Below are 57,671 nucleotides of genomic sequence, written 5' to 3'. Positions count from 1 at the left end.
TTGCGTTGTCGTATTGACGGTAACTGCAGCAGACTTGCTTCCCGAGAATGAGTAGACCGAGTTTTCAGCTACATTAATGCCGGAGTCGATAGTTGACCATGAATTAGGTGCGCCAGACGTCCATGTTTCAAAGTCTCCATTGGAGACCTGACCCATGGCGATAGCGGGTAACAACGCACCTGCCAAGCCGACTATTTGACGTAAGTTTATATTCATTTATTTTCCGTTATTGTCTTTATTTTAAATGTATATTTATTCCTTAAACGTAGTGTTCGACGCCTTCCTAGGCGTATCAAATATTGCACGTATTTGTGACAAAATGAATAAAAGTGCTTAATCTAACGGCAGAGAGTACTGAGTTAACGGCAAGGAAATAGATGCAAATAAACGATGAGTTAAGCAAAAGTTCAGTACTACCTTATATGGACTATTGGGAGCAATAAAATGACTGACAGCCCAATTCCATCGCTATCCGTACGCTCATATACGAAGCAAACGTGCCGCCATAAACACAACTACTTTCAGTTAGTGCTGCCTATCAACGGACATATCTTGATAGAAATCGATAATTTTAGCGGGCGAGTAGGCGTAGGCGAAGGCGTATGCATAGCGCCGAATGAGGTCCATTATTTTAGCGCTAACGAACTGTCAAAATTTATTGTGGCGGACTTGGAGTATGTGCCAGTTAATTTAAATGACAGGTTGCACCCGATATTTCAGGTAACGTCAGCATTACAGGCATTTTTATCGTTTGTAGAGATTCAAATTAGCCAATTTGCTGACCAAGGCCATGAAGAAATATTGGCGCTATTTTTAACCTTGCTAGAAACATCCTTGAAAGGATGCAGCATGGATAAGCGAATGACTCCTGTATTAAGCCATATTCATCGCGACCTTGCCCGAGGCTTTACACAGGTGGAGTTAGCACGGATAGCCTGCATGGGAACAACGCAATTCAAAACACGCTTTAAAGAAGCCACCGGGCATAGTTTACGAGATTACCTTGTAAAAGTGAGGATGGAAAAGGCCAAAGCACTACTTAGAAATACCGATACACCAATGATGGGTATAGCTCAGCTAACAGGGTATGAAGATGTTGCAGCATTCAGTCGCCGGTTCAAAGCGTATTTCGGGCGACCCCCTAAGTTTTTCAAAAGAAAGTGACTGTGATAAGGGCTTACCTCACATGACGGTAAATCGTTGATAGAGACAACTAGTTAATCTCTTCGTCTTTAGGAAGTTTATTGACTCTGGCTTCTATAAAACGTTTGTGGTCGTCCATTTTGGTGCATTCTAAGGTTCCACCAGCAATTCCACTCAATATCGCCAAAGTTTTATTGGTCGTACTGCTACAGTTTACGCGTTTTGAAGGGCGTCGATTTTCATTAGCTTGTATTTGCTGTGTGCTTGGCCCGCTAAGCACAGGACTATTTTTACGCTCTTGAAATGCTTTTGCTGCCTGTTCTGCGTCTTCAGCGACTTTGTCACTGTGATACTTTTCAAAGTAGAGGGCTGCGCCATCTTTTACCGATAGATTCAACGAGCCTGCGCGCCGATTTGCGTCTTTTGATAAAGTGGGCGACGGCAGTGTATTAGTCGGCTTACTTTCAATGGGTACCTGCTGTGTATCGGGCTCAGCATTTTTCTGCTGCTTGGGCGCAGGGCTTTCTACAATTTCATTCTTACTATCAAGTGCTTCAGTCGCTTTGGTTGCGTCAGGCTTCAACTCAATTTCTTGCCTTTTAGGGGAAACATCGATTGGTTTAGTTTCTTGTGGTTTAGCTTGGGCTGGAGGGCGTGGAACGGGGGGATAGTACAGTCTGGCGCTTATCTCTGGCGTTCGCTCCAAAACATTTACTCGTGCTTTTTGGTTGTTGATGCCCATTTGAGAAAGTATGACCACTACGATGATCCCAAACACATGTGCACAGCCCGAAATTAATAGTGGGCGCCACGCCGTTTTCTTTGCAACGGAATGGTGTTCAATGCTGCGCTCAGGCGCAAAGAAAGATGGGGTGATAGTCGTCATAGTAAACAACAGACCATGGGCCCTATCGAATAGTTCCATCCTAATTTCATCGCACTTTTTAGTCCTCTCACCTTACCGCAACCTCATACCGCTTCAAAATTGGGCAAATTTTTAACAGTGCACCATTAGTGTGCATTATTTTTGTGCGTTCATGAAGCGTTTGCTTGTATGTGTTTGATTTATTTGGCTAATCATTTGTGGCATGGCTCTTGGTTTATCTTCCCATAGTTGGAAACACGACCATAAATCACAGAATAACCAAAACAAACTGGGAGCAACTCATGAAACTAGTCACAGCGATCATCAAGCCGTTCAAGCTAGATGATGTTCGTGAAGCCATTTCAGAAATCGGTATCGACGGTTTGACCGTGACCGAAGTGAAGGGCTTTGGACGTCAAAAAGGACACACTGAACTTTACCGCGGAGCGGAATATCAGGTGGATTTTCTACCTAAAGTCAAACTGGAAATTGCTGTTCAGGATGATCAAGTAGAGCGCCTGGTAGAAGCCATCGTTGGCGCTGCCAAAACAGGCAAAATTGGAGACGGCAAGGTGTTTGTTTACGACCTTGAACATGCCGTTCGTATTCGAACTGGTGAGTCGGATAGCGACGCGCTGTAAGCCACAACGATATATTTGCGGAGAAAACCATAATGGAAATCACTTTTGAACTTGGGTATGCGCTAGATACCTTTTATTTTCTAATCTGCGGTGCACTGGTTATGTGGATGGCTGCAGGTTTTGCGATGCTTGAAGCAGGTCTTGTTCGAGCGAAAAACACCACAGAAATTCTAACTAAAAACGTGGCGCTATTCGCTATCGCTTGCACTATGTACATGATTTGCGGTTACGGCATTATGTACGGTGGCGGCGACTGGGGTCCATTCCTTAGCGGTATCATGGCTGATGGCGCAACAGGTGTCGCTGAAGAGCCAGCAACATATGCACCTTCTGCTGACTTCTTCTTCCAAGTAGTATTTGTTGCAACAGCAATGTCTATCGTATCTGGTGCGGTAGCTGAGCGTATGAAGCTTTGGGCATTCCTAGCGTTCGCAGTTGTTATGACGGGCTTCATCTACCCAATGGAAGGTGCTTGGACATGGGGCGGCGAAGCAGTATTCGGTATGTATACGCTTGGCGACCTTGGTTTCTCTGACTTTGCAGGTTCAGGTATTGTTCACATGGCTGGTGCAGCTGCTGCTCTTGCTGGTGTTCTTGTGCTTGGTGCTCGTAAGGGTAAATACACCGCTGACGGTAAAGTAAACGCGATTCCAGGTGCAAACTTACCGCTTGCAACTTTAGGTACATTTATCCTGTGGATGGGTTGGTTTGGCTTCAACGGCGGTTCAGTACTGGCTACTGCAACTGTTGAAAGTGCAAACTCAGTAGCGATTGTATTTATGAACACAAATGCTGCAGCTGCTGGTGGTGCAATTGCTGCACTTATCGTAGCACGCATTCTATTCGGTAAAGCTGACCTAACTATGGTACTTAACGGTGCACTAGCCGGTCTTGTGGCTATTACAGCAGAGCCTTCAACACCTACACCATTACAAGCTACTTTGTTCGGCGGCCTTGGTGGTATTTTAGTAGTGCTTAGCATTGTTGCACTAGACAAGCTTAAGATTGACGATCCAGTGGGCGCAATTTCAGTTCACGGCGTGGTAGGTCTTCTAGGTCTTATCCTTGTACCTTTCACTAACGATGGTTCAAGCATATCTGGTCAGCTAATTGGTGCAGCGACTATCTTTGTATGGGTATTCGTAGTGAGCCTAGTGGTATGGCTAGTGATTAAAGCGGTTATGGGTGTACGTGTGAGCGAAGAAGAAGAATTCGACGGCGTAGACATGAGCGAATGTGGTCTGGAAGCATACCCAGACTTCACAAGCAGCCGTTCGTAAGAGAGTCTCGATTAGGCAACGAAACAACAATAACAATAATGCCTTATTACTTCGTTTAAGCCCCGCTAATGCGGGGCTTTTTTCGTTTCATGCAATGTGTTTTAAGACCATTATTGAGCTTAGGAAAAGAGCCTAGGCGTAATGTGACAATAACGCTACACTATGAATCGATAAACTAACGCTAGATTTATTATCGGCAACGTTTTAGTAAAAGGACGGTTATGACTGCAAGTGTGCGACTTCTACCTTTGATACTGGCTTTCTTTAGTATCAGCTGTTTGGGCTATGACAGAATAACGGGGCAACCCTTTGCAAGTCGCTCAGAAGTTATTGCAAAGAACGGCATGGCAGCAACAAGCCAACCATTAGCTACGCAAGTGGCATTGGATATTTTAAAACAAGGCGGCAGTGCAGTTGATGCAGCTATTGCAGCCAATGCCATGTTAGGTTTAGTTGAGCCTACAGGCAGCGGTATTGGCGGCGACCTATTTGCCATTGTGTGGGATGCAAAAGAAGAAAAGCTAGTCGGCTTAAACGCTTCTGGCCGTTCACCCAGACAGTTAACCAAAGCGGTGTTTGCCGAGCGTGGTTTGCATCAAATTCCAAAATTCGGTCCGCTACCCGTTTCTGTCCCTGGCGCTGTAGATGGCTGGTTTGCACTACACGAAAAATTTGGCAAGCTGCCCATGTCTGCGCTGCTTACGCCATCTATCAAATATGCCCGTGAGGGGTTTCCTGTTTCAGAAGTCATTGCCTATTACTGGCAGATGAATCAAGAGCGAATTGGTCACTATGACGGCTTCGCAGAGACTTTTCTTATCGACGGGAAAGTTCCGCAAAAAGGCGATGTTTTTAAAAACCCTGGCTTAGCCGTGACCTATGAAAAGATTGCAACAGGCGGGCGAGATGCTTTTTATAAGGGCGATATCGCACGCACTATCGATGCTTACATGAAGTCTCAAGGCGGCTTTTTGTCATACCAGGATTTGTCATCACATACCTCGGAGTGGGTAGAGCCCGTCTCTGCTAACTATCGCGGGTATGATGTGTGGGAACTTCCGCCCAACGGACAAGGCATAGCGGCACTACAGATTCTCAATGTGCTTGAGCACTATGATATCGAAGGAATGGGGTTTAACTCAGCAGACTACATCCATACCTTTGTTGAAGCCAAGAAGCTCGCCTTCGAAGATCGCGCTAAGTTCTATGCGGATCCAGACTTCAACGATATTCCAGTCGACTGGCTAATTTCGAAAGAGTATGCCGCTAAGCGCCAGAAGCTCATAGATAATGAACGAGCAGCGAATCGCGTTGATGCGGGTATTTATGAAGGGGATACCATTTATCTGACCGTTGCTGATAAAGAGGGCAATATGGTGTCCTTAATTCAAAGTAACTACCGCGGAATGGGCTCAGGCATGACACCTCCAGGGCTAGGTTTTATTCTTCAAAATAGAGGTGAGATGTTTACCCTTGAAGAAGGGCACTTTAATGAATATCGCCCGGGAAAGCGTCCATTTCACACCATTATCCCGGCTTTTGTAACAAGAAACGGTAAGCCAGTGATGAGCTTTGGCGTGATGGGCGGTGGAACTCAGCCTCAAATGCATGCGCAAATTATTGTAAACATTCTCGACTTCGGAATGAATTTGCAGGAAGCGGGGGATGCTCCACGCATACTGCACAGTGGGTCGAGTAGCCCAACGGGCGCGTTGATGACTGATGGTGGCTATGTGAGCTTAGAATCCGGGTTCAGTGAAACCGTTCAGCGAGAGCTAATGGAGCGGGGGCATAAGCTTCAACGCGTGGTAGGCGCGTTCGGTGGCTATCAGGCCATCGCTTGGGACGAGCAGAAAGGTGTCTATTTTGGCGCTTCAGAAACGCGAAAAGATGGACAAGCCGCGGGCTATTAAGCACACTAGTGTAAATAATAGGCGGCGGAGTTAATTTGTTCCCCCGTTTGCTGCTTCGCTTTAAAGGGTTTCAAAGTTTGAAGCAGCCGCTACACTTTACGATAAGGTTCGCACAACAAAGCGCGGCGAATGATCGCCAGCAGCGAAACGTCAGAACAAGGCGTTAATAACAACAAGAGCGGCAATGACACAACCACAAAAAGGCCTCTGCGCTGAGCCAAATTTACATGCACAGTATTTATTACTGAACGTCATTGATGACGATAGCCAAGCCGTACGCGCCAAACTATCTCGCGTGCTGGATATATTCGAGCATTTTGAGAATGAGCACTACGAAGCCATGGTAACCGGGGTTGTCGCTATTGGCACCGGTTACTGGGCTGAGGTATACCCCGGTTTGATACCTGTTGAGCTTGCCCCTTTTCCTGATATGCAGTGTGACGATAGAAGTGCCCCCACCATGCCTTGCGATCTCTTCATTCAAATTCGCGCTGATAGGCTGGATATTTGCCATGCGGTTGGCATTGAAGTGATGGATTTGTTGCGTATTCATGTAGAACTGGTGGAGCAGATAAGAGGGTTTAGGTACTTAGATGGCCGTGACCTCAATGGTTTTCTTTATGGCGCAGATAATCCACGTGGAATGAAGCGCAGACAAGTCGGGATTATTGGCGAAGATGACCCTGACTTTAGCGGTGGCAGCTATGTTCACATACAACGCTATCGCCATGATTTAAGGCGTTGGAATAGTCTTTCAAGCCGTCAGCAAGAACAAGTGATGGGCACCACGCAAGAGCACAATTTGGTAAGTAGCGAACAGTCTGAATCTTCGCACTGTGTTAGGGCAAGCACTGTTGCGCCCGATGGCGACGAACCAAGGCTAATTAAGCAAGGCATGCCATACGGTGATATGGCCTCTCAAGGCTTATTCTTTGTAAGCTGTAGTGCCAGTGCGCGGCCATTTAAACAGATGCTCCACAGCCAAATATACGGCAACGGTGAAGGCGATTATGACAGATGGCTGGACTTTACCAGTGCTGAAACAGGTGCTGCGTTTTTCGCGCCATCCATTAATTTTATTCGCCAGCAGGCTAAGTTATCTGAGTCCTAAATTTAACCGTCGCTTATGGCCATTGGGATTAGTAGACTAGCGCACCATCCCAATCCTCCTTAAAATCGACGCTTCTGTAAATTCGACAAACATCTATGTGATGATGCGCTAGCGAATCGTTTGGGCTCATAGCGACAGCGGTCTCAAAAAAAGAAATGGCCTCGTCCCACTGCTGATTTATACGGCATGCGATACCTGCGGCAATCTTGGTCTGAACCGCCAACTTCTTTTCCTGCTCACTCTCTGAAAGGTGGCTTAACACCTCGTATATTTCAATTGGCGCTTTTCGTCCTTTCACTCTTACCCAGTCAAGCAAGCGGGTTTTAATTGGGAAGCCAGACCCTATGGTCTGAAGAACTTGGGCACTTACGATAATATCCGCCTCGTATTTGGGTGTTAAAGCTTCTAAGCGAGAAGCAATGTTTACGCTATCGCCAATGACGGTGGTATCCATCCTATCTTCTGAACCTACCGTACCCATAATAACAGGGCCAAAGTGGATACCTATTCCCATATTAATTGGTTCGTAGTTACTGTTCTTTCTATGGCCGTTATATATTGTCAGGGCTTTGCGTAAGTCGAGCGCAGCATTAACCGCATCCATAGCTTTTTGTTGTGAAGATCCTTCGCGATGATCGAACAGCGCCATAATGGCGTCGCCCATGAACTTATCAATAAAACCGTGGTTTTGATGAATAGGATCGTTCATTCTGGTGAAATAAGAATTAAGAAAGTTCATCAACTCTTGTGGCGTAATACGTTCAGAAAAACCAGTAAAGCCTCTGATATCGCAAAACATAATCGCAACGTCGTTTTCTGCCGCATAGCCAAGACCCAGCGCGTCTACGTCAGAATTCGACATGTGCTCCACAAACTGCTTTGGAATGAATTTTTGAAAGGTTTGTGTAAGCCTTTGGGCCTCATCGGCAGCTGTGTGAAAGTGCGTTTCGTCGTCGTTTTTTGCGACAGTGGTGGAGACATGACGCCCACGTTTAAATTGGCTAGCTCTGTATGAAAACCGACGGCTGCGCCTTACGTGCAAAATTGTGATAGCGACACTGTAGAGAAAAAGCGCGCAAATAGCGCCAAACTGCCAATCCATTGATAACACCACACCTATAAACTGCTTTTAAATGAAGGCTAATAATCTAGCCCGCGAGGAATTCAAGCGTTACGTATGAGAGAAGCAATGAAGAAGAGGCACTAACACGCCACGGTGGGCGTATTAGTGCAAAAATTACCAGAAAGGAATTAACTTAAAGCGTTGAGAACACTTTATCTGCTGCAGCAAGGGTTTGCTCAATGACTGCAGCGTCATGCGCTTTAGAAACAAAGCCCGCTTCATAAGATGCAGGTGCTAAGTAAACGCCTTGCTCTAGCATACCGTGATAGAACTTGTTGAATTGCTCGGTATTACAGTTAATTGCTTGCTTGTAGTTCGTGACTTTCTCTACGTCAGTAAAGAATATCCCAAACATACTGCCGGCAATATTAGTAGTTAGACTAATATTGTGTTTGTCAGCAAGGGCTTGGAAACCATCCACTAGCGTTTGCGTATTTTCGAAAATTGAATCGTAAAGTCCAGGCTGCTTTATTTGCGTTAAAGCAGCAAGACCTGCAGCCATTGCTACTGGGTTACCAGAAAGCGTACCCGCTTGGTAAATTGGCCCTGTCGGTGCTATGTGAGTAATAATGTCACGACGGCCACCAAAACAGCCCACTGGCATGCCGCCGCCAATGACTTTACCCAAGCAAGTCAGGTCTGGTTTGATGTTATAACGCTCTTGCGCCCCGCCGCGAGATACGCGGAAGCCTGTCATTACTTCATCAAAAATCAATACGCTGCCATATTGGTCACAAATAGCGCGAAGTCCTTCAAGGAAGCCTTCCACAGGAGGGATACAGTTCATGTTACCTGCGACAGGTTCAACGATAATGCACGCAATATCATCGCCATGGGCTTCGAAGATTTCTTTTACGCTGTCTAGGTTGTTGTATTCAACGGTAAGCGTATGCTCAGCAACATTTGCTGGAACACCTGGTGAACTTGGTACACCAAGGGTTAGCGCCCCTGAGCCCGCTTTCACTAGCAGTGAGTCGGCGTGCCCGTGGTAGCAGCCTTCAAACTTAACAATTTTGTTTCTGCTCGTGTAGCCGCGAGCCAGGCGAATAGCTGACATGGTGGCCTCTGTACCAGAGTTCACCATGCGTACCATTTCCATAGATGGAACCAGTTCGCTAACCAACTCAGCCATGATCACTTCAGCTTCGGTAGGAGCACCGAAAGATAGGCCGTTATACGACGCTTCAATAACCGCTTCGCGAATTTGAGCGTTATTGTGACCTAGAACCATAGGGCCCCAAGACTGAATATAGTCAATATATTGTTTGCCATCCGCATCCCACATGTAAGCGCCATCAGCTTTCGTGATGAAGCGAGGTGTACCGCCTACCGCTTTAAAAGCGCGAACGGGTGAATTTACGCCACCAGGAATGGTTTTTTGGGCGCGGGTAAATAGGGCTTCAGATTTTTGCATGTAATTACTTACTCTTATTGCTGTACCAAACAACGTCACGCTCGTACTTAGTGAGAAGGTTTTCTACACCCAGAGTAAGCGCAAACAATGCCATTCTGACAAGTACACCATTGTCGGTTTGTCTAAAAATGGCGAGGTTTGGATTAAGGTTTAGATCGTTATCTAATTCGTTGGCTTCCATACGTGAATCTCGTGGAAGTGGATGCATGATAACGGTCTTCGACTGAAAGTGTTTCGTGTAAATCGACTGATTAAGGCGGAACTTACCTCGGTATTTGTTGGCTTCTTCTTGAGAAGGAAAGCGCTCTTCCTGAATGCGTGTTTGATAGCATATGTCCGCATCCATATTCCCTTCAAGGGTATCGGTAATCGTAAGCTGGTGCCCCGCATTTTCGATGGCGTCTATGATGGGCTGAGGCATGGCCAGCTCTTTTGGCGAAATGAGCGTAAAGCGAATGTTTTTAAACAAACATAACAAGCGAGATAAAGAGTGTACTGTTCGGCCGTAGCGTAAATCACCAATCATGGCGATGTGTAAGCCGTCAATGCCGTGACCATTGTATTCCAGTTCACGTTTAATCGTGAACAAGTCCAACAGTGCTTGGGTTGGGTGTTCGTTTGCGCCATCACCACCGTTGATAACAGGTACACGACTACCTTCGGCAAATTCTGCCACTGAACCCGCCGCAGGATGTCGCATTGCAATAATGTCGGAATAGCCGCTCAGCACACGGGCTGTGTCGTACAATGACTCTCCTTTAGCCAGCGCAGAGCTCGACATGCCGGTGGTTTCTCTAACTTCACCACCTAAAAGGTTGAATGCGGTACCAAAGCTAACTCGCGTACGGGTACTTGGCTCAAAGAAAAGGTTACCGAGAATGGCGCCATCTAGCACGGTTGTGCGCTTTTGTCGTTTGGCATAGGGTTGCATGGAATTGGCAACTGAGAACACTTTCTCAATGGCCTCGCGATCGAATTGATTAACCGAAAGAATGTGGTTACCGGTAAAGTCAGACATGCGCTTCTCAATCATCAACGAAAACGGCGCTAGTTTATAATACCGCTGGGGTTAAGTCATTAGCGCAACGTTAATCTTGCCTTACGATTTTCTCAGTTTGGCGTTTTATTGAAAAGGGCTTTCCACAAATCAAAATGCAAGTGTGCATGTGCGCAGATGTCGGCTAATTGTGTTGCTGAGTATAGTGGGTAAAGAGTAAAAGGATCTTTTCGGCCGCGCTATTTACGTGGGCTGTGATCGCTTCGTCTTGAAGCGGTGACTGTATGCCGCACAGCATCATGGTGTGATATTCCCCCTTAAGCAGGGCGCAATAGTCAACTGCTAGCTGTTGGGCGATATCACGGCTTAAGCTACCTTCTCCGAACTTCTCTATGACATCACTCAATGTAGATAGGGAAGCTTCGGGGCCAGCCTGATAAAAAAGTGTTGCCACATGAGGGCTATTTACCGCTTCAGCTATAATTACTCGAAAGATAGCAATGGCTTCAGGATCTTGTAATAGTCGCACAAACTGACAGCCAACTTTTCGTAAACATTCTAATAGTGAGAGTGAACCTGAAGTGGCGTCGATAAGTTGCTGGGTGTCGAGTTGGTATGATCTGCATTTCGATGAGATTGCTGCTTTAAAGAGAGCATCTTTTCCTTCGAAATGAGAATAGACCGTTTGTTTAGACACACCTGAGGCTTTAGCCACAGTGTCCATAGATGTGTTGGCAAAACCCTCTTTTAAGAACAGGCAAGACGCTGCATGCAATATAAGATGGTATTTCTCTTCGCTTTTAGGTCGGCCTTGCTTTCGAGTGGTAGCCACGTTCGTTCTCACTTTATTGACGAATATTTAAATATCAAACTGGACGGTCTAGTATTTATATACTAGCATAGCACAATAAGTATGCAAATATAGCCCAGAGCAAACGCTAAACTGGTTAAAGGAAATGTTATGACTGCTGCAACGACGCCTTCTAAAAGTGGCAAACTCTCACTTATTATCGCTATTGCCGTTTTTACTGCAGCGTTGGTCATTCTTTTGATGACAGCAGGTCTTGGCAATGCGACACAAACGCCAGAGGCAAGAGTTCCCGTTGCAGTGTCCACTGGAACAGTCAAAATTCAATCGGGCTTTGAAACTCCAATCAATGTTTTTGGGCTAATCGAATCCCCGCGGGCCACTTCGCTTTCATTCGATATGGCAGGGCAAGTCAATACATTACTTGTAGAAGAGGGCGATGTAGTAAGCAAGGGAGATGTTCTAGCCCGTCAAGATATTCAGCGTCTCAATGCCAGAAAACGTGAGCTTCAAGCCTCACTTGAGCGTGCGAACGCCGACCTTGAACTTGCTAGAGTAAACAGCGAAAGAACCACGTCGTTGGTTGAGAAAAAGCTAGAATCAGCGCAGCGACTAGACGAAACCAAGGCAAGTCTCAATGTCGCTAAGGCCCAAGTTAGTGAAATGCAGGCCGCCCTTGAATCACTGAATGTAGAAATAGAAAAAACGACCCTTATTTCTCCCTTCGATGGCGTAGTCAATCGACGCTTTTTTGATGAAGGCAGTGTAGTTAGCGCTGGAACTCCCGTGTTTGGAATTACGGGCATAGAGAATTATCAGGCTCGTTTCGCGGTACCTGCCGATGTTGTGGATCAGTTTGACCTTAATGAGCCGGTGCTGGTTAGCGTCGGGGATATTGATGTGGCGGGAACTGTTACGCAACGCTTACCTGTTCGCAACGTGCAAACGCGAACCGTTGATATTTTAGTGACATTAAATAGTAATGAGCGGGTACGCCCCGGTGACATGGCCATTTTGTCTGGATTTCGTTCTCACTCTGAGACAGGAAGTTGGCTGCCGGCTAACGCGCTAAGCAACGGCTTGCGCGGTTTGTGGCGTGTATTTGTTTTATCAAACGAGCAAAACGCCACCCTTGAAGCCCGTGTAGTGGAAGTTGTATATACCGACGGAAACAACGCGTTTGTGCGCGGAGCGCTCAAAGATGGAGAGGTTTACGTAAGCGAAGGTACACACAAACTCGCACCTGGCCAAATGGTATCAATCCCCAGTCAACATCAAGCTGGGGCACGCTAATGAAGTCATTTAACTTCGGCTCAGATAAATCTTATCCATGGTATACCTTATTTTACCGACGAGGGCATTTACTCATACTGAGTCTTCTGGTGCTAGTCACAGCAGGGTTGTCAGCATTAGGCTCTCTGCCGCGTATTGAAGACCCGCGAATAGATACGCGAAACGCATTAATCATCACTCAATACCCAGGCGCATCGGCGGAACGGGTAGAGGCTTTGGTTAGTGATGTGCTTGAAGACAGGCTTAGAGAAATATTTGAAATAAAGGAAGTGAAGTCCACGTCGCGTGCTGGTATCTCCATCATTCTCATAGAGACGCAAGACTGGATAAATAATTCAAGTAACGAACAATTATTCAGTGAAATTCGCGACGCCATTGGCGCTGCCGCCGAGTCATTCCCTGAAGGTGCAATGGCGCCAGTTTTCGATGAAAAGCGCGGCGCGACAGCGTTCACTTTATTGCTATCTGTGCGAGCAGACCACTTTGAAAATACCCCTATTACACTCACCGCGCGTTTGGCTCAAGAACTTACAGACAGGCTGCGAAACGTTAACGGCACTGAGCTAGTGCGTGTATACGGCGCACCGCAGGAAGAGATTAGCGTCAATATCGACCCTATTAAGCTTGCCGCAACGGGTCTTACCTTACAGCAAGTAAGCAATTTAATAAGCCGCGCCGACCCCAAATTGCCTGCGGGAATGCTTAACTCCCAGCAAAGTAATTTGCGCTTTACAGTGGGAGAGGGCTTAAATGGCGTGAACATGATTGCTTCAATTCCCTTAGTTAACGAGCAAGGCCGCTACTTACGGGTAGAAGACGTCGCTACAGTGGAGCGCAGTTTTACTACCCCTCGCAACGAAGTGGCATTTCTAAATGGTGAAGAGTCTATATTTGTGGCAGCGCGTATGCAGCCGTCACTGCGTTCTGATGTATGGACAGAAAATGCATTAGCAGTAGTGGAGCAGTTCAATAAAGACTTCAGCGGAACCTTAACCGCTACCGTCGCATTTGAGCAAAACGAATATACCGCTACTCGCCTTGCTGACTTATCGATGAACCTGCTTATGGGCTGCGCCGTGGTCATGGTGGTTATTCTACTTTTCATGGGGTTTCGTGCTGCGTGGATTGTGGGCCTGGCACTTCCCTTATGCGCCGCTTTTGCCTTGTTCTCTTTAAGTTTTTACGACGAGCAAATTCACCAAATGTCTATCTTTGGCATGATCATCGCCATTGGTTTACTAATCGATAACGCCATTGTTATTACCGATGAAATTCGCATTAATTTACAAGATCCTAATTTAACGCGAGTAGGTGCTATGGCCAAAAGCGTTTCACATCTATTTGTACCGCTGCTGGCTTCAACGCTGACGACCATTTTAGGCTTTATGCCCATCTTTCTTTTAGATGGAAACATTGGTGACTTTGTTGGCCCGATTGCCATTAGCGTGGTGATGGCACTTATTGGCTCGCTGTTTATTTCTCTTACTATCATTGCAGCCCTCGCTGCCCGATTTTTGCCAAAGCACGACAATAGTTCGCAACATGAAATAGCATCGAAGGCGTGGTGGAAAGTGGGGTTACAAGCGCCAGAGCTCAGTCTCGCTTTTAAAAAGCAATTGGGTAGATGGGTTAAACAGCCAATTTTGGTGTTACCGGTTATTGCTATCCTTTGTTTATCGGGTTTTATATTGTCGGGCACCTTGGCCAATGTGTTTTTCCCAAGTGCAGATAGAGACCAGTTCGAAGTGTACCTGTGGACCAAAGAAGGGAGCAGCATCGACAACACAACGAACTATGTTAAAAAAATAGATAGTGCTATTCGCAGTGAGCAAGGCGTGAAACAAGTAAGTTGGTTAGTCGGGGGCTCTGCGCCGTCGGTGTACTACAACCAGATGATGACGCGTGACAACATGCCTTATTTCGCAAATGCTGTGGTGTCGACAGATACAGTGGATGACGCTGTTGCGCTAGTGGGCAAACTACAACAAGAGCTTGATAGCGCGTATCCAGAAGTACAAATTGTAGTGCGAGCCTTTGGGCAGGGTCCGCCTATTGCGGCGCCTGTTGAGGTAGAGATTTTCGGCCCTGATCTGAATGTGTTGAACGACCTAGGCGACAAAGTACGCATGTTAATGTCTGAAGTCGACGGCATTTCTCAGTCTATAACCAGCGTTTCAATGGGAGAACCCGAGCTTAAAATAAACGCGGACAGCGATAACCTGTCTTACTTGGGGCTTACGCTTTCCGAGCTTGCCAATCAAATGCAGATAAACTTTTCAGGTATTACTGGTGGTTCTGTTTTGGAAAGCACAGAAGAAATTCCTGTACGCGTAAGGCTAGACGAGGCGTATAGACAAAATGTAACGGGCGTAGACGCCATGCCAATTCCGGTTGCAGGAGACAATGCTATTTCTTGGTCGCCACTTGCTGCTGTAACAAACTTAACGCTTCAGCCTGCAACCAGCAGTATCACGCGTCTCGATGGTGAAAGACTCAACCGTATTCAGGCGTTTTTGCTTCCTGGTGTTCCGGCCATTGATGCAAGTAACCATTTGCGAGATCTGCTCGAAAGTCGATTAATTCTTCCCGAAGGATATCGTATTCATTTAGCTGGAGACGCTGATGAACAGCAGCAAGCATTAGGTAAATTAGCGACCTATGCGCCAGTGCTGTTGGTTCTTATGGTAACTACGCTCATTCTGACTTTTACCAGCTTGCGCATGGCGGGTGTAATCGGATTAGTGGCAATACTTTCTGTAGGGCTGGGTATGTTCAGTCTTTGGATATCTGGATTGCCGGTTGGGTTTAATCCGCTGCTAGGTTGTGCAGGCCTTATTGGCGTAGCAATCAACGGATCGATAGTGGTCATTGCCGCTATCAAGGCGAACCCCAAAGCAAAGCAGGGAGACACGAAAGCCATTGTTGAAGAAACCATGAGCTGCAGCCGCCATATTTTATCGACTACTTTCACAACGGTAGGTGGATTGATTCCTTTGCTATTGTTCAGTGAAGGTAGCTTTTGGCCGCCGTTGGCCGTGGTGCTGGCTGGTGGAGTAGGGTTCTCGGTAATCTTGTCGTTAGTCTTTACGCCAACTATAGTGGCTGCTTTTCAACGATACCGTTATAGAAATCACACATTGGCATAATTTTACGGTTAAACTATCCCTTTTTAACCCACGTATAAATTAGGCTTACTTAGCGTATGCGAAAATCAAATCCTCTTTTGCGTTGGTGGCAAACCGACTGCGTTAAGTGTAAACGCATGAGACTTTATATCGTTTGGGCCGTAATCATGTTGGTGGTGTATTTTTATGTCTGGTACTAGTGTCGAACCAATCTATATCCGAGCTGCCTCGAAAAGTAACGGTATTACTAGCCTGGTGCTGGGCTGTATCGGTTTGTGTATTGCGGCACTGTGGTTAGCCTTTCTTCCCGATTGGCTGTTCTTAGCGGGGATTTTTATCACCAGTGCCGCGTTAGTGTGCTTGCTCGTAGGGTACTTCAAAATTCGTGAGCCCGACTATAGTTTGGAAATAGCCAAAGACTATATTACTTATCGCCACCGTCTGGGCAGTTGGCGCATTCATTGGGACAACCTGCTGCGCGCAGATTGCCCCCGTGTTCGCCATGGGCTGGAGCATATTCCCCTTGAAACCATTGGTTTCAAAATCAAAAGTTACACGGATTTCCTCAATACGATTTCACCACGGCTTGCAACGCACTTGTTAATGGAGCAGCGGCCATTGCTAATGCAGAACACAGATGAGAATTGCGCCTCTGGAAGCTGTTACGAACAATCTATGTTTGATGATAAGCAGTACGTTATGGAAGACGGGACCATCATTAAAGGCATTAAAGCTATGCTGGCACATCGTATGGTAGAGCTAAGAAAGCGCCTTGGGTATGATATTTTTATCGCGAGCTCAGAGCTAGATAGGGATGCCAGCGAGTTTGCAGGACTTATTGCTCAGTGCCAGAAAGCTAGGCAGTCTTCTGAAGCCAGCTAAGCTCATCGTAGCAATTAGACTTTATTTGCCTAGCTGCGGCTGTCCTTCAATTTACTCTCGTTAAGCACTTTCTTGGCTTCGGCAATAAGGGCTGGTAAGTTTTCCTCGACTAGCTTGTGCTGACCAAGTTTAAGTGAGCTCTCTGTTTCGTTGGCTAAATGCTGCATGCGCGGCAGACCTGTATAGCAACACGCACCGTGGAGTTTGTGAACTTCGGTCTTAAGCCCATTGTAATCTTGATCGTCCCAAAGCGCCGAAAGTGTCTCGATAGTTTCGGGCAGTAACGCAATAAAACTGTCTAACATTTCTTTTGCTGTATCTTGATTTTGATTCGCTCGTTTAAGTGCTAGCTGCCAGTCGATAGAGGGAAAGACGATTTCACCGGGCTCAACATTGTGGCACCACGAATTGATAAGCGTAATAAGTAGCTCAACCTCAATAGGCTTAGGTAAGTAATCGTCCATGCCAGAGGCAAGCAGTCTTTCTTGCTCTTCTTTAAACGCGTGGGCTGTCACTGCCACTATTGGGGTACCCATATTCAGCGGTGATTTACGAATTTCTCGGGTGGCCTGCAGTCCGTCCATGCCTGGCATCTGCACGTCCATGAGAATTAAGTCAAACTCTTGAGTCTGGCATTGATTGACGGCGTCTTGTCCACTGATCGTTGTGGTTAGCTCGACAGGAGAATGATCGAGCCACGTATGCAGCAGTTTAAGATTCATTTCCATGTCATCAACGGCAAGAATTTTAGCTTTTGGTAGCGTGCCTATTTTCTCTTGCATCGCATTTTTAGCTGGCGTTGTATGGTGGTGCACCAGGCTATCTAACTTGGTAAGCGTCATCGGCATACGCGCTTGTGAATGGAAATGTTGCGACAGGCTTGGGTATTGCGCAAAAGGTTCAGGGCCGGAATACCAAAGTATGCGCTTTTGCGCAGGGAATTGTACAAAACGACTTAAATAGGTATCCCGCAATCCCATCTTACTTACCGGCACAGTTGCCATGAAAAAGTCGTACTGGCCTTTAAGTGACATCAAATAATCTAGTGATTCAACAGAGGTAACCTGCGCACCCAAAATCGATAACATGCTTGCACTTGAGCGACGTGTTGCAGGTACCGGGTCGAAAATAACCACGTTCTTACCTTTCCAGTCTTCACTACTAGTTAACGCATATTTCTGGCTTAACTGGTTCATACGTAGTGATACGTTAAACGTAGAGCCTTGGCCTAATACACTTTTTAGCGTTAGATCACCGTTCATTAAGCGAACCAGCTCTCGACTGATCACGAGACCTAATCCAGTGCCTTGGTAATTACGGTTAAGGGCGTCGTCTACTTGCGAGAAGGCGTTAAATAGCTTTTTTCTGTCCTGTCGGCTTATTCCGATACCTGTGTCTTCAACGGTAATATTTACTTCGTGAATACCATGAGGAAGCGAGCGTCCGCCCACCGAAAACGTAATGGTACCGCTGGACGTGAATTTGAGTGCATTACTTAACAAGTTATTGAGCACTTGCTTAATACGAAACACATCGCCAATGAGTTTTTCAGGGAGCGGGTGCAAATCAAATACAAATTCGATGCGCTTGCTGTGGGAAGATTTAGCCATGATAGTGACCATTTCTTCGAGCAGCTTATTAGGCGAGAAAGGCTGATTATTAATTTGCAGTTTACCGGCCTCAATCTTAGAAAAATCGAGGATATCGTTAACGATTGTTAGCAGGTTATCCGCGGCCGTATTTACAATTCTGACTTGCTCTTGCTGGTCAGTGGGCAGCGACGCATTGTTCAACTCTTTGCTGAACCCCAAGATGGCATTAAGAGGTGTGCGAATTTCATGGCTCATGTTGGCCAGAAATTGAGATTTAACGTTACTGGCTTTTATCGCATCTTTGCGCGCGATATCTAAACGGGCATTCTGCTCTTCAATGAGCTCCATATTGTTGCGCAAATCATTTGTTGCTTGCTCAACTTCGCTTTCCAGCTGGCCTCTGCTTTTCTCCATTAATGCAAAGGAAAAGAGCCCTGCTTCTAAGAAAACACCCACCTGAAAACAATAGGTGGTGAAGTCGTTGGAAGGTAAAATTCCGATAAGGCTTAACATACCTATAATTGCGCCGGTGGCGAGCATACTCCATGCAAATATGAAGTAACGCGCGGGCTTAAACTTATTGAAAAATGCTTCGAACCCGGCGTAGATATAACTCAATATCGCCACAAGACCCACGCCGTATACTAGGTTGTTCTTCCAAATAGAAGGAAGCAGATCGACGAAGCACACCAGCCCTGTTAACGCTTGGCAAACCAACAATAAGTTAATGACAGGATGTGCCGTGGGAGAGTGCTTTTCCGTTTCCAAGAACGTCTTGGTAAAAAAGCCTGAGCTTATACCAATAATTACGAATATCAGCTCGGAATGCCCAACCAGCCAAGAGGGGATCCCCTGACTAAACAGCAAGTGCGTATGGCCGCCCCACACAAACTGCCACAAAATAACCGCAGCGATATAGCCAACATAGGCAATCAGACTTTTTTCCCGCACGCCAAAAAATAGAGCAAGGTTATAAATAGCGAGAATAAGCAATCCGCCGTAGAAAAAGCCCCAGAGCAAGCTGTCCATTTGGAAGTAGCTGCTATGTAGCGGTTCGGCTTGAATTCGAAGTGGTGCAATTAGGCTAGATGAGCGACTTTCAATGCGTATGTAAAGGTCGACAGGATCGCTATCAGGCAGCTCAACACGAAAGGTTGGAACACGAAAACGCTGTTCTTTTTGAGCTTTCCCCTGATGGCTTTGCTTTATTACCTTGCCGTTTTGCACCAAATAAAAATCAACACTGTCGAGTTGGCTGAAATTTATTGAGAACACCCAGTGTTTATCGTTTGAAACATTGGCAACAGAAGTGAGTAGCCACATGCCATTATTACGAAACCCAAAGTTAGGGTTGTCATGGGGATGCATAAGGAAGTCATTGCGCCTTCGTGATACATCGCTGATAGTAAGCTGATAATCGGTTTCAAATAAAAAATACAGAGAGTCTGATAAATCTAGCGTACTTTCTTCATCGAAGAGCTGCTCGATATGCTGCGCGCTGGCATTCGAAGGCAGGTAACTGCCTACAACAAGAAATAAAAAAAAGAATACGCGAAAGATAGCCATGATTATCTGTACTTACGTTACCGTTTGATTAGGGGCTTTATTATTTTTTAGTTTTACTCGTAAGAGTGAAAATTGAACGGCAAATTTCACCCAATGCTATTTAACCACTCTCTTTGAAGAATAACAAAACAAACCCTCACCCCATACAATGAGTAAGACCCAAAAGTCGCGACAATTGGTTTCAAGGATTGCACACAAATGCGGTTTACCCCACAATAGCCTTTAACGCTCGCGAGCTTTCACTAAGTGGTGCGCTAAATTGACCACAATAGACAGCCTAACTAGCACGAGCGCATTGGTATTAATAACAAAACGAAAAAACTATCATGAGTGACGAGATCATCATTAATCGCGATGGGGTAGAGCAACTTCCTCTTCGACGTTTCACCGAAGACGCTTATCTAAACTATTCCATGTACGTCATCATGGACCGTGCACTTCCACATATTTCGGATGGCTTAAAGCCTGTTCAGCGACGCATCATTTATGCGATGTCAGACCTAGGGTTAAATGCAAACGCCAAATATAAAAAATCGGCGAGAACCGTAGGTGATGTGCTGGGTAAGTTTCACCCTCACGGCGATTCTGCCTGTTATGAGGCGATGGTGCTCATGGCTCAGCCTTTCTCTTATCGCTACCCTTTAGTAGATGGTCAAGGTAACTGGGGTGCGCCGGATGATCCGAAATCGTTTGCTGCCATGCGTTATACGGAAGCTAAGCTCTCGCGCTTCTCTGAGGTGCTGCTGAATGAACTTGGACAAGGTACGGTAGATTGGGTACCTAATTTTGACGGTACGCTAAACGAGCCTAGCGTGCTTCCAGCTCGCTTGCCACATATCCTATTAAATGGCGTGACAGGGATTGCCGTTGGCATGGCGACGGATATTCCTCCTCACAACGTGAGAGAGTTGGCCAACGCGTGTGCCATGTTGTTAGACAACAGCAAAGCCGAGCTTAGCGATGTGCTAGAACACGTTAATGGACCTGACTATCCTACCGAAGCTGAAATTATTACGCCAAAGTCTGATATTCAAAAACTGTACGAGACTGGGCGTGGTTCTATAAAAATGCGCGCGGTGTATATGGAAGAAAACGGTGATGTTGTCATTACCGCTCTACCTCACCAAGCGTCTGGTGCCAAGATACTAGAGCAAATTGCCGCGCAAATGCAGGCGAAAAAGTTACCGATGGTAAGCGATCTTCGAGACGAATCGGATCATGAAAATCCAACCCGTTTGGTGATTACGCCTCGCTCAAATCGCATCGATGTAACTCAGCTGATGCAGCATTTATTTGCAACTACCGACCTAGAGAAAAACTACCGGGTCAACTTGAACATGATTGGCCTAGACGGTCGCCCTCAGGTGAAAGATTTACGTACGATTTTGTCTGAATGGTTGCAGTACCGAAAAGATACCGTGACGCGCCGCTTGCAATACCGTTTAGATAAAGTGTTAGCGCGTTTGCATATTTTAGAAGGTTTATTAATTGCGTTTTTGAATATCGATGAAGTTATCGAAATTATTCGCACGTACGACAAACCAAAACCAGAATTAATGGCGCGATTCGGTTTAAGTGACACGCAAGCGGAAGCAATTCTGGAATTGAAGCTTCGTCACTTAGCCAAGTTAGAAGAAATGAAGATTAAAGGCGAGCAAGATGAACTTGCAGAAGAGCGCGACAAGCTCCAGCAGCTTCTAGGCTCAGATCGCCGTCTTAAAACCCTAATTAAGAAAGAAATCCTTGCAGACGCTGAAAAGTACGGTGACGACAGACGCTCACCTATTGTTGAGCGTGGTGAAGCTAAAGCGCTGTCTGAAAAAGAGCTGGTACCTGCTGAGTCTGTAACCGTTGTGCTGTCAGAAAAGGGCTGGGCACGCTGTGCAAAAGGTCACGATATCGATGCGGAAGGTTTAAGCTACAAAGCTGGTGATGCCTATTTATCCAGCGCCGAAGGCAAGAGCAATCAGCCTGCCGTGTTTATGGATAGTTCAGGTCGTACTTTCTCTTGTGACGCTCATGGATTACCTTCTGCACGAAGTCAGGGAGAGCCGCTAACAGGCCGCTTCAGCATAGTGGGTGGCGAGTCATTCCAACACGTCATTATGGCGCAAGACGAAAGCAAATTCTTAGTAGGTTCTGATGCAGGCTACGGCTTTGTCGGCACATTTAAAGATATGGTGAGTAAGAACAAGGCAGGTAAAGCCTACTTATCATTGCCTACTGCGGCGAAAGTGATGAAACCAACACCGGTTACAAATCCAGACTCCGATTGGTGCCTAAGTATTTCTAATGAAGGTCGCATGCTCATGTTCCCACTACGCGACTTACCAAGTTTAGGTAAAGGGAAGGGGAACAAGCTTATCAATATTCCTTCTGCAAAATCGCAATCTCGAGAAGAGTACGTGAAGGTGCTTGCTGTTGTACCTGATGGTGCCGCAATTAAAGTGGGAGCCGGTAAGCGCAACATGACACTGACGGCTGACGACCTTACCCACTATCAGGGAGAAAGAGGCCGAAGAGGGAATAAATTACCGCGAGGACTACAGCGGGTTGATACGGTTGAAGTTGTCTTACCCAGCAAGGACGAAACATCTGAAGATTTGTCATAAAGTTTAAGTTGTTCTTATGCTTAGGTGAACTACACTCAAAAAGGGATTAGATGAGGAATTTACATGCTAGGCATAGTTTTTACATCGTTAATCGATATGCTCGAGGAGAAAGTTTCTCCTGAGTTTGCTGACGATGTCATCATGGAAGCTGGGTTAGAAAACGACGGCGCTTATACCGCAGTGGGCTATTACCCGTTTGAACAAATGCAACGCCTGTTAGGTGTGCTGGTGGAGAAAACGGGTAAGTCAGCTAACGAGCTACTCTACGATTTCGGCTATTACTTATTTGGTAAGTTAGGTGCAGTGCATGGCGACGTGCTGGCCAATACAGAAGGCATGTTGGATATGCTGGAGCACTTGGACGGCGACATTCATGTTCAGGTTAAGAAGCTCTACCCAGACGCCGACCTACCCCGATTTACGGTGATATCCAGAACCGATAATACCATGCGCTTACAGTATTATTCTGAAAGAGAATTATATCCTTTAGCAGAAGGCTTGATGGACGCAGCCGCAGCTCACTACAACTGCACCCTGGAAAGGGAAACCCATCAACTAGATACGCCTCATACCTACGAATTTAGTATATCTCTCGTTTAACGGAGGCATGTTATGTCAGATGGAACAACGCATAGCACGCCTTCTGGTAGCGACCGCGCTGCGTTACTTGAAAGGCGTTTAAAGCGAGAGCGAAATGCGAGAGAGCAAGCCGAAGCTTTGCTGAGAGAAAAGACGCAAAGTTTGTATGCTACGCTTCAAAAAAGCCAAAGTGCACAGAAAGATTTGGAACTTGCACTATGGGCGTCGCAGGAGTCTTTTTGGAATTGGGAGGCAGAGAATGACATTATGGAATTTCGCTCATTCTCACTACATTCTGAAAGTGTATCTACCTGGTCAGGCACCTTAATTGAGCTTCTAGAGCGGGTACATGAGGACGATTTAGACGGTCTGCAGTTTCACTGGAGCATGGCGCTACACGGCAATCGTGACCGTATAGAGTTTTCCTTTCGCTTAAAGCTCGACAGCGATTTTCAGTGGGTAAGGCTGCGCGGGCGCGTGCTAAAGCGTGGAAAAGCGGGTGAAGCGCTTCAAATTGTTGGTACCACAAAAGACATTACTCAACAGCGAAAAGCTGAACAATCGTTTCACTTAATGGCCTCTGCTTTTGCGAGCTCACGTGAGCCCATGTTAGTACTCTCACCTGATCTTGTTATCACAGAATGTAACGATGCATATATTCAGCTGATTGCTGCGCCTTTCAAAGAGCAATGCATTGGTTTGGATTTCAACCAAATATTCATTGCTGAGAAAGTCGATAAAGTGCAGTTGGCGCTTGATAAACAAATTCGCTTCGAGTCGAAAGTGAAGACGCAAAACGGTGAAATTAAGGTTGTCGATATCTCGGTGGCTTTGTTTGAGACCTACCAGCAAACGTCATCTTATTTGATTGCCACAATGCGCGACATCAGCGATAGAAAACGCAACGAAGCCAAACTACGTCAACTGGCATTGCACGATGAGTTAACCGGCCTTTCCAATCGCAATTCGCTGCGTGAGTCCATCTCCGGGTTAGTACAAAAAGAACAGCACTTTATTTTGGTCTTTATTGATCTGGACGGGTTCAAAGCAATTAACGATAACGCAGGGCATGAAAGAGGGGATATTGAGCTTCAGCGCGTAGGAGCGCTCCTTACTGCCATATTCGGCCCGATAGGGGAAGTCGGCAGGTGGGGTGGTGATGAGTTTATTGCCGTATTGCCTAATCAGAATGTTGAGGAAATTGCTGAACGCTCTGAGCGGCTTATCAGCCAGATAGAAGAAGACGCCATAACCGTAAAAACGTCGGAGCTTAGGCTGTCTGCCAGTATTGGCATTGCTGAATTTCCAGAACATAGTGATAACCTAGAAAGCTTGGTGCAGTGTGCCGACGCCGCAATGTACCGTGCGAAAGAGCTGGGTAAAGGGCAGGCGTTTATTTACGAGTCAGGTCTCTATGAGAGCATGACCCAGCAGGTCAGTATGGTGAATGACTTGCGCAGAACGGTAGAGAACCACCTTCTCGATTTCTATATTCAGGGTAAATACGATCTAAACGGCGAGTTAAAGGGCGGTGAAGTACTGTGTCGCTGGATTTCAGGCTTGCACGGTGTTGTATCGCCAGCAGTGTTTATTCCTATAGCAGAAGAGCACAAGCTAGACAGTGCCATAGGCCTTCAAGCGCTGGAAGCGGCATGTGATTACATTTCAATAATGGAGTCGCAGCAGGGTGATGCCATTCCTTTGTCTGTGAATATCAGCGCTAATCAGATGCTTGACCCAGAATTTCCAAATCAGGCAATGTCTATCTGTATGGATAATGATGTGTCTCCCGAATTTATTGAACTAGAGCTCACTGAGTCGGTCTTTATTCGCGATGAAAAATCAGCACTTAGAGCATTAAACACGTTGAGAGATCATGGGTTTAGACTGTCTCTGGATGATTTTGGCAGTGGCTTTTCATCTCTTAGCTACTTGCGAAGTTTCCAGTTTGAAGTGGTTAAGGTGGATAAAAGCTTAATTCAGGGTATTCACCAAGATAGCAAAGCCAATGCGCTATTTAATGGTTTGATAGCCATGTTAAAGAGTTTGCAAATAGATGTGGTGGCTGAAGGAGTAGAGTTGGAGTCTTATTTGCCTTTTATGGAGCAGGCCGACATTCAGCTGATGCAGGGGTTTTACTTTGATAAACCAATGCCTTACGACCAGTTCTTGGCAAGGCATACTACAGAGCCTAATCGGTAATGTCTTCAGCTAAGCATAAACAAAAAAAGCCCTATCGGGCTTTTTTTAATGATTAAGCAAGCTCGTTACTTAGCATTGGTGCTTTCAAAGATTTTATCTGCCGATGCGGCAACAAAGCCTTTGTAAATCTTACCATCAGGCATTTCATAGCGTTGTGCAAACTCGTAGAAGCAGCTTGGAATTGCCACAGTTTCGTCGCTAAACGCTACGTCAGCACGGTCAGCCATCGTTGATGATTGCGCTAAAAATACATCTGGCCCACCTTTAATTTCGCCGCCAGAGGTGTTTAGCACAAAGCCTGCTTCTTTAAGCAATGTGTTTACGTCGGTAAGCTCGTCAGTACGGGTTAAGTGATTAACACTTACCGTAAAGTGGTTAGCACGGAAGCCCCATGCTGCCATCCACGCCGCGTATTCTGATTCGTTAAGCAGTGTGTCGTATTCTGCTTTAGTAACGTCCCAATGTTTACCCGAGTACAAGAAGTTATCTGCATCCACTACAGACTCAGGCATTTGATCAACCATCTTCTTGATAATTGCTTGAGCAGTTTCAGAAAGCTCATTTACACGAAGCTCACTAATAAATACTTTTGGTTTAGTATCGTCAGGGTGCTCGAAATGCTTTGCAGTAAGCTTTTTCGCTTCAAAGTCATAGTCGCCTTTAGCTTCATAACCCAATGCTAAGAAGTGCGCAGCAAGCTTGTCTAAGCGGGTTTTATCAAGAGCAAAAGTTCGAAAAGCTACATGGTCGTTAACGATGTCGTTCGTGTTTTCTTCACCCGCTAAAAGTGCATGAATTTTGTGCGCTGAGGGAGTGATGGTAACGTAATCGTCCCACATGTTGCTAAACAACGTATCGATGTTGCTATGCATGGTGGTAGGGTCCTTTCTGTCGTTGACTATTTTTAAACGAATAGTTCGTATAGGGTTGGTACTAAACTGGCCGACACAAAAATCATGTCGGCCTTTTTATAACGTGAAAAGCTTGGGTTACATCGACAAGCCTGGGCTTAATTTGCCCGGCATAGTAACTTTATCAAGCTCAACTGAAGCAACTGGGTACGCACAGTAGTCGGCTGCATAAAACGCACTTGCTCTGTGGTTACCGCTGTCGCCCACGCCACCAAATGGCGCAGCACTGCTTGCACCTGTAATAGGTCTATTCCAGTTTACGATGCCCGCGCGAATGCGTGCGAAGAAGTAGCGATAATCTTCTTCGTTGTCGCCTAGAAGACCTGCTGATAAGCCAAAGCTGGTGTTATTCGCTTCTTCAATCGCAGCGTCGAAATCGCTGTAACGAATTACTTTAAGTAGTGGACCAAAGTGTTCTTCATCAGGCAGTGAAGCAAGCATGTCAGTCACATCAATGATGCCAGGAGTAGCAAAACCTTTGTTCTCATCTTTTTGTTCAAGGCGAACCAGTACTTTACCACCAAGGTTTTCAAGCTCTTGCTGTGCTTTTACCATCAGTGCAGCGGCATTGCTTGAGATCATTGCGCCCATAAATGGTTGATCTTCAGCGTCATAATCACCCACCTTAATATTCTTGGTCACTTCGATTAAGCGAGCAAGGATTGCATCACCCTGTGCATCGGCTGGTAAGAATAGGCGACGTGCACACGTACAGCGCTGACCGGACGTAATGAAAGCAGATTGAACGATGTCATGTACGGCAGCATCAACATCAGCCACATCTTTAACAATGAGTGGGTTGTTACCACCCATTTCAAGAGCCAAAATTTTACCTGGGTGACCTGCGAACTGCTCGTGCAAGATTTTTCCTGTGCGTGAGCTACCCGTAAAGAAAAGACCATCGATATCGTTATGCGACGCCAATGCCTTACCTGTTTCAACTTCACCTTGTACTAGGTTGAGTACACCCGCTGGCAGGCCAGCAGCATCCCATAGCTTCACCATTTCTTGTGCAACCATAGGCGTCAAATCGCTTGGTTTAAACACAACCGTGTTACCTGCAATAAGGGCTGGAACAATGTGTCCGTTTGGCAGGTGGCCAGGGAAGTTGTATGGGCCAAATACAGCAACAACGCCGTGAGGCTTGTGTCGAATGAAGGCTTTACCTACAGGCATTGGGTTTTCAACGTTACCCGTGCGTTCAAAATAGGCTTTTTCAGAAATACCAATTTTGCCCATCATGGCGCCAACTTCAGTGGCAGTTTCCCATTCTGGCTTACCCGTTTCTTTAGCCATAACTTTGGCAAGGTGCGCTTTAGCTTCTTCTAGTTTAGTGCCATAAACCTTAATAATCTCAAGACGCTCTTCAACGGTTTTCATGCTCCATGCTGGAAGTGCAGCTCGAGCAGCGTTAATTGCGTCATCAATTTGAGAGGCTGTCGCAGACTTACCTTCCCAAATTACTTCGTTTTTTGCAGGATCAATTGACGTTAAGTCATGACCTTGTCCGGCAACCCATTCACCGTTGATAAAATGTGTATGTAGCATAGTGGGTGTCCTTTTAATCTCTGAATGTAACGGGGGCGAAGCGTACGTGCTCTCCCTCTTTGACATTCAATGCAGCAGCGGCTTGGCGAGATAGTACGGCAACTTGCTTTTCTTCGCTTACCGTCATCTCGGTGGCAACTGCACGAAAATCAGATACTGATGTATTAATGATGTAGTGCGTTTGCCCTTGGGCAGCAGCGCTATCGTCAATCACTACAGGCAGTTTTAAACTCGACTGAGCCGTGCGGATGTGGCTTAAGTTTGCTTCTACCGTCGGGCCTGCGTCGAAAATGTCTACGTAGCCGCGGCAAGAAAAGCCTTCTTCTTCAAGAAGCTGAAGAGCAGGGCGTGTTTTGTCATGGACTTCGCCAATGACTTCCTGCGCTTCTTTGCTAAGCAGATTTACGTATATCGGGTACTTCGGCATAAGTTCAGCAATAAACACTTTATTACCAATGCCAGTTAAGTAGTCGGCAGTAGGAAAATCCATAGAGAAGAAATGGGTTTCCAACCACTCCCAAAACGGTGAGCGTCCTTCTTCGTCACTCACACCGCGCATTTCAGCAATAACTGTCTCTGAGAAGCGTTCACGGTGCTCCATCATGAACAAGAATCGAACCTTTGAAAGGAAGCGGCCGTTTATGCCGCCGCGGGCTTGTTCGCGAAGAAACAGCGTACATATTTCAGTAACACCGGTGTAGTCATTACAAAACGTTAGAATGTCTACCGTGTTGTGAATGTTAAGCTCGCGCGAGGCGTGCACTACTTTGCTTAGGTGGTAATGATAGAACGCATCGTCTATACCAACAGCCGCTTCAATACCTGTTGTTCCCACTACCTGTCCGGTAGTGGTATCTTCCATTACAAACAAGTATGACTCATCGCCAGGTTCGGTTACGTTTGGTTTGTTAAACGCAGTTTCTGCACGATCAATTTTACGCTGCAGCAACTCGTCGTTGACAGGTAAAGACGTAAAGCCAATACCTGATTCAACGGCGATTTCTTTAAGCGCGTTATAGTCGGCCTTCGTGATAGGGCGAATGATATTCATGTTCGCTACTCGTGTTGTAATTATTCGGCGTTTACAACGGCAGCAACGGCGCGTTCAAAACGTGCAAGACCTTCTTTGATGTCTTCATCAGGAATAACCAGTGAAGGCGCAAAACGAATAACGTTCATGCCAGCAACAAGACACATAAGGTTCTCTTTCGTTGCAGCCATCATGAAGTCACGTGCACGGCCTTGGTATTTCTCATTTAACGCACAACCTAACAGCATGCCTTGACCACGTACTTCTTCAAATACGTTGTACTTTTCATTGATAGCACCTAGTAGTTCACGGAATAGGGCTTCTTTCTTAAGTACACCTTCAAGCACTTCTGGCTGGTTCACGATATCTAACGCTTTTTCCGCAACAGCACAGGCTAGTGGGTTACCACCGTAAGTACTACCGTGGGTACCTGGCTTAAGGTGTGCAGCGATGTCTGCTGTGGTAAGCATGGCACCAATTGGGAAGCCGCCACCAAGAGATTTAGCGGTTGTTAGGATATCAGGTGTTACGCCAAGACCCATGTAGGCATAAAGGTGACCAGTACGACCAACACCCGACTGAACTTCGTCAAAAATAAGTAATGCGTTGTGCTTGTCACAAAGCTCGCGAACGCCTTTTACGAAATCTACATCAGGTGGAATAATACCGCCTTCACCCTGAAGCGGTTCCATCATTACCGCGCAGGTTTTGTCAGAAATTAGCGCTTCAAAGGCAGCCAAATCGTTGTAGTCACAGTGGTCAACAGCGCCTGGCTTAGGACCAAAACCGTCAGAGTAAGCAGCTTGACCACCTACTGTTACGGTAAAGAAGGTACGGCCGTGGAAACCTTTGTTGAAAGCGATGATTTGGTTTTTGTCTTCACCGTGCTTGTCCAGCGCCCAGCGACGAGCTAGCTTCAATGCTGCTTCGTTCGCTTCTGCGCCTGAGTTTGCGAAGTAAACTCTATCTGAAAACGTTGCGTCATTTAGCTTTTTAGCTAAACGAAGGGCTGGCTCGTTAGTGAAAACGTTGCTTAAGTGCCAAAGCTTGCTGCCTTGTTCATTGAGAGCTTTCACAAGCTCTGGGTGACAGTGACCTAAAACGTTAACTGCAATACCGCCTGCAAAGTCGATGTACTCAGCTCCATCTTGATCCCATACGCGTGAACCTTCACCTCGAACAGGTACCATACCTGCTGGGTTATAGTTAGGAACCATTACATCATCAAATGTAGCGCGAGTTACGTTCATCTTTGTTACCTCTGCGTTGGGCGCCAATCACACTGTGTGATTTGGCTTATCGAATCTATGAGCACATTTTAGTACTACTTTGGTCGATAAGCGTTAATTGGGCGCGTAAAAACTAATCGGATTTGTTCAACAGTATGCCATTTTTTTTAACATTTGTCTTCTATGCAAAGGGCTGCAGCCCTTTATTTATAAGGACTGTGGCTTAATTTGCAGGAAAAGTGAATAACTATTAACTACTGGGCTATATCAATTAGTAATAATCAATTTTTGCGCTGAGAAAAGGGCTGCATACGGGTTTTAATGCACTGTGAGGCAATAAAAAAGGGGGGATAGGACTGGAAGCCTTACCTGTTTAATGTCGCTAAAAACGGGCAAGGCATTGAGCAACCGTCAATAATTTGGGGCATCATGCACATGAAATGAAAAAGGTGCATAACGAGTGCATGAATATCCACTAAAAAATTAATGATTCTCTTCGTTTTTCACCAAAGGAAGGGTGAAAATATCAATGGTTTTGAGTTTTTCGAGTGCACCTGCAGGGTAGCGTTGCTCCATGAAAAGCGGCTTTACTTCTTTCATTTCAACAAGCTTCAACTGATGTAACATCCGAATTTGTGTGTAGGTTCGGGCTTGATGAAGTACCTTACTGAGTGTTTTAGGCTGTGCGGGTACTTTATCGGCACACGCTCGCATAGGTTCTGCAATAGGCAAGCGCATTAAATGCATCCACTCCAGAATATCCGCGCTGATTGCATCTGCGAATTCTTGCTGTAGTGCAATAAGGTGGTTGGCTGAAGGAGCCACTTTGAGTAGCGCTTCATGTCGCTTTTGCTCTTTGTCTTTCTGGCATTCTTGCAACAGATGTAGCTGAATTTTATCGAACAGTTTGAAGTAAAGTCTTGTTACGACACAACGCCCCAAATTACTAAGCATCGCAAGGGTATAAGCCTGGTTTTTGTTTAGATCCGTAAGTGCTGCAAGGCGTTTCGCCGTTATGGCAACGCCAGTCGTATAAGGCGTAAGCTTTTGTTTAATTAGCGGGTAAGGGTCGGTAATCTGAGGCATAGCACGCTTTAAGATGAGCGACGGTATCAATGTGCGTAGGTTTTCAATACCCAAAAAGCTCAATGCTGTGCGCAGTGTCTCTACAACAATGATACGCCCACGGGAGTCTTTGCGTCTAAATTGTGGAGTATTCACCACAACGATCAGTTCATCATAAAGCCATGGCATGGTTGCGGCAATTGGCTCTAGTTTCGAAACCGAGCATGCTTTCACGGAAAGTGCATCAAGAAGCTCGCCGATATTTTCGGGCAAGTTAAGTACGTTTTGAACGAGCTCGTCGGTATAGCTTAGCTGCTCTGTTAATTCACCTAGAAGGATCTCGTGAAGATGGTGACTCACTGATTCAAGGTATGACGCTTCGGTTTTCTCTTGAAGGCGCTTGTTTTCAATCGCCACTTTTTCAACGTGCAGTAGCAGCCTGCGCGCATCACCTTGCTCCGATTGCTCGAAGCTTACCTCTCCCACCTTGCGCCTTCCTAGCATTTCCAGCACTCGCTCTGGCGATATGATCATATTTTCAAAACGATCATCTATCGTGGGCGGTGTGGTTGCCCCCATTGTCATATTAAAAGCACTCCTGCTCATAACTTTTTGGTGAACGGCAATATTATCGTACATCAGGGGCCTTTATTACTTTCGCTACGGTAATGATGAAAATGGTAGCTACTGCTTGAAAGCAAGCCTTATTTACCCTGCAACTGTTGATATTGCGTGTGCGATGCTTCGTATAATCTTTATTCAGCGCATTGGCTAAAACGAATTATGAAAAGTTAAACGAAAAATCAGTGAATTGCGAGTAATTCTGGCCTTCAAGCGTAACCTTTTACACTATAAAAGCGTATCGGCATCAAACTCGTATACTTAAATTGATTTAAACTGAAGAAATGCATCCAGTACGCTATGACCGTGTTCGGTAAGCAGTGACTCGGGGTGGTACTGCACGCCCCAAATAGGGTGATGATTATGGGAAATTGCCATGATTTCCTTTGTGCCCTTTGCGGTTTCACACCATGCATCAACACTCAGTGAGGCAGGTAGCGATGCGGGATCTAAAACCAATGAGTGGTAGCGCGTCACGTTAAACGGGTTAGGTAAGCCTTTGAACAGGCCACTGTTGCGGTGTGTTAGGGGGGAAACTTTTCCATGCTTAATCTCTTGTGCACCTACTACCTTGGCACCAAACACTTGACCTATAGCTTGATGACCCAGGCATACTCCTAAAATAGGTATCTTGCCTGCAAAATGTTCAATCGCAGATAAGCTGATGCCCGCTTCGTTAGGCGTGCATGGTCCCGGTGAAATAACTAACTGTGAAGGCGCTAAGCGAGATATGTCGTCTAAGGTCAGTGCGTTATTTCGCACCACTTCAACGTCGACGCTGAGCTCAGTGAAATACCGAGCGAGGTTATGAGTGAACGAATCGAAGTTATCAATTAACAGCAACACAGCAGTGCTAGTCCTTGGTATTTCTAAGTTGCGAAGGTTCTAGCCATGAAGGATTAAATGAACCCTTCATGGCTTGTAGCAAGATGTTGGAATTCGGCTGTTATGGCTTTGGAATAAAGCCGACTGCTTTGTATACTTTAGCCAAAGTTTCAGCCGCTCGCGCTGACGCTTTCTCAGCACCCTGACGCATTACGTCGTCAAGATATGCTCTGTCTGCGCGAATTTCAGCATAGCGGGCCTGAATTGGTTCAAGTAGAGCAACCACAGCGTCTGCAACATCACCTTTAAGGTGGCCATACATTTTGTCAGTATATTCAGGCTCAAGCTCTTTAATTGATTTACCCGTCGCAAGTGAAAGTAGGGTCAGTAAGTTAGACACGCCTGGTTTTTCAGTTGGGTTAAAGTAGATATTAGCTTGCTCGTCAGAGTCGGTCACGGCACGTTTGATTTTCTTGGCTAACTTCTTAGGATCTTCTAATAAGCCGATGAAGTTATTCGGGTTGTTGTCAGACTTAGACATCTTCTTTTCAGGCTCTTGAAGGCTCATGATGCGCGCGCCAAAGTCTGGGATATACGGGTCAGGTAGACGAAATACATCGCCGTATAGATTGTTAACACGTGTAGCAATGTCACGAGTCAATTCAAGGTGCTGCTTCTGATCTTCACCTACCGGTACTTTATCTGCTTGGTATAGCAAAATATCTGCTGCTTGGAGTACGGGGTAGCTGTATAAGCCTACATTAATGTTATTTTCGTTCTTCGCAGACTTATCTTTGAATTGAGTCATGCGATTAAGCTCACCCATTTGGGCGTAACAATTCAATACCCAAGATAGCTGTGCATGTTCAGGCACATGGGATTGCAAAAACAGAGTACTTTTTTGTGGATCAATACCGCAAGCAAGGTAAAGAGAAAGGCCGTCTAGACAAGCTTCAGCAAGCTGCTTAGGGTCTTGTCGTACAGTAATAGCATGCAAATCCACTATCATATATAAGCAGTCGTGGTCGTCTTGCATGGAAACCCACTGTTTAAGTGCACCCATGTAATTGCCAAGGGTAAGTTGTCCTGAAGGCTGACAGCCACTTAATACAACGGGTTTATTACTCATTTCTTTTTACCTGTAATACGTTAAATACTGTGAAAATAAAGCTTGAGAAAATAAAGCTTCAAAAATTATGCTTTAGACAGTGACGCTAGTTCATTGCGCATTTGCTCAATGACATCGCTGTAGTCGGGTTGAGAAAAAATAGCCGAACCAGCCACAAACATATCCGCGCCCGCTTCCGCTATTTCGCGAATGTTATCGACTTTTACGCCACCGTCAATTTCAATTCGAATATCGTGCCCGCTTTCTAATACACGCTGTTTCACCGCGCGCACTTTATCTAAGGTGCTAGGAATAAACTTTTGACCACCAAACCCTGGGTTAACCGACATAATAAGAATGTGGTGCAGTTTGTCCATGACGTGGTCAAGGTAATGTAGTGGCGTTGCTGGGTTAAATACGAGCCCCGCCTTGCAACCTGCATCGATAATAAGCTGTAGAGAGCGGTCTATGTGCTCAGACGCTTCTGGGTGAAAACTAATATAGCTGGCCCCTGCATTCGCGAATTTTTCAATTAAGTCATCGACGGGCTTCACCATTAAGTGCACATCAATGGGAGCGGTAATGCCGTAGTTTCTTAACGCCTCGCAAATCATTGGCCCAAACGTAAGATTGGGTACATAGTGGTTATCCATTACATCGAAATGCACCACATCAGCGCCAGCCTCTAATACCTTTTCTACGTCTTCGCCAAGTCGAGCGAAATCGGCCGATAGTATTGATGGAGCAATTAGGAATGGTTTCATTGCATGTCCTTTCATTCTAAAAACAACAAGGTGCGTTGCCACTTACGTTTCACCTTTGCGAAAGTTTACCCAAATCCGTGCTTCTTTACTATGCAAAGGGTTAATCAGCGTTAATTTCACGGAAATTTAAGATAAACGGACTTTGTCAGAACGTTGCCCAATTTTGGTGAGCGCGCGTTATGTTGGTGCATTTTTATGCAGCGTTTTTTTGTTTCGGTGACAGCAGGTGAATTTTTTAATTGAAATAATATTTTAAATTTCAATTGGTTAATTTATTTTTTGCGAGTTTTTTTGATGAACCATAAATGGGCATCAACTTTGCGTTATCCAGTCCAAAAAAGAAAACACAGACAGAAAAAACGAATTACAACAAGTTTGAATTTGACTGGAGAACACACATGAAAACATCTACAAAAAGAACAATACTTGCCGCTGCTATTTCTTCAGCGTGTCTGTTAACAGCCATGCCTAGCTATGCAGAAGGTTCATTCACTGCTAACGCTAGTGCAACCAGTAACTACATCTGGCGTGGTCTAACACAAACAACTAACGAAGCCGCAGTACAGGGTGGTATCGATTACGCGCATGAAAGTGGTTTTTATGCGGGTACGTGGGCGTCTAACGTGAACTACGGTGCAGGTGACGTATATTCATATGAGCACGATATGTACTTCGGTTTCTCAGGTGAGTCTGACGGTATTGCCTATGACTTTGGCTACCTTTACTACAACTACGATGACGAAGCGAACTTCGACTTTGCAGAAGTTTATGGGTCTGTAGGTATGGGTGGGTTAAGCCTTACGGTATACCTTTTAGCGCACACTGAAGCTGACGAAGGCGAAGACCAGGACTTTGGTTTTGCTCAAGCGTCTTATACGTCTCTTGGTTACACTACAGAAATCCTGAATGGCACTGAGCTTGGTTTCCATGTGGGTTATCACGAGGGTGACTTCGCTGAAGCGTTTAATGGCGTGGAAGGTTATATGGACTATGGTATTTCAATAGCAAAAGACGGCTTTAGCTTCGCCATCACCGGTACCGACCTTGACGACATGGGCGGTGACGACGAGTTTGATAACGACGCCGTTAAATTTACCGTAGCGTATTCAGTAGACTTCGAGCTATAAACTACTTTGTAGCGGCCATTGGATGGCCTTTATCAAAACGTTGAGTACTAAAAGCCTAATGTGTTTCCGTTAGGCTTTTCATTTTTTAAAAGCAACGCATTTTTAACTTGTTCGTAACCTGCTTTTGATTATAATGAGATTAATTTTTAAACGAGTGTAAGGAGTATTCAGGATGAAGGTTCTTCCATTTTTTGCGATTTGTGGAGCGGTAGCGCTTGTTAGCGTTGCGGTTACAAGTACGCCAAATTCACACTCGTCAGTATGCGAATTCCAACCCGTTACGGAGTTCAACCCCAAGTTGCCCGCAAGCCATATTCAAAACCAATGTGCCCGTCATCAAGAGGGTGTTGAGGAAGTAAGTTGGCTGTCATGGATAGCGGGGAAATCATCCTCTTTTCAATTCCACTTTTTAGACCTACTTGAGTTGATGCACAGCGACGAAGGTAATCGAGATTTCACCTCACCTGCTAACGACACTTAGGGGAAAATTATGCAGTCTGGTACTGGTTTTTGGTCAGTTCTAGGTAGTGTAGTTGCTAGTCTATTTGGTGTTCAGAGCCATAAAAACTACGAACGTGACTTTACTAAAGGCACTTTTATCAGTTTCGCCGTCATTGGCGTAATCTTGGTTGTGCTGTTTGTTGTTACGCTTTTTATGTTCGTTAAATGGTATACGGGCTATAGCGCATAGCAAGTGCGTGAATACACATTAAAATCGTATGCGGGTAAGGCGGTCGATGCGCTACCTATAAGACGTTCTTTAGGCTCCACACACTAAACTGAAGGGCGGTGAAACGTCTTCTTTTTTCGAGTCTTTCGCTTTGGCGCGACGTTAGCTGGAGGGAAATAAGCCAAAATTTCATCCACAGGCTGTCGCTTTGCACCGTTTTGACTTATCGAACGCTTAACTGACAGCATACTGAAATCTGCCCCGTGATAAAGCGACCGAGTTAGCGGTAAGTCGTGATTTGAGATGAGGACGGGTATGCCTCGCTTTTTTGACGCGCGGGTGGCGAGCTCAGCCAGCTTCTCTTGAGATTCTTGTCCGAAGCTTCGCGCGGCATAGCTGGTGAACGCTGCAGTCTTGCTGATAGGAGCATACGGTGGGTCACAATAAATAACATTGCCACGTCTAGCTCTAGAAAAAACCCTTTCAAAAGGAAGACAAGTAAACGTCGCTTTTTGCGATTTTTCCGAAAACACAAACATCTCGTCTTCTGGAAAGTAAGGCTTTTTATAGCGGCCAAAAGGTACGTTAAAACGCCCTTGAAGGCTGTAGCGGCATAAACCGTTGTACCCATGTCGGTTTAAATAAAGAAAAAGAATCGCTCGGTAGTATTCATCTTGCGTTGCGTTGAACTCTTCGCGCAAGTCATAGTACATCTTTTCTTCATTGCGACTTCCATCAAAAAACGCGCGTGCATCGTTAATCAGTGCATCGGGCTGCGCTTTAAGGAAATTGTATAAGTTGATGAGATCAGGATTGATGTCATTAAGCAGGTAGCGTTTGTATTGCGTATTCAGAAATACAGATCCGGCACCAACAAACGGTTCAATGAGTTTATTGGCTTGCGGTAATCTGGCCTGAATATGCTCAACCAAGCTGTATTTGCCACCGGCCCATTTTAAAAAAGCCCGGTTTTTTTTCTGCATCATGCTTAAACGTTACTACCTAGACGGAATGAAGACGGTGGTTTTTCCGTGCGCCGCCGTTCCAAGGGAAAGGGTCGTCTTTATACTTTTATGCTGATCAGTATCAGATATCACCACACTAAAGGTAGATTGTAACTTTCATCAGTAAAACGGACAACCAACAAGTGTCGCAAGAACGGAATTTTGCTCATTTACTGGAAATATTATGGCCACCCGGTTGTGAAATGACTTAATTTTGCGCTTTGCTCATCTCTAAGAGGATTTGGTTTCCTCGCTTTATAAACGCATTTTGTTTACCTGGATATTCGGGTAAACCTTTTCGTGCTTGTTGCGCTTGAGATAACGACGTGTAGATTTGCTTGTTAACTACTACAAACCAGTCGCCACCATAGCGCGTCGTTTTATAAATTCGCGTTTGCTCAGTTAGATTGTTTTCTCGTAGGAACTCACTGAGAACAGACTCACTTTTCATCGCTAACAACTGTATAGCGTAGTCATCTTCCCCAATCCAGCCTTCTTGACTAGATTCACTGGCCACTGTGGTTGGCGCTACATTATCGTTGACGCCGTCCGAGTTTGATTTGGCACCTTGAGCAGATTGTTGATCACGTAGCGCACTATTGCTAACGACCTCTGAACCATTGGAATCAGTGGTATTACCTTCAATCGGGGCATTCTCAAACTGGTTACTGTCTGCCTGTTCTGAAGATGGCGTAACTTCAGGTAAGGATGAAACCGCATTTTCCCAATTGGTAATCAACGGACCGTTATCTGACGATTCATCAATTAACGAGCCACCATCGTCTGCACTATTATCATTGGGCGCGGAAACAAGCTCTACGTTGCCTATTTGGTTGGTTGCTTGAGTTGCTGAGTTTGATGCTGTTGTTTCGCTTTCATCGCTTTCACCATTGCTTATAAGCTTGTTATAAGCAGAGCCGGGCTCAACCTGCGTTCTTTCAGGTTCTGGCGAAGGTTGACTAATAGGCGCAAAAATCGATGCTAATTTATCACCGTATTGCCAGTAAATAAGGCCAGAAAACGTAGCAAGGAACACGCATATAACAGCGATATAAAACCACTTAGACTTTAACGGGTTGATAAAAGTTTGCGTATTTTCACGCTGTCTATTTTCTAAATGAGCCTGAAAAGCCTCGCGACGTGAAGCAATCATTTTGTCGAGCTCTGACTCGAAGCTAGGCTGTTCGCTAATGACTGACTGGCTGCTAATTATTAGTGGGGTTTCTGTATTTTTTGCAGGAAGCCACTGCTTGGCGCGCTCAGCCCATTCGTTATTCGCGAACAAAAGCACATTTAAATGCTGTTTGTTACCAGCGAACCGACTTTGTAACACCAAGTCCCATAGTTCTTGCAGTAGTGCATCAGGAAGATTGTGGGCTTGGGTGATGGCTATAAGAATTGGACCTTCGTGACTATTTAGGTCGGAAAGTAGTTCGTTTAGAGGCCTAACGAAGCTACCCACCACTTGACCAAGAAGCTGCCGACAAAGTTGTCGACGGTAGTCAGAGGGATCCATATTTTCTTGTGCAGTTAAATACGCAATCTCGGTATCATCGTGCTGCTGGAAGACAAAGGCTTCAAGGGTCTTTTGTTGTTGAGCAATAGACTCACCACTGACAAAAATCAGCTGAGAAGAGTAATTGACCAAATATTCCAAACGTTCATGCAGTTCACTTTGCATGGGAGTTTGCCCTTATTCACCGTTGCTTTAAAAACTGTCCTGCAACGCATTTATTCATGATTCCAACTAACGTAGGGAAGTCAAGATAGACGCGTTGCCAGGTTGTCGCGAGGGCTAATGACTAAGAAAGGATGTCAGTAAGAATGGCGTCCGTGACGTCCTTGGTAACAACCGCTTTGCCTATGCCTTGAGGAAGTACAAATCGAATACTGCCAGCTTCCACTTTTTTATCGCGTTTCATATGCTTAACGTAGTCATTCTTTGTCATACTATTTGGGCCTGCAACCGGTAAAGCAAATGCTTCAAATAGCGACGATACGCGTCGTGTTTCTGACGCTTCAAACCACGTTAATGCTTCAGCAGCTTTACAAGCAATTATAGTACCAGCGGCTACCGCTTCGCCATGCAGCCAGTTACCGTAGCCTTGCTCGGCTTCAATAGCGTGACCGAACGTGTGGCCTAAGTTAAGAATGGCGCGTAAACCACCTTCACGTTCATCTTTTGCTACCACGTCTGCTTTGATTTCGCAGCAGCGAGAAATAGCTTGGGTAAGAATTTCAGTATCAAGCGACGTAAGCGCATCTACATTACTTTCAAGCCATTCAAAAAACGGTGCGTCGTAAATGATACCGTATTTGATGACCTCTGCCATGCCAGCAGCAAACTCTCTCGCGGGTAATGTAGCGAGGGTATCAGTATCAATGGCCACATAAACCGGTTGGTAAAAAGCGCCAATCATGTTTTTGCCGAGAGGATGATTTACCGCGGTTTTTCCACCTACTGATGAGTCGACTTGAGAAAGCAAAGTTGTAGGAACTTGAATGAAGGGCACACCGCGTTGGTAAGTTGCCGCAACAAAGCCAGTAAGATCACCAATTACACCACCGCCAAGTGCGATAAGTGTCGTATCTCTTGCAGCGTTTAGCTCAAGAAGGCGTGTCATAACCACTTCGAATTGGGCAAGATTTTTGTGTTGCTCGCCGTCCGGCAAAATAATGGTTTCAACCTGAACATTACCACACGCCGCTTTAGCGGTTTCTATATACAGTGGGGCAACAGTTTCGTTGGTAACAATGACGGCAAGTGGGCCTTTTATATAGGCACTAAAAAGGCCAGGTTGCGAAAGCAGCCCAGCCTCTATCTGTATAGGATAGCTACGTTCTCCAAGTTCCACAGTTAAGGTTGACATTGGCGTAGCACCTCCTATTACATATTTAATTTATAAACCAATTTTACTGATAATCTGATTCGCTACAGCACGCGCACTTTGGTCGTCTGTATCAACAATGTAATCAGCAACTTCTTCGTAAAGCGGGTTGCGCATTTCTGCAAGATCGCGAAGTACTTGTTCTGGATCTTCGTTTTGTAGCAAAGGACGACGTTTGTCACGTTGTGTACGGGCAACTTGCTTATCGATTGTCGTTTGTAGGTAAACAACGATGCCGCGGGCAGATAAACGATTACGCACAGCTTTAGTTACAATAGAACCGCCGCCAGTAGCAAGTACAATACCTTGCTTATCTGTCAAATCGTTAATGACGTTTTCTTCGCGTTTACGGAAACCGTCTTCGCCTTCAAGGTCGAAGATCCAGGCAATGTCTGCACCCGTGCGGCGCTCAATTTCCTGATCCGAATCAAAAAAGTCTAGGTGAAGTTCGTCTGCCAGATGTCTACCGATGGTACTTTTGCCAGCACCCATTGGGCCAACTAAAAAGATATTACGTTTTTCAGCCATATTTGCTTATATCACAACTTAATCATGTTAGGGGCAGTGCACTGTTGCCTTACCAGCCTACCCATTGACTCGTGCCTATTTAGTGTCCAATAAGCACCACTCCTTAAACCTCGCTTAAATTTCGAGGCGGGGATTATCTCAGTTTCATGCAAGGCGTTGCAAGTTTTGTTACTAACAAATAGCGTATACCTGTAAATTTAGTTACAAAAAAAGGCTGAAAACCAAAAAAGCGCACAAAAATGCGCTTTTTTGAAGGCTAAAAATGAGGATTATGGTCTTTCAGTGACTATCTTGGGTGTCACAAAGATAAGTAGTTCTCGTTTTTGCTGAAGTTGTGACGAGTTTCTGAAAAGGGCACCAACGACAGGCAAATCACCAAACAAAGGCACTTTCGACACGCCATCAGAACTGGTTTGTTGGAATATGCCACCTAATACGATGGTTTCGCCGTTTTCTACCAATACCTGCGTTTTAATTTCTTGGGTATCGATGGCTACGGCCTCACCAGTAGACGTAGAAACGGTTTCGCCACGGGTATCTTGCGTAACAACTAAATCCAAAATAATGCGATTATCAGGCGTAATATGTGGCGTAACTTTCAGTGACAAAACGGCTTTTTTGAACTCTACTGAAGTCGCACCGCTAGACGTTGCTTGTACGTAAGGTATTTCCGTACCTTGTTCAATGTAAGCTTCATGCTGGTTAGCAACCGTAATACGAGGACTCGCAATAATTTCGCCTTTGTTTTCAGATTCTAGTGCGGAAAGCTCAAGGTCTAATATGGTGCCATCAACCAAGCTCGCAATTTGAAAGCCAATGCTACCCGCGGCGCTGGTCACAGGCAGGTTCACATTAAGGCGATTATCAATGCTAGGCACTATGCCGCCGGCAATGGTGTCTGCGCCCTCAAGGCTTCCCGACACACCATTATCGTCTTGACGGTCGCTGAAACCCCATCGAACGCCAAGCTGCTCGTCTACATCGTCAAGCACAGTAACCATACGGCTTTCAATCAGCACTTGCTTCACTGGAATATCTAACGCATTGATGGTTTTTCTTGCTTCATCAATAGAGGCTAACGTGTCGCGAATAAGTAAAGTGTTGGTTCGTTCGTCTACTGTAACACCCCCTCGCTCAGATAAGATCCCGCCCTCTGTCGACTTTAAGATCGTGGCCAGGGCAGCAGCTTTTGCATAGTTAACAGGAATATTAACCGTATGAAGAGGCGCTAAGTCTGAAACTTGCTTTTTAGATTGAAGGGCTTGGGTTTCACGAGCCGATAGTTCTTCAGCCGGTGCAATTAACAAAATGTTGCCCTCTAAGCGTTTATCCAGACCTTTAACGCGCAAAATCATGTCGAGTGCTTGATCCCACGGAACACCCGACAAACTTATCGTCACGTTTCCTGTTACGGTGTCGGTAGTCACTAAGTTAAACCCATTAACCTGCGCAATAATTTGTAAAACTTGTCTCACAGGAACATCTTGAAAATCGAGCGAAATGGGGTCGCCTGTGTATTTCTTTTCCGCTTCCAAGGCGTCTTGCTGCGCGCTGTCCATTGGCGTTATCGCCATACGAATTACGCCGTCTTTAACCGTATTTTGAACCGTAACTGGGCCCGAATAATTAACCTCAATACGCGCCCCATCTTTATCTTCGAATGTCTCGATGGTAGAAACCAAGGTGCCGAAATCAGCCACATTAAGTTCTACCAATTGGTCTTCGCCTAACTTGGTGTTTGGTAATGTAAGGGATACTTTTCCTTGTGACTCAATAAGCTGAAGCTTTGGCGCTTGGCCCTCAAAACTCACCAGTGTTACAGCGGTATTGTTAGCTGCTTGAGTAAAGTCGATGTTTGTGACCATGGTGGTAACGGTTGATGCATTTCGTTTAGTATCAGGGTCGACTAACAAAGGCTCTTGGGCTTTTACTGGCGAAACAAATACGGTTAATGAAAATATTGCAGCCACAGCGAAAGCCAGCCAATACCATCTAGGCACTCTACGATTCAGAGATTTGTTAAATATGTATCGTTCGGCCATGCTTACTCTCCCGCCTTCGATGCTGTAGTCATTGTTGTTGTTTTCCTTTGCCAGCAGCCCGCACCATCAGGTAATAACTGTTCAATAGTAATTGAGTCGGTGCTAATTTGCGTAATTTTGCCATAAAACAAGCCGATACGACTCCCTACTTTAGCTTTATGTAATACGCCATCGTTACTTTTCAATAATGCCCACTGCACTCCTTTAACGGCAAAGTTGCCAGTCAGTGCGAGGGCGTCCACGCCATAGGCTTCCAATGCTTCTTTAGGGCGCTGGAAGTTTGGCTGTAAACAGTTTTCTATCCGCGCTTTTGCTACTGGAGCTGCGTTGTTCTTAGGGCGATCGAACGGGCTTCTTAAAGCGCTTGCCGAATAGCTAAAAGGTGGGTGAGTCTTGAATTCTGGATACGGTTCAATTTGTGGCTGAGCACGCTCTTTAACACTCTGTGTATAGGCATGCAGATCGTCGAGTTTAGGTGAACAGCCTGTTACTAACAATATGATTAAAAGAGATAAAAACAAACGAATCATTGTTCATCTCCTTCAATGTCTGTCGAGTTTTCCGAACGATAAGTTTTCGCCTGCAGCTTCAGCGACAGACCATTTGCTTCACGCTTTATGTCAAAATCGTGAAGCGTAACGATACGAGGTAAATCCGCAACTTTGGAAACAAATTCGCCAAAGTTGTGATAGCCACCGCTTACTTCCATTTCGATAGGTAGTTCGGTGTAAAACTCTTTTGGTACTTCTTGTTGCCAGTTAAGCAACTCAAACGTGAGGCCCGATGCGGTACCAACGTAAGTGATATCGTCAAGCAAACCCGGTGTTTCGTTGCTGGTTGGAAGACTTTTCAGCATAGACGAGAAGTCTTCTTTAATTTGCGCGAGTTGGGCTTGGTAAGCTTCTAAATTAGCCGCAATGCGGTACTTTGCTTCGAACTGTAACTTTAGTTCTTGTTCTTTTAATTCAGCCGCATCTTTAATCGGTAATTTGGGGCTTATTAGCATGTAGTAGCTCAACGCACCTACCAATATTGCGACAAACGCCGCCACAACAATGCGAACTTCGTTTGGCCAAATAGCGATTTGTTCAAAGTCGAGTTCGTTAAGTTCTTTTAGTTTTGAAACATCAAACTTCATGGTTATTGCGCCTCACTACTTTCTATTTCTAGGGGAGCAACATTGGGGTTTATCGAAAACGTAAGCGTAAAGTTGCTAATCGCTCTCGCTGCACTGCTGTCAGATTTAATGGTAGAAAGCTCTGCGGCAACGAACACTTTCGAGTTGTCCAGCGCGCGCATAAAGTCGGAAAGACGATTATTCGAATCACTAGTACCTTCAATCTCAATACGGTTATTGCTTCTGGTCATAGACTCAAAGGCCACACCGGGAGGAACGAGTTTAGCAAGTTCATCAAATACTATAGGAGCCACATTGCGACTTGCTTGCAGTTGCTCAATTAATGCCATGCGCTGCTCAATGGCATTTTTACTATCTTTAACCTTTTTTATCTCTGCAATTTGCGCATCTAAAACCGCGATTTCCCGTTCAAGGTATTGATTACGCGAGTTTTGATTACTTATTTGCTGGTCGATAGCTTGACCAATGAACCAAAAAATCAATCCTACAATGGCGGCAACAGCAAGTAGCCCTGCCAAGTATTGTTGTTTTTGATGCTGGCGCTGCTTCTCTCGCCAAGGTAGTAAATTTACATGTGCCATGGCGTAAAGCTCCGGCTCGCTAGACCCGCTGCAATCGCAAGCTGTGGTGCAATTTTGCTAAGTCTCGTGGCATCAAGTTTAGGGTTTATCGACATGTTGCTAAACGGATTGAAGCAATCAACCTCTAGGCCTAAGTCTTGTTTTAAAATGTCGACTAACGGTTCAATAGTAGCGGCACCGCCGCTAAACAGTATTTTGGTGGGGCGCTCTGCATGTAGCGTGCTCATATACATTTGTAATGCACGGTTGATATTTTGCTGTAGGTTAGCGGCAAATATAGGAAGCGTATCTTCCACCCAATTTCCAGACAGCGTGCCATCAAGTAGCTGACGCTCTGCGGTTTCACGCTCAACCATATGAATGGCGCTAATATCGTTAATTAGCTGATTTAAGCCAAAGGCGTGCTCTTTGGTGTAGATGACGTCGCCGTTTTTTATTACGCATATTTGAAGTAGCGAGGCGCCCACATTAATACAGCAAAGTGGCATGTCTTCGGTATGAGGCGTATGGAAAAAGTCCATGGCATTGCCGATGGCATAATTTTCCATATCAACAATTTTGGGTTCAAAGTTAGCTTCTCTTGCAAGCAGCAAGCGACTGTCTACCAAATCTTTATGCGCAGCGGTAAGTAATACATTTACTTTTCCAGTGTGCGTTGTGCTTGGCCCCATTTCTTCAAAATCCAAATATACTTCTTCAAGCGGATAGGGAATGAGACTGTCGGCTTCGATCTCAATTTGATTTTCTAAATCGTAATCGCTTTGCTCTGGGTCCATATAGACGATTTTACTGATCACTGACGTACCAGCCACCGCAACATTTGCCAGCTTTAATTTTGTTTTTAGCGACTTTCGAATTTTCTTGAGAGCAATGCTTACTGACTCATAATCTTTAATATCACGCTCAGAGAAAGCGATTTTGTTAATTGGCTCACAGGCATACCCTTGAAGGACGAACCCGTCTTTCGATTGCTCTAACCACACCGCTTTTATTTGACGCGTGCCTATATCTAAGCCCACAATGGGCGGCAGCTTTTTCTTAAACAGCGATTTCATGTGCAAGTGTCCAGTTTCAAAGGTAGTTGCTCTAAAGTACAATGTTACTCTAATAGTCTTATGCGTATGGTTCTAGAGATAACACATACGTATAAAATATACGTCATTTCAACAAAATGTCTTGGTATCCGTTACAGTGAAGTACATCAAACCACTTATTTTATTTAGTTTTCTATCAGGCCTTCTTGGTTTTGCAGCACTGGTAGGTATTTACTTTTATATCAAACCTGACCTACCAAGTGTTACTGTACTTAAGGATGTACGCCTGCAAACACCCATGCAGATATACACCAAAGACGGAAAACTTATTTCACAGTATGGAGTTAAACGGCGGATCCCCGTAAAACTTGAGGAAGTCCCGCAAGAATTAATTAACGCCATACTCGCTACCGAAGACAGTCGCTTCTACGAACACCACGGTATTGACCCCATTGGTATAATGCGTGCTGCAGTAAGTTTAGTCCTTACTGGCGAAAAGCGTCAGGGAGCAAGTACGTTAACCATGCAGCTAGCACGAGGGTTTTTCCTTAGTCGGGAGAAAACCTATATCAGAAAGATCAAAGAGATCTTTATAGCACTGCACATGGAGCAAGAGCTTTCTAAGCAGGAAATTCTTGAGCTGTACCTCAACAAAATCGAATTGGGCCATAGAGCGTTTGGTTTTGGGGCGGCCGCCCAAGTGTACTATGGCAAACCGCTTAACGAACTCTCTTTAGCTCAAATTGCTACTATTGCAGGTCTTCCAAAGGCGCCATCAGTGCTTAACCCTATCAGCGGGCCGCAACGTTCTGTCGAACGCAGACGAGTAGTCTTACTTCGTATGCTTGACGAAGAGTACATCACTAAAGCGCAGTTCGATGAAGCTGCCAATGCGCCAGTTTCAGCGAAGAAGCACGGTGCTGAAATTGAAGTGGATGCGCCTTATTTGGCCGACACCATTTATAACGAAATGGTAGAGATTTATGGAAAAGAAGAAGCAGAAACCGGCGGATACCAAGTTTTTGCGACTGCAACGTCAGATCTTCAATTAGCTGCTCAGCGTGCGGTGGTTCGAAATCTTCATGACTATGATGAGCGTCATGGCTATAAAGGCGCCCTTGGCTACTTATGGAATATTCCTAAGCCAGAAGGAAAGGATGACGCGATTCCACAACTTTCATTGAGCTATGACATAAGTGATAAGACAACACGAGAAGAGTGGGATAACGAATCAATCATGCGCGTGCTTGAAGAGATTCCTCACATTAAACCTCTTTTGCCATCGGTTGTTACGAAAGTAAATGAGCAGTCGATAGAAGTGTTGTCTGTAGATGGCAAAGCAATAACAGTAGAGTGGGATGGACTAGATTGGGCCCGACGCTACATTACAGACTTTAGGCAGGGTAGTGATCCCAAAACCGCTTCAGATGTGACTCAAGAAGGGGCGGTCATTTATATCAGACAGCAAGAAGGGCAGTGGCGCATTTCGCAAATCCCTGAGGTGAGCGGAGCGTTTATCGCACTTAATCCGAAAAACGGTGCGGTTGAAGCGGTTGTTGGTGGCTACAGCTTTTATCAAAGCCAGTTTAACCGAGCAACACAGGCCAAGCGCCAAGTGGGCTCGAACATCAAGCCTTTCGTTTATTCTGCTGCATTAGACAGTGGCTATACCCTTGCATCCATCATCAATGACGCTCCTATTAACCAATGGAATGCGGCGACGGGTGTAGCTTGGCGACCGCAAAACTCGCCAGCTGAGTACGACGGCCCAATTAGAATGCGTAAAGCCCTTGGGAAATCGAAAAACGTGGTATCGGTTCGACTATTGCGTGGTGTTGGTCTTAGAGAAACGGCCGATTACTTAACGCGCTTCGGTTTTAATAAAGACGATATCCCACTTGATGAAACCGTATCCCTTGGGTCGAGTTCACATACGCCGCTTGAAGTAGTAAGAGGTATGTCGGTCATTGCGAACGGTGGCTACTTAGTAAACCCTCATTTTATCAGCAAAGTGCTTGATGAAAACGGCGATGAGCTTTGGAAAGCAAACCCAGTTTGGGCGTGCAATCGTTGTGAAAATCAAAGCGATCCAGAAATACTACCTGAAGACGAAGAAGCCGATATTGAAGCTTTACTTGCCGCTGAACTAAATCAAGATATTTTACTGGGCGACGTCGATGATGACGAAGCTGCAGAAAAAGTGATTGCGCCTCAGGTTATTACTGCTCAAAACGCTTTCTTAGTGGCAGAAATGATGCGAACGGCTGTGAGAGCAAACGGAAATTGGAGCAAGAAAACCTATTGGTTAGGCACCGGCTGGCGTGCTCGTAATATTCTTCAGCGTACTGACATAGCTGGGAAAACGGGAACCACGAATGACTCGCGAGACACGTGGTTCAGTGGTTTCCACAAAGATTTGGTGGCCACCACATGGGTAGGCTTCGACAACATGGGGCGCCAGTTAGGGCGAGCTACGCGAAACCAAAACCTCATTAACAAGAATGCTGAGAAATTCAACTGGATAGGCAACGCCATGATCGGCATTGAAGATGGAGCTAAAGCTGCTGAGCCAGCGTGGATCAGATTTATGCAACATGCTCTAGAAAATAAACCACATACGCCAATGCCCGTACCAGAGAATATAGTGCGTGTTCGCATTGATCGTACCAGTGGAAAGTTGACCAGACGAACAGACCATACGACACTATTCGAATATTTCCTGCAGGGAACCGAGCCAACGACTTATGTTCGCGATGACGAAGTGTTGGATCCGGCCACGCAGGATACGACTACTGCGCCTGAGCCAGAAGAAATATTCTAATTACTAAGAGGCACGTTGCACGCGTGCCGCTTCAGGCTTAGGTGATGTATTTGCCTGAACACATTATCGGAAAACCAATGTCAGAAGATTCACAGCGATATCTTTATATTCCTCATGCCGGCCCTTCATTGCTGGAAACCCCCCTACTGAATAAAGGCAGTGCCTTCACTGCACGGGAACGTGCGGCGTTTAACCTGACGGGTCTAGTGCCACCAAGGTATGAAACCATCGAAGAGCAGGTTGAACGTGCTTACATGCAATACAGCAGCTTTGACGAAGCACTAAACAAGCATATTTATCTGCGCGCAATTCAAGACAATAACGAAACCTTGTTTTACCGCCTAATTCAAAAGCACATCGATGAGATGATGCCCATCATCTACACCCCTACTGTAGGTGATGCATGTGAGCAGTTTTCAGATATCTATCGCAGTTCGCGTGGCTTGTTTGTGTCGTATGAAGAACGTCACCAGCTTGATGACATTGTTCGCAATGCAACGAAGCGTAAAGTGAAAGTGATTGTTGTGACTGACGGTGAACGCATTCTAGGCTTGGGAGACCAGGGTATTGGTGGAATGGGCATTCCTATCGGTAAACTATCGCTTTACACAGCGTGTGGTGGAATTAGTCCAGCATACACATTGCCCGTAATGTTAGATGTAGGTACTAACAACGAAAAGCTGCTAAACGACCCAATGTATATGGGGGCGCGCCATCCGCGTATTGGACAGGAAGAATACGACGAATTCGTTGATATGTTCATTAATGCTGTGAAGCGACGCTGGCCTGATGTAATGATTCAGTTTGAAGATTTTGCGCAGCCAAATGCTATGCCGTTATTAAACCGCTATCGCAACGACGTGTGTTGTTTTAACGACGATATACAAGGCACTGCTGCCGTTACCCTTGGTACTATTTTGGCGGCATGTAAAACCAAGCAGCAAAAGCTACGCGACATGAAGGTGGTGTTCGTGGGTGCGGGTTCGGCAGGCTGTGGTATTGCTGAAATGCTCATTCAACAAATGGTATTTGAAGGCCTGACTGACGAGCAAGCACGTAAGCAAGTGTTCATGATTGACCGTTTTGGTTTGGTAACCGAAGGCATGGAAGGCTTACGCGACTTCCAACAAAAGCTTCAGCAGAAAAATGCTGACTTGGCTGATTGGACGTTCAGTGGAGATTATGCGTCACTACTTGATGTTATGCACTGCGCGCAGCCAGACGTACTTATTGGTGTTTCCGGCCAGCCAGGCTTGTTCACTGAACAAGTTATCCGTGCCATGAAGCAAGGTTGTGAACTGCCAATCATCTTCCCTTTAAGTAACCCCTCACGACAAGTTGAGGCGCGTCCTGAGCAAGTGATTGAATGGACAGAAGGTGAAGTGATTATTGCTACAGGTAGTCCGTTCAAGCCTGTAGAGTACGATGGCAAAATATTCCCTATCGCTCAATGCAACAACTCTTACATCTTCCCGGGCATTGGCCTTGGTGTTGTTGCATCTAAAGCGAAGCTTATTAGTGACGAAATGCTGATGGCTGCAAGTAACGCACTTGCTTCAGCGTCGCCATTAGTCAACACGGGTCAGGGTTCACTATTGCCACCCCTTGCTGCCATTGCAGAAATTAGCAGAGAGATTGCTTTTGAGGTGGGTAGAGTAGCGATGGAACAGGGACTTGCTCTTGAAATGTCTGACGACGCATTGCGCGCCAGCATTGAGCGTAACTTCTGGAAAGCAGAGTACCGCCCTTACAAGCGGGTAAGCATCTAGTATCCGTTAACGTTATAAAAAAGCAGGCTTAGCCTGCTTTTTTTGTACTTGTGAGCAACGCTTTCACCATGACTTACAACCCAAAAGCTGAAGTAAGCCACCGTCTCACTGGTCGAACTTCATCCATTTCGCGGCCGAACTCCAACCAAATGTAATATGGTGTTGCCTATGCGCAACATTTCCTATGTGTTGCTCATATGTATTCTCGTCAATAAGCTCCTAACCTACTGTTATTAAATGATTAATTCTTGTTGGCACAATGATTGATACACCTCTTTATAGTTACAACAAGGAGCAAGGGGTGTTATTGATGACCACGTTAAAAAACAAGGTAAGTCCTTTCTACGCGCGAATTATTAAGCGCTCATTCTCTACGTCATTAGTTATGGCCGCTCTTGCAACACTCTCAGCTTGCGACGCACCTAATGTTGATGTTGCAGCACAAGATGAAAAGGCTGCTAAAACGGCTGCTAGTACAGTTTCAGAAAGCCCAGTGGATGAGCAAAGTGAAATGTTTGCTTATCTGGATGAATCCGACTTAATTGATGCCTACTACGAGGTTAAGTAATTCGCGGCTAATCCTTCTTACACACTATCGATTCTGCCACGGTTATCGCTGGCAAAAGCTTATGGCAACTATCGATAGTACCAGTTTGCGGGCAACGGACTGCTCGCCTTTTATTCATAAAGCCGCGCTCTGGATAAAGCTAAAGCGCGGCTTTTTTATGTCAATAAACGTATATCGCCGTTTATTAGTCGACACCGTTGAGCTATAAGTCTTTAAAAGCTGTTCTTAGTAGCTATGTATTGCACTAACCTTAACGATAAAGTCATTTAAAGGAATTGCTATGTCGACAGAAAGTAACTACACACCACCAGAAGTTTGGACTCAGGCTGAGGATGATGGCAACAAGTGGGCCAGCATTAATCGTCCTGTGTCAGGCGCTACCCATGAGAAGGCTCGTCCTAATGGTGAACATGGTTTGCAGCTATACTCGTTAGCTACGCCTAATGGTCAGAAAGTTACCATCATGCTTGAAGAGTTGTTGGCAGCTGGAGTGAGCGAAGCAGAATACGACGCTTGGCTGATTAACATTGGTGAGGGCGATCAGTTTTCTTCTGGGTTTGTTGACGTTAATCCGAATAGTAAAATTCCTGCTATGGTCGACACGACAACGTCACCAGAAACCAAGCTATTCGAGTCTGGGTCAATCTTAGTTTACTTGGCGGAAAAATTCGGTAAGTTCATTCCGCAAGACGCCCATGCAAAGGCGGAATGTTTCAACTGGCTGTTCTGGCAGGTGGGATCAGCGCCTTACTTAGGCGGTGGTTTCGGGCACTTCTACAGCTATGCGCCATATCCAATGGAATATCCTATCAACCGCTTTACCATGGAAACTAAGCGTCAGTTAGATGTGCTAGACAAGCACTTAGCAAACAATGAGTTTATGGCAGGTAGCGAGTACAGTATCGCTGACATGGCTATATGGCCGTGGTACGGCAATTTAGTGCTCGGAAATCTGTACGATGCAGCCACTTTCCTTCAAGTGCACGAGTACACCAATTTAGTCCGCTGGGCTAAGCAACTAGAGCAGCGAGAAGGCGTTAAACGTGGCCGTATTGTCAATAAGACCTGGGGTGACGATGGTCAGTTAGAAAACCGCCACAGCGCAAAAGATATCGACGACGCACTCACCAAAGCCTAAATAATGGGGTCAGAGTACATTACTTTGGTTAATCGCCTTTTTAGCATCAGAATGGCTAACGAAAGGCATCAACATAAAACGGGGTCAGAACTTACTCTGGCCCGATAGCTTAAAAAAGTACTCTGACCCCAATTTTCAGATGAGCTCTGCAACACTCTTCAAATAGGCTTTTTGAAGTGGTGTGAAATCCCACTCATTCAAAGCTTCATTAAATTCAAAATTGCCCACACGACCTCTCCAGCGTTCGGTGGGTACTGCCGGCCAGTTTTTCATATACACCAGCTTTCCATGAAGGCAGTGCAACACTTCAATTTGTGGTGATTTGGTATCGGCGTAAGTTACTTTCTCAGAGACAATAGCGCCTTCTTCACAATCTTGGTCGAAAAACACAAAGCCGCGATAGCTGCCGTTTTCTGTAATGGTAATGAGCGATGCATATTCTTTGCTCTTAGATACTTTTCTCAGCGCAGGCAAATAGCCATCGACTCGTTTTATTTGAAGCCCCTGAGATTTGTTGTGCCATTGCCATCCTGAGCTGCCCATAAAAGAAAGCTCGTTATTTTTATCGTTGAAATGGCTTAATGTTTCAAAGGTTTTCCAAGACGCAAAAGTAATCAAGCACAGCATTAAAAAACCAGTAATGAAGATGAGTGGCTTTGTCATGTCTCAAGCCCTTAGCATTAGACAAACTTTTGTCTCTTTAGTTACGGACAGAGGCCAAAGCTAGACTTTCATTGCAAAAAAGTAATACGCAGAGAGACAAATGTGCTGTGGCCTTAAAGCGTCCTTGTGCTGGCTTAATAACAGGCGAGACGCCGCTTAACGCTTACCTGACATTAAATACAGCGACATAAAAAGCCTCGCGTATTTGCTGTCTCGATAACACCACATCAATGCATTCTAAGCATGAAACCAATTTTGGACAATGATTCAGTAATTACGATTATAACTATCTATTTTGTTCGTTTTAATTGTTTTATTAAATCAGCGACTATCTGTTTAAACGAAAAGCGTGATTAACACCATTTCTTTAATCACACACTGACACCCAATTTTAGTAAGACTAAAAATCGGTGAGAAATAAACAGAAGGAATTCGCAATGAGTAAGTGTCCATTTTCAGGTGCAGCTATAAAACCTACTACGCTAACGTCTAGCAATGGTGCGCCCGTTGCCAATGATAATCAGAGTCGAACAGCGGGGCCACGCGGGCCGGTTACGTTCGACAACCATTATTTGTTTGAGAAGCTTGCGCACTTCAACCGCGAGCGAATTCCAGAGCGTGTAGTTCACGCAAGGGGCAGTGCTGCATATGGCACCTTTACGCTAACTAAGAGCTTATCTGACTACACTATTGCAGACTTTCTGCAAAAAGAGGGGCAAAAAACCGGCGTGTTTTTGCGCTTTTCTACCGTAGGTGGTGGTCAGGATTCAAGTGACTATGCCCGTGATCCTCGTGGTTTCTCAGTGAAGTTTTATACCGAACAAGGAAACTGGGACATGGTAGGAAATAATACTCCGGTATTCTTCTTACGAGATGGCATCAAGTTTCCTGACTTCATTCACAGTCAAAAGAAAAACCCGCGTACGAATTTGCCGGATCCGCAGGCCGTGTATGAGTTTTGGGCGAACAACCCTCAGTCATTACACCAATCGACAATCTTGATGTCTGATCGCGGTATTCCACTTTCATATCGCCATGTGAATGGCTATAGCTCTCATACGTTGAGTTTCTGGAATAACGCAGGCGAACGCTATTGGGTGAAATGGCACTTTAAAACTAACCAAGGTATTAAAACGCTAACTAGCGAAGAAGCGGCAAAGATGCCTGCTTATGGCGCTCAGCAAGACTTGGTCGAAAGCATTGATAACGGCGAATTTCCATCGTGGACCGTAAATGTGCAGATTATGAATGAAGAGGAAGCGCGTAATTACCACATTAATCCGTTTGACCTAACGAAGGTGTGGCCGCACAGCGACTTTCCATTAATTGAAGTAGGGCAGTTGGAGTTAAACCGTAATGTTGATAACTACTTTGCAGAAACTGAGCAAGCCGCGTTCGCGCCGAGCAATTTGGTACCGGGTATTGGTGCGTCGCCAGACAGAATGCTTCAAGCGCGACTAATTGGATATCAAGATGCGCACAGATACCGTATTGGTGCAAACTACAACCAAATACCGGTAAACGCGCCGCGTTGTCCAGTGCACAATTATCAAAGAGATGGAGCCTTTGCGGGAATTAACCCAGCACTTGCAGGAAGTGGAGCCAACTTCTATCCAAATAATCGCGCGCGAGTTGGTGAGCCGGCTGAAGCACCAGAGGTTCAAGAGCCGCCTATGCCGCTAGAGCAAGACGCATGGTTAGATATTTACGATAACCGTGACGAAGATAACTACTCACAGGCCGGTGATCTTTACCGCATTATGAGTGAAGATCAAAAACAACAGCTGGTAGACAACATTGCTGACGGCCTAAGCCAAGCTACTAAGGACGTTCAAGAGGCAATGTTCGTTCAATACGACCTAGCTGATAGCGACTATGGTGAGCGGGTGAGAAAGGCGGTAGCCAGCAAATAGAGTAAATGGGGTCAGAGTACTTTATTAAAATGTACTCTGACCCCTTTTTTACTGGGTAGCGACAAGGGCGTAAACGTGCAAGCGAATAGCCTGCAGTGCACGATCTTTCCAGTTACTGTCAGCTAGGCGGTTGCTGATGTTATGCTGACTTAAGGTGATATAACCATGACTTAGCGCCCACAACTGCATAGCCATGCTCTGTTTGTCATCAGTAGAAAGGTCTTTTTTAATCAGCGTCGTGGTGAGTGTAGTGAAGGTGTTAAAAGCTTTTTCACTTACTTCAGTGGCGTCATCACAGGGCGTATAGTCCTTCAAATTTGAAGAGAAAATAAGCTGGTAGTGAGCCGTGTATGCCTCCGAAAAGCTCAGAATACGCTCGCATCCATTAATCACTTTTTCTGCTGAAGTATTGCCATCGGCTGCCAACATTTCACGCTCTATCAATTCAAACCCTTCAATATAAAGCGCATCTAAAATACCCTGCTTACCTTTAAAGTGACTATAGATACCAATTGTGGACATACCGGCGCCTTTAGCAATGGCGCGAACACTCAGTGCGTTAGTGCCGCCTTTTAAAAATAGCGCAGAAGCGGCATCTAAGATTTTTTGTCGCGTATCTTTTTTCATTTAGTCATCATTTGTATGTTGCGCAATATAACATCGGTATGAAAAGTGATTTATAGCGTTGTTATACTTCTTGTTTTACGTTTAACCTGCTGGTTAACAGGTCTTTTATAACAACACTATAGACGACAAATGATGTATTTACCTTTTCTCTAAGTAAGTATCGTTAGCACACAGAATCACATTGTTACGATGCTGCAACAACACGATGCCGCAACAACACGTTGACTCACACATACTGATTAAAATAATTGGTGACCTTGGGCCATAAATGCTGACATTTACGGGAGAAAAACTTCATGTGACCTATTTCTTTTACGTTGTAGGCCTGTGGATCTAGCTCCTCAACTTCTGCTTCCATATTGGGGAAAACGCTAATCATATCGTGAACGTTATGAATATTAGCAATATCGTCGTCATTGGCGAGCAGCCATTTAGAAGGTATCTGAATGGTGTCGTAGTGATGCTCGTTAACATCACTGCCAAAGCCTGTTTTTACGTAGCCTTTACCGTTACACCATTTTTGCCACTGACGGGCCACTTTTTTAGGTAGTGGCTCTCCCATGCCGACCCACTGAGATTTAGTATGGCCGAACAGTAAATTACTCACGGGAATGTAGAAATTCATGAAGAAATGGGCTTTTAGCAAATAGCCTTTACGCATGTTTCTCAGACTGCCCGAAGAGCTACCAAAATTACAAAAGGCAGTAAGGTCGTGCACATTATGCATCAAACCCAGCAGCTGACCACCTGCACTATGACCAACAAGAAAGTAGGGGACGTTAGGGAAATGAATTTTCAATGTCTCTAGCACCGCTGGCATATCTTGCTCGCCCCATGTTACCAACGACGCATCGCTTTGTTTAACGCTGCTTTTTACCGAACCGCCAATACCTCTGTTATCGAAGGTGATAACACCAAAGCCTTGTTCACATAAATAGGCGGCAAAAGCGCTGTAGAATTGCCGTTTTATACCCGTTGCAGGGCCAATCATAACTGCAGCTTTAGCGGGGGAATGTGGAGTGAAAAGTGAAGCTGCTAGATGAGTACCATCTTCACAGGTTACTTGAATGTCCTTTGTCATCGTCTTGCTCACAAGGCATACCTTAGTTTTCGTTACGCTTCTGGTCATACCAGTAAAGCGCCGATTGTTAAGATTTGCAATAGTACGACTATTTCAATTTCTGATAATTACACATGTTGAACGCAAGTCGCGATTTTCATGTTTTTATGCGCGTGCTTTTGCCGTCTTAACCCAATGCTCAATAGGAGCCGGTTTTCCAAATAAATACCCTTGGAAAATATTGAAACCCATGTCTTTAAGTACACGCAGCTGCGCCTGTGTTTCTACCCCTTCGGCAATGGTCTGCATGTCTAGACTCTTAGCGAGGTCTAGAGTCATCTTAACAATCTTGCGATGTCGTTCAGACGTTTCCACCCTTTCTACAAACTCTCTATCTACCTTTATAACGCTAGCAGACATATCAATAAGCTGGGAAAGTGATGCGTGACCAGTGCCGAAGTCGTCAATAATAATGGTTGCTCCTACATTGGCTAACGACGTTAAGCGTCGCTTAGTCTCGTAATGGCTGGCTAATACAGACGTCTCTGTTAGCTCTAATTTAAGGCGTTCTCCGAGCTCAGGGCTCTCTGAGAAGCGACGTAATAGCTTTTCATAAAAGAGGTCGCTAAGTAGTTCTGGCCCCGATAAGTTAATCGCTAGGGGGACCTTGGGTAGGTTGCTAGGCCACTTGTCTAAAAGTGCCAAGGTGCCATCGATAATTTTTTGTGTGAACAGTACTTCCCATTTGTTTTCTTCCACCAAAGGCAGAAACTGAAATGGTTGAAGAACGGTACCAGACTTTGGCTCTTTCAATCTTGCCAGCACTTCGTAGCCCACCGTAACGCCATGGAGCGACACCTGAGGCTGCAAATACAAAGCAAGACACCCATTATCAAGAAGGGCCTTTACCTTATCTTTTTGTTGCGTATTTTCTCGAATAGTTTTCACCGTATTGATACTAAAGGAGATGTACGGCGCGAATTCATCGCTTTGGCTTAGCGCTATTGCGCAGCACTCGGCGGCCGCATCTAAACTAATTTCACGACTGGCATGATAATGCCCCGCTCGCCATTTCAGCATATGTTCTACAGTGCCTCGCGCTGAGTTGATAACCATGCTGGTGGGCAATCGACGCTCAAGATAATGTTCTATACTTTGTGTTGAAAGATGTTTGCCGTTTACGGTAAATAAGAATTTAGCGCCAGGGAATTGGTATACCGAGACATCATTTGTAAATTCGCTTTGTAAAAGTGACGCTACGCTTAAAAGCAGCTGATCACCTTGACTGTAACCGTATTGCAGGTTTACTTCTCTGAGGTTAGCCAGTTTCAGCAAGACAATATGTCGATTTAAAATACTCTCGCTCGACTCCGCTATTTTCCAAAAGTGATGGTTTTTCAGTCCCGTTAGTTCATTAAAATAGTGCTTCTCATACTGCTGCTTCTTGAATGCATCAAACTCCATCAAGCTTTTCTTATTGGCGGATATATCATGGCAGTGGATAAGTTGTTTTTTGTGATGCTCAAGGCTAGCAGGTTGAAGCTTAAATTCTCGTTCGGGTGCGTTAAAAATGGAAGCGTGTTGATTTACGCCCTTTGTAATGGGGTGAGATAAAGAGAAGAGATCTTGAATATATTCACTCTCTGGGCGGTACTTTTTGACTAGCGCTCTTGCAGCCTTGTTAGCCTGAATTATGCGTCCTTGTTCGTCACAAAAGAAAGACGGTGTACCACCATTGTTAAAAATTTCCTGATAACGGCTAACAAGTTTATTAAGCTTTTTGCTTTGTAATAAATTGTGCTCAGACTGTTTTTCTAATGACGACATGACCCGCAGTACAGCCATTGGAATGC

Annotated in this window: 47 protein-coding genes (2 of these 47 cut by a window edge); 19 read left to right on the top strand and 28 right to left on the bottom strand. The window is 45.4% G+C overall.

Going from position 1 to position 57,671, the window contains the following annotated elements; translation table 11 throughout:
* Positions 1–216, bottom strand: the start of a protein-coding gene (locus AWH61_RS17505; protein ID WP_075177780.1) for an endonuclease. It extends 1,428 nt beyond the left edge of the window; only the first 216 of its 1,644 coding nucleotides appear in the window; the start codon lies at positions 214–216; its stop codon lies beyond the left edge, outside the window.
* Between the two features lie 228 nt (positions 217–444).
* Between AWH61_RS17505 and AWH61_RS17500 the strand changes: the two genes are divergently transcribed.
* Complete coding sequence (locus AWH61_RS17500; RefSeq protein WP_075177779.1) at positions 445–1,164, top strand: AraC family transcriptional regulator; 720 nt, start codon at positions 445–447, stop codon at positions 1,162–1,164.
* 49 nt (positions 1,165–1,213) lie between these two features.
* On the opposite strand, the gene AWH61_RS17495 is transcribed toward AWH61_RS17500, so the two are convergent.
* Positions 1,214–2,068 (bottom strand): hypothetical protein, encoded by an 855-nt coding sequence (locus AWH61_RS17495; protein ID WP_075177778.1) that lies wholly within the window; start codon positions 2,066–2,068, stop codon positions 1,214–1,216.
* A 242-nt stretch (positions 2,069–2,310) separates the two neighbouring features.
* Here AWH61_RS17495 and glnK point away from each other — a divergent pair, with 242 nt between their 5' ends.
* The 4 genes from glnK (at position 2,311) to AWH61_RS17475 (ending at position 6,953) form a co-directional block, all read left to right on the top strand.
* Complete coding sequence (glnK, locus tag AWH61_RS17490) at positions 2,311–2,649, top strand: P-II family nitrogen regulator (protein ID WP_012516988.1); 339 nt, start codon at positions 2,311–2,313, stop codon at positions 2,647–2,649.
* Between the two features lie 32 nt (positions 2,650–2,681).
* On the top strand, positions 2,682–3,929 hold the full coding sequence (locus tag AWH61_RS17485; protein ID WP_014948004.1) for an ammonium transporter AmtB: 1,248 nt from the start codon (positions 2,682–2,684) through the stop codon (positions 3,927–3,929).
* 221 nt (positions 3,930–4,150) lie between these two features.
* Positions 4,151–5,842, top strand: coding sequence for a gamma-glutamyltransferase (gene ggt / locus AWH61_RS17480; protein ID WP_014948005.1), 1,692 nt, complete (start codon positions 4,151–4,153; stop codon positions 5,840–5,842).
* A gap of 184 nt (positions 5,843–6,026) precedes the next feature.
* Positions 6,027–6,953, top strand: a complete 927-nt coding sequence (locus AWH61_RS17475; protein ID WP_014948006.1) for a Dyp-type peroxidase — start codon at positions 6,027–6,029, stop codon at positions 6,951–6,953.
* A 28-nt stretch (positions 6,954–6,981) separates the two neighbouring features.
* Here AWH61_RS17475 and AWH61_RS17470 read toward each other — a convergent pair whose 3' ends face one another.
* The 4 genes from AWH61_RS17470 to AWH61_RS17455 all read right to left on the bottom strand — a co-directional run bounded on the left by AWH61_RS17470 (position 6,982) and on the right by AWH61_RS17455 (position 11,319).
* The gene (locus AWH61_RS17470; protein WP_075177777.1) at positions 6,982–8,055 is read right to left on the bottom strand and encodes an adenylate/guanylate cyclase domain-containing protein; all 1,074 of its coding nucleotides are present in this window, start codon (positions 8,053–8,055) and stop codon (positions 6,982–6,984) included.
* Between the two features lie 154 nt (positions 8,056–8,209).
* Positions 8,210–9,490, bottom strand: a complete 1,281-nt coding sequence (hemL, locus tag AWH61_RS17465) for a glutamate-1-semialdehyde 2,1-aminomutase (protein WP_014948008.1) — start codon at positions 9,488–9,490, stop codon at positions 8,210–8,212.
* 4 nt (positions 9,491–9,494) lie between these two features.
* Positions 9,495–10,508 carry an aspartate carbamoyltransferase gene (locus AWH61_RS17460; RefSeq protein ID WP_014948009.1) on the bottom strand — a complete coding sequence of 338 codons (1,014 nt, stop codon included), beginning with the start codon at positions 10,506–10,508 and terminating at the stop codon, positions 9,495–9,497.
* A gap of 163 nt (positions 10,509–10,671) precedes the next feature.
* Complete coding sequence (locus AWH61_RS17455) at positions 10,672–11,319, bottom strand: TetR/AcrR family transcriptional regulator (protein WP_014975467.1); 648 nt, start codon at positions 11,317–11,319, stop codon at positions 10,672–10,674.
* A 129-nt stretch (positions 11,320–11,448) separates the two neighbouring features.
* On the opposite strand from AWH61_RS17455, the gene AWH61_RS17450 reads away from it, so the two are divergent.
* The 3 genes from AWH61_RS17450 (at position 11,449) to AWH61_RS17440 (ending at position 16,595) form a co-directional block, all read left to right on the top strand.
* Entirely contained in the window at positions 11,449–12,588 is a 1,140-nt protein-coding gene (locus AWH61_RS17450; protein WP_075177776.1) for an efflux RND transporter periplasmic adaptor subunit, read from the top strand.
* Positions 12,588–15,734 carry an efflux RND transporter permease subunit gene (locus AWH61_RS17445; RefSeq protein ID WP_075177775.1) on the top strand — a complete coding sequence of 1,049 codons (3,147 nt, stop codon included), beginning with the start codon at positions 12,588–12,590 and terminating at the stop codon, positions 15,732–15,734. Before AWH61_RS17450 ends, AWH61_RS17445 begins: the two co-directional genes overlap by 1 nt.
* Before the next feature lie 165 nt (positions 15,735–15,899).
* Positions 15,900–16,595 (top strand): DUF2982 domain-containing protein, encoded by a 696-nt coding sequence (locus AWH61_RS17440; protein ID WP_075177774.1) that lies wholly within the window; start codon positions 15,900–15,902, stop codon positions 16,593–16,595.
* 29 nt (positions 16,596–16,624) lie between these two features.
* Here AWH61_RS17440 and AWH61_RS17435 read toward each other — a convergent pair whose 3' ends face one another.
* Entirely contained in the window at positions 16,625–19,753 is a 3,129-nt protein-coding gene (locus AWH61_RS17435) for a hybrid sensor histidine kinase/response regulator (RefSeq protein ID WP_075177773.1), read from the bottom strand.
* Between the two features lie 326 nt (positions 19,754–20,079).
* Here AWH61_RS17435 and parC point away from each other — a divergent pair, with 326 nt between their 5' ends.
* From parC to AWH61_RS17420, 3 genes are all read left to right on the top strand, one after another.
* Positions 20,080–22,365 (top strand): DNA topoisomerase IV subunit A, encoded by a 2,286-nt coding sequence (gene parC / locus AWH61_RS17430; RefSeq protein ID WP_014975471.1) that lies wholly within the window; start codon positions 20,080–20,082, stop codon positions 22,363–22,365.
* Positions 22,366–22,428: 63 nt separating this feature from the next.
* Positions 22,429–22,965, top strand: coding sequence for a heme NO-binding domain-containing protein (locus tag AWH61_RS17425; protein ID WP_014948016.1), 537 nt, complete (start codon positions 22,429–22,431; stop codon positions 22,963–22,965).
* Between the two features lie 12 nt (positions 22,966–22,977).
* Positions 22,978–25,146, top strand: a complete 2,169-nt coding sequence (locus AWH61_RS17420) for a putative bifunctional diguanylate cyclase/phosphodiesterase (protein WP_014975472.1) — start codon at positions 22,978–22,980, stop codon at positions 25,144–25,146.
* Between the two features lie 65 nt (positions 25,147–25,211).
* Here the strand turns inward: AWH61_RS17420 and AWH61_RS17415 are convergent, their stop codons facing one another.
* The 8 genes from AWH61_RS17415 to rpe form a co-directional block, all read right to left on the bottom strand.
* Positions 25,212–26,018 (bottom strand): DUF1338 domain-containing protein, encoded by an 807-nt coding sequence (locus AWH61_RS17415; RefSeq protein WP_075177772.1) that lies wholly within the window; start codon positions 26,016–26,018, stop codon positions 25,212–25,214.
* Positions 26,019–26,135: 117 nt separating this feature from the next.
* Positions 26,136–27,605, bottom strand: coding sequence for a succinylglutamate-semialdehyde dehydrogenase (astD, locus tag AWH61_RS17410; RefSeq protein WP_075177771.1), 1,470 nt, complete (start codon positions 27,603–27,605; stop codon positions 26,136–26,138).
* Between the two features lie 13 nt (positions 27,606–27,618).
* Positions 27,619–28,656, bottom strand: a complete 1,038-nt coding sequence (astA, locus tag AWH61_RS17405; protein WP_014948020.1) for an arginine N-succinyltransferase — start codon at positions 28,654–28,656, stop codon at positions 27,619–27,621.
* A gap of 20 nt (positions 28,657–28,676) precedes the next feature.
* A complete protein-coding gene (locus AWH61_RS17400) occupies positions 28,677–29,885 on the bottom strand; it encodes an aspartate aminotransferase family protein (protein WP_014978113.1) in 1,209 nt (402 codons plus the stop codon).
* A 462-nt stretch (positions 29,886–30,347) separates the two neighbouring features.
* On the bottom strand, positions 30,348–31,514 hold the full coding sequence (locus AWH61_RS17395; RefSeq protein ID WP_014975475.1) for an HDOD domain-containing protein: 1,167 nt from the start codon (positions 31,512–31,514) through the stop codon (positions 30,348–30,350).
* Positions 31,515–31,811: 297 nt separating this feature from the next.
* Positions 31,812–32,396, bottom strand: coding sequence for an anthranilate synthase component II (locus AWH61_RS17390; protein ID WP_014948023.1), 585 nt, complete (start codon positions 32,394–32,396; stop codon positions 31,812–31,814).
* Positions 32,397–32,496: 100 nt separating this feature from the next.
* Positions 32,497–33,504 (bottom strand): tryptophan--tRNA ligase, encoded by a 1,008-nt coding sequence (gene trpS, locus AWH61_RS17385; RefSeq protein WP_039225099.1) that lies wholly within the window; start codon positions 33,502–33,504, stop codon positions 32,497–32,499.
* A gap of 65 nt (positions 33,505–33,569) precedes the next feature.
* Entirely contained in the window at positions 33,570–34,247 is a 678-nt protein-coding gene (rpe, locus tag AWH61_RS17380) for a ribulose-phosphate 3-epimerase (protein WP_075177792.1), read from the bottom strand.
* A 305-nt stretch (positions 34,248–34,552) separates the two neighbouring features.
* Here rpe and AWH61_RS17375 point away from each other — a divergent pair, with 305 nt between their 5' ends.
* The 3 genes from AWH61_RS17375 (at position 34,553) to AWH61_RS17365 (ending at position 36,065) form a co-directional block, all read left to right on the top strand.
* Complete coding sequence (locus tag AWH61_RS17375; RefSeq protein WP_014978118.1) at positions 34,553–35,374, top strand: TorF family putative porin; 822 nt, start codon at positions 34,553–34,555, stop codon at positions 35,372–35,374.
* Positions 35,375–35,546: 172 nt separating this feature from the next.
* A complete protein-coding gene (locus AWH61_RS17370; protein ID WP_014948027.1) occupies positions 35,547–35,855 on the top strand; it encodes a hypothetical protein in 309 nt (102 codons plus the stop codon).
* Positions 35,856–35,864: 9 nt separating this feature from the next.
* Positions 35,865–36,065, top strand: coding sequence for a DUF2970 domain-containing protein (locus AWH61_RS17365; protein ID WP_014948028.1), 201 nt, complete (start codon positions 35,865–35,867; stop codon positions 36,063–36,065).
* A gap of 83 nt (positions 36,066–36,148) precedes the next feature.
* Here the strand turns inward: AWH61_RS17365 and AWH61_RS17360 are convergent, their stop codons facing one another.
* From AWH61_RS17360 to pilM, 9 genes are all read right to left on the bottom strand, one after another.
* A complete protein-coding gene (locus AWH61_RS17360) occupies positions 36,149–37,030 on the bottom strand; it encodes a Dam family site-specific DNA-(adenine-N6)-methyltransferase (protein WP_075177770.1) in 882 nt (293 codons plus the stop codon).
* Between the two features lie 226 nt (positions 37,031–37,256).
* A complete protein-coding gene (locus tag AWH61_RS17355) occupies positions 37,257–38,729 on the bottom strand; it encodes an SPOR domain-containing protein (RefSeq protein WP_075177769.1) in 1,473 nt (490 codons plus the stop codon).
* 121 nt (positions 38,730–38,850) lie between these two features.
* Positions 38,851–39,918, bottom strand: coding sequence for a 3-dehydroquinate synthase (gene aroB, locus AWH61_RS17350; protein ID WP_075177768.1), 1,068 nt, complete (start codon positions 39,916–39,918; stop codon positions 38,851–38,853).
* 30 nt (positions 39,919–39,948) lie between these two features.
* Positions 39,949–40,464: a shikimate kinase AroK gene (gene aroK, locus AWH61_RS17345; protein ID WP_014948032.1), complete on the bottom strand. Its 516-nt coding sequence runs from the start codon at positions 40,462–40,464 to the stop codon at positions 39,949–39,951.
* A 269-nt stretch (positions 40,465–40,733) separates the two neighbouring features.
* Positions 40,734–42,506: a type IV pilus secretin PilQ gene (locus AWH61_RS17340; protein ID WP_075177767.1), complete on the bottom strand. Its 1,773-nt coding sequence runs from the start codon at positions 42,504–42,506 to the stop codon at positions 40,734–40,736.
* 2 nt (positions 42,507–42,508) lie between these two features.
* A complete protein-coding gene (locus AWH61_RS17335) occupies positions 42,509–43,036 on the bottom strand; it encodes a pilus assembly protein PilP (protein WP_075177766.1) in 528 nt (175 codons plus the stop codon).
* Positions 43,033–43,644: a type IV pilus inner membrane component PilO gene (locus AWH61_RS17330; protein WP_014948035.1), complete on the bottom strand. Its 612-nt coding sequence runs from the start codon at positions 43,642–43,644 to the stop codon at positions 43,033–43,035. The genes AWH61_RS17335 and AWH61_RS17330 overlap by 4 nt, the downstream gene beginning before the upstream one ends.
* Positions 43,645–43,646: 2 nt before the next feature.
* A complete protein-coding gene (locus AWH61_RS17325; protein ID WP_014948036.1) occupies positions 43,647–44,225 on the bottom strand; it encodes a PilN domain-containing protein in 579 nt (192 codons plus the stop codon).
* A complete protein-coding gene (pilM, locus tag AWH61_RS17320) occupies positions 44,213–45,280 on the bottom strand; it encodes a type IV pilus assembly protein PilM (protein ID WP_039225089.1) in 1,068 nt (355 codons plus the stop codon). Before pilM ends, AWH61_RS17325 begins: the two co-directional genes overlap by 13 nt.
* A 136-nt stretch (positions 45,281–45,416) precedes the next feature.
* Between pilM and AWH61_RS17315 the strand changes: the two genes are divergently transcribed.
* The 4 genes from AWH61_RS17315 (at position 45,417) to yghU (ending at position 51,555) form a co-directional block, all read left to right on the top strand.
* A complete protein-coding gene (locus AWH61_RS17315; RefSeq protein ID WP_014948038.1) occupies positions 45,417–48,080 on the top strand; it encodes a penicillin-binding protein 1A in 2,664 nt (887 codons plus the stop codon).
* A 77-nt stretch (positions 48,081–48,157) separates the two neighbouring features.
* Positions 48,158–49,849 carry an NAD-dependent malic enzyme gene (locus AWH61_RS17310; protein WP_014978126.1) on the top strand — a complete coding sequence of 564 codons (1,692 nt, stop codon included), beginning with the start codon at positions 48,158–48,160 and terminating at the stop codon, positions 49,847–49,849.
* Positions 49,850–50,159: 310 nt separating this feature from the next.
* Entirely contained in the window at positions 50,160–50,417 is a 258-nt protein-coding gene (locus AWH61_RS17305; RefSeq protein WP_075177765.1) for a hypothetical protein, read from the top strand.
* A gap of 280 nt (positions 50,418–50,697) precedes the next feature.
* A complete protein-coding gene (yghU, locus tag AWH61_RS17300) occupies positions 50,698–51,555 on the top strand; it encodes a glutathione-dependent disulfide-bond oxidoreductase (RefSeq protein WP_014975482.1) in 858 nt (285 codons plus the stop codon).
* Between the two features lie 135 nt (positions 51,556–51,690).
* Here the strand turns inward: yghU and AWH61_RS17295 are convergent, their stop codons facing one another.
* The gene (locus tag AWH61_RS17295; RefSeq protein ID WP_039225086.1) at positions 51,691–52,218 is read right to left on the bottom strand and encodes a hypothetical protein; all 528 of its coding nucleotides are present in this window, start codon (positions 52,216–52,218) and stop codon (positions 51,691–51,693) included.
* Between the two features lie 437 nt (positions 52,219–52,655).
* Here AWH61_RS17295 and AWH61_RS17290 point away from each other — a divergent pair, with 437 nt between their 5' ends.
* Positions 52,656–54,131: a catalase gene (locus tag AWH61_RS17290; protein WP_075177764.1), complete on the top strand. Its 1,476-nt coding sequence runs from the start codon at positions 52,656–52,658 to the stop codon at positions 54,129–54,131.
* 48 nt (positions 54,132–54,179) lie between these two features.
* Here AWH61_RS17290 and AWH61_RS17285 read toward each other — a convergent pair whose 3' ends face one another.
* From AWH61_RS17285 to AWH61_RS17275, 3 genes are all read right to left on the bottom strand, one after another.
* Complete coding sequence (locus tag AWH61_RS17285) at positions 54,180–54,758, bottom strand: TetR/AcrR family transcriptional regulator (protein WP_075177763.1); 579 nt, start codon at positions 54,756–54,758, stop codon at positions 54,180–54,182.
* 226 nt (positions 54,759–54,984) lie between these two features.
* The gene (locus AWH61_RS17280; RefSeq protein WP_075177762.1) at positions 54,985–55,839 is read right to left on the bottom strand and encodes an alpha/beta hydrolase family protein; all 855 of its coding nucleotides are present in this window, start codon (positions 55,837–55,839) and stop codon (positions 54,985–54,987) included.
* A 144-nt stretch (positions 55,840–55,983) separates the two neighbouring features.
* Positions 55,984–57,671, bottom strand: the 3' portion of a protein-coding gene (locus AWH61_RS17275) for a bifunctional diguanylate cyclase/phosphodiesterase (protein WP_075177761.1). The gene runs 550 nt beyond the window's last position; only the last 1,688 of its 2,238 coding nucleotides appear in the window; its start codon lies beyond the right edge, outside the window — the gene reads right to left on this strand; the stop codon is at positions 55,984–55,986.

Source organism: Alteromonas sp. W12 (assembly GCF_001924945.1).
GTDB classification, from domain to species: domain Bacteria; phylum Pseudomonadota; class Gammaproteobacteria; order Enterobacterales; family Alteromonadaceae; genus Alteromonas; species Alteromonas macleodii.
Note: the sequence above shows the minus strand (reverse complement) of the source record. Positions and strands in the feature narration are given on the sequence as shown.

Excerpts from the sequence above, each read along its gene's own strand:
- AWH61_RS17355 (WP_075177769.1), bottom strand. The coding sequence starts at position 38,729 with ATGCAAAGTGAACTGCATGAACGTTTGGAATATTTGGTCAATTACTCT.
- pilM (WP_039225089.1), bottom strand. The coding sequence starts at position 45,280 with ATGAAATCGCTGTTTAAGAAAAAGCTGCCGCCCATTGTGGGCTTAGAT.
- aroK (WP_014948032.1), bottom strand. The coding sequence starts at position 40,464 with ATGGCTGAAAAACGTAATATCTTTTTAGTTGGCCCAATGGGTGCTGGC.
- AWH61_RS17370 (WP_014948027.1), top strand. The coding sequence starts at position 35,547 with ATGAAGGTTCTTCCATTTTTTGCGATTTGTGGAGCGGTAGCGCTTGTT.
- AWH61_RS17400 (WP_014978113.1), bottom strand. The coding sequence starts at position 29,885 with ATGAACGTAACTCGCGCTACATTTGATGATGTAATGGTTCCTAACTAT.
- AWH61_RS17305 (WP_075177765.1), top strand. The coding sequence starts at position 50,160 with ATGACCACGTTAAAAAACAAGGTAAGTCCTTTCTACGCGCGAATTATT.
- hemL (WP_014948008.1), bottom strand. The coding sequence starts at position 9,490 with ATGCAAAAATCTGAAGCCCTATTTACCCGCGCCCAAAAAACCATTCCT.
- AWH61_RS17290 (WP_075177764.1), top strand. The coding sequence starts at position 52,656 with ATGAGTAAGTGTCCATTTTCAGGTGCAGCTATAAAACCTACTACGCTA.
- AWH61_RS17340 (WP_075177767.1), bottom strand. The coding sequence starts at position 42,506 with ATGGCCGAACGATACATATTTAACAAATCTCTGAATCGTAGAGTGCCT.
- AWH61_RS17375 (WP_014978118.1), top strand. The coding sequence starts at position 34,553 with ATGGGCATCAACTTTGCGTTATCCAGTCCAAAAAAGAAAACACAGACA.
- AWH61_RS17415 (WP_075177772.1), bottom strand. The coding sequence starts at position 26,018 with ATGCATAGCAACATCGATACGTTGTTTAGCAACATGTGGGACGATTAC.
- rpe (WP_075177792.1), bottom strand. The coding sequence starts at position 34,247 with ATGAAACCATTCCTAATTGCTCCATCAATACTATCGGCCGATTTCGCT.
- parC (WP_014975471.1), top strand. The coding sequence starts at position 20,080 with ATGAGTGACGAGATCATCATTAATCGCGATGGGGTAGAGCAACTTCCT.
- astA (WP_014948020.1), bottom strand. The coding sequence starts at position 28,656 with ATGAATATCATTCGCCCTATCACGAAGGCCGACTATAACGCGCTTAAA.
- aroB (WP_075177768.1), bottom strand. The coding sequence starts at position 39,918 with ATGTCAACCTTAACTGTGGAACTTGGAGAACGTAGCTATCCTATACAG.
- AWH61_RS17460 (WP_014948009.1), bottom strand. The coding sequence starts at position 10,508 with ATGTCTGACTTTACCGGTAACCACATTCTTTCGGTTAATCAATTCGAT.
- AWH61_RS17470 (WP_075177777.1), bottom strand. The coding sequence starts at position 8,055 with ATGGATTGGCAGTTTGGCGCTATTTGCGCGCTTTTTCTCTACAGTGTC.
- astD (WP_075177771.1), bottom strand. The coding sequence starts at position 27,605 with ATGCTACATACACATTTTATCAACGGTGAATGGGTTGCCGGACAAGGT.
- glnK (WP_012516988.1), top strand. The coding sequence starts at position 2,311 with ATGAAACTAGTCACAGCGATCATCAAGCCGTTCAAGCTAGATGATGTT.
- AWH61_RS17395 (WP_014975475.1), bottom strand. The coding sequence starts at position 31,514 with ATGACAATGGGGGCAACCACACCGCCCACGATAGATGATCGTTTTGAA.
- AWH61_RS17365 (WP_014948028.1), top strand. The coding sequence starts at position 35,865 with ATGCAGTCTGGTACTGGTTTTTGGTCAGTTCTAGGTAGTGTAGTTGCT.
- AWH61_RS17475 (WP_014948006.1), top strand. The coding sequence starts at position 6,027 with ATGACACAACCACAAAAAGGCCTCTGCGCTGAGCCAAATTTACATGCA.
- AWH61_RS17285 (WP_075177763.1), bottom strand. The coding sequence starts at position 54,758 with ATGAAAAAAGATACGCGACAAAAAATCTTAGATGCCGCTTCTGCGCTA.
- AWH61_RS17310 (WP_014978126.1), top strand. The coding sequence starts at position 48,158 with ATGTCAGAAGATTCACAGCGATATCTTTATATTCCTCATGCCGGCCCT.
- AWH61_RS17500 (WP_075177779.1), top strand. The coding sequence starts at position 445 with ATGACTGACAGCCCAATTCCATCGCTATCCGTACGCTCATATACGAAG.
- AWH61_RS17485 (WP_014948004.1), top strand. The coding sequence starts at position 2,682 with ATGGAAATCACTTTTGAACTTGGGTATGCGCTAGATACCTTTTATTTT.
- AWH61_RS17295 (WP_039225086.1), bottom strand. The coding sequence starts at position 52,218 with ATGACAAAGCCACTCATCTTCATTACTGGTTTTTTAATGCTGTGCTTG.
- trpS (WP_039225099.1), bottom strand. The coding sequence starts at position 33,504 with ATGAGTAATAAACCCGTTGTATTAAGTGGCTGTCAGCCTTCAGGACAA.
- AWH61_RS17425 (WP_014948016.1), top strand. The coding sequence starts at position 22,429 with ATGCTAGGCATAGTTTTTACATCGTTAATCGATATGCTCGAGGAGAAA.
- yghU (WP_014975482.1), top strand. The coding sequence starts at position 50,698 with ATGTCGACAGAAAGTAACTACACACCACCAGAAGTTTGGACTCAGGCT.
- AWH61_RS17280 (WP_075177762.1), bottom strand. The coding sequence starts at position 55,839 with ATGACAAAGGACATTCAAGTAACCTGTGAAGATGGTACTCATCTAGCA.
- AWH61_RS17495 (WP_075177778.1), bottom strand. The coding sequence starts at position 2,068 with ATGGAACTATTCGATAGGGCCCATGGTCTGTTGTTTACTATGACGACT.
- AWH61_RS17440 (WP_075177774.1), top strand. The coding sequence starts at position 15,900 with ATGTCTGGTACTAGTGTCGAACCAATCTATATCCGAGCTGCCTCGAAA.
- AWH61_RS17325 (WP_014948036.1), bottom strand. The coding sequence starts at position 44,225 with ATGGCACATGTAAATTTACTACCTTGGCGAGAGAAGCAGCGCCAGCAT.
- AWH61_RS17445 (WP_075177775.1), top strand. The coding sequence starts at position 12,588 with ATGAAGTCATTTAACTTCGGCTCAGATAAATCTTATCCATGGTATACC.
- AWH61_RS17335 (WP_075177766.1), bottom strand. The coding sequence starts at position 43,036 with ATGATTCGTTTGTTTTTATCTCTTTTAATCATATTGTTAGTAACAGGC.
- AWH61_RS17330 (WP_014948035.1), bottom strand. The coding sequence starts at position 43,644 with ATGAAGTTTGATGTTTCAAAACTAAAAGAACTTAACGAACTCGACTTT.
- AWH61_RS17450 (WP_075177776.1), top strand. The coding sequence starts at position 11,449 with ATGACTGCTGCAACGACGCCTTCTAAAAGTGGCAAACTCTCACTTATT.
- ggt (WP_014948005.1), top strand. The coding sequence starts at position 4,151 with ATGACTGCAAGTGTGCGACTTCTACCTTTGATACTGGCTTTCTTTAGT.
- AWH61_RS17420 (WP_014975472.1), top strand. The coding sequence starts at position 22,978 with ATGTCAGATGGAACAACGCATAGCACGCCTTCTGGTAGCGACCGCGCT.
- AWH61_RS17435 (WP_075177773.1), bottom strand. The coding sequence starts at position 19,753 with ATGGCTATCTTTCGCGTATTCTTTTTTTTATTTCTTGTTGTAGGCAGT.
- AWH61_RS17360 (WP_075177770.1), bottom strand. The coding sequence starts at position 37,030 with ATGATGCAGAAAAAAAACCGGGCTTTTTTAAAATGGGCCGGTGGCAAA.